At 68.9% G+C, this 46,881-nt stretch carries 39 protein-coding genes (1 of these 39 running past the window's edge); 19 read left to right on the top strand and 20 right to left on the bottom strand.

The genetic code is table 11. The features are described 5' to 3' along the window. Window positions 1-592: 592 nt before the first annotated feature. Entirely contained in the window at window positions 593-1,690 is a 1,098-nt protein-coding gene (locus tag MKK50_RS08485) for a replication protein RepA (RefSeq protein ID WP_253370099.1), read from the bottom strand. A gap of 765 nt (window positions 1,691-2,455) precedes the next feature. Between MKK50_RS08485 and mazG the strand changes: the two genes are divergently transcribed. After that, on the top strand, window positions 2,456-3,286 hold the full coding sequence (mazG, locus tag MKK50_RS08480; protein ID WP_499021729.1) for a nucleoside triphosphate pyrophosphohydrolase: 831 nt from the start codon (window positions 2,456-2,458) through the stop codon (window positions 3,284-3,286). A 138-nt stretch (window positions 3,287-3,424) separates the two neighbouring features. On the opposite strand, the gene MKK50_RS08475 is transcribed toward mazG, so the two are convergent. The 4 genes from MKK50_RS08475 to rimO form a co-directional block, all read right to left on the bottom strand. Continuing rightward, a complete protein-coding gene (locus MKK50_RS08475) occupies window positions 3,425-3,592 on the bottom strand; it encodes a hypothetical protein (protein WP_253370101.1) in 168 nt (55 codons plus the stop codon). Window positions 3,593-3,703: 111 nt separating this feature from the next. Next, window positions 3,704-4,126 (bottom strand): DoxX family protein, encoded by a 423-nt coding sequence (locus tag MKK50_RS08470; RefSeq protein ID WP_499021723.1) that lies wholly within the window; start codon window positions 4,124-4,126, stop codon window positions 3,704-3,706. A 10-nt stretch (window positions 4,127-4,136) separates the two neighbouring features. Then, window positions 4,137-4,322 carry a hypothetical protein gene (locus MKK50_RS08465; RefSeq protein ID WP_499021722.1) on the bottom strand — a complete coding sequence of 62 codons (186 nt, stop codon included), beginning with the start codon at window positions 4,320-4,322 and terminating at the stop codon, window positions 4,137-4,139. Window positions 4,323-4,391: 69 nt separating this feature from the next. Further along, window positions 4,392-5,738 carry a 30S ribosomal protein S12 methylthiotransferase RimO gene (gene rimO / locus MKK50_RS08460; protein WP_499021721.1) on the bottom strand — a complete coding sequence of 449 codons (1,347 nt, stop codon included), beginning with the start codon at window positions 5,736-5,738 and terminating at the stop codon, window positions 4,392-4,394. Between the two features lie 466 nt (window positions 5,739-6,204). Here rimO and pabB point away from each other — a divergent pair, with 466 nt between their 5' ends. The 3 genes from pabB to MKK50_RS08445 are packed head-to-tail and all read left to right on the top strand — an operon-like array spanning window position 6,205 to window position 9,060. Continuing rightward, window positions 6,205-7,590, top strand: a complete 1,386-nt coding sequence (gene pabB / locus MKK50_RS08455) for an aminodeoxychorismate synthase component I (protein WP_499021720.1) — start codon at window positions 6,205-6,207, stop codon at window positions 7,588-7,590. Then, window positions 7,587-8,216 carry an anthranilate synthase component II gene (locus tag MKK50_RS08450; protein WP_253370110.1) on the top strand — a complete coding sequence of 210 codons (630 nt, stop codon included), beginning with the start codon at window positions 7,587-7,589 and terminating at the stop codon, window positions 8,214-8,216. Before pabB ends, MKK50_RS08450 begins: the two co-directional genes overlap by 4 nt. Next, complete coding sequence (locus MKK50_RS08445; protein ID WP_499021718.1) at window positions 8,203-9,060, top strand: aminotransferase class IV; 858 nt, start codon at window positions 8,203-8,205, stop codon at window positions 9,058-9,060. The genes MKK50_RS08450 and MKK50_RS08445 overlap by 14 nt, the downstream gene beginning before the upstream one ends. Before the next feature lie 115 nt (window positions 9,061-9,175). Here the strand turns inward: MKK50_RS08445 and pncA are convergent, their stop codons facing one another. The 4 genes from pncA to MKK50_RS08425 all read right to left on the bottom strand — a co-directional run bounded on the left by pncA (window position 9,176) and on the right by MKK50_RS08425 (window position 11,405). Next, window positions 9,176-9,802, bottom strand: a complete 627-nt coding sequence (gene pncA / locus MKK50_RS08440) for a bifunctional nicotinamidase/pyrazinamidase (protein WP_499021717.1) — start codon at window positions 9,800-9,802, stop codon at window positions 9,176-9,178. Between the two features lie 82 nt (window positions 9,803-9,884). Further along, window positions 9,885-10,856, bottom strand: a complete 972-nt coding sequence (locus tag MKK50_RS08435; protein WP_253370116.1) for a quinone oxidoreductase family protein — start codon at window positions 10,854-10,856, stop codon at window positions 9,885-9,887. 121 nt (window positions 10,857-10,977) lie between these two features. Beyond that, window positions 10,978-11,205 (bottom strand): hypothetical protein, encoded by a 228-nt coding sequence (locus MKK50_RS08430; protein ID WP_253370118.1) that lies wholly within the window; start codon window positions 11,203-11,205, stop codon window positions 10,978-10,980. After that, window positions 11,202-11,405, bottom strand: coding sequence for a hypothetical protein (locus tag MKK50_RS08425; protein WP_253370120.1), 204 nt, complete (start codon window positions 11,403-11,405; stop codon window positions 11,202-11,204). Before MKK50_RS08425 ends, MKK50_RS08430 begins: the two co-directional genes overlap by 4 nt. A gap of 248 nt (window positions 11,406-11,653) precedes the next feature. Here MKK50_RS08425 and MKK50_RS08420 point away from each other — a divergent pair, with 248 nt between their 5' ends. Next, window positions 11,654-12,889 (top strand): FAD-dependent monooxygenase, encoded by a 1,236-nt coding sequence (locus tag MKK50_RS08420; protein WP_499021716.1) that lies wholly within the window; start codon window positions 11,654-11,656, stop codon window positions 12,887-12,889. A 43-nt stretch (window positions 12,890-12,932) separates the two neighbouring features. On the opposite strand, the gene MKK50_RS08415 is transcribed toward MKK50_RS08420, so the two are convergent. Then, entirely contained in the window at window positions 12,933-13,385 is a 453-nt protein-coding gene (locus MKK50_RS08415; protein ID WP_499021714.1) for a DUF488 domain-containing protein, read from the bottom strand. A 197-nt stretch (window positions 13,386-13,582) separates the two neighbouring features. Here MKK50_RS08415 and MKK50_RS08410 point away from each other — a divergent pair, with 197 nt between their 5' ends. The 4 genes from MKK50_RS08410 to MKK50_RS08395 all read left to right on the top strand — a co-directional run bounded on the left by MKK50_RS08410 (window position 13,583) and on the right by MKK50_RS08395 (window position 18,930). Then, on the top strand, window positions 13,583-14,434 hold the full coding sequence (locus tag MKK50_RS08410) for a glycoside hydrolase family 25 protein (protein WP_499021711.1): 852 nt from the start codon (window positions 13,583-13,585) through the stop codon (window positions 14,432-14,434). 240 nt (window positions 14,435-14,674) lie between these two features. Further along, window positions 14,675-15,436: a Crp/Fnr family transcriptional regulator gene (locus MKK50_RS08405; RefSeq protein WP_253370127.1), complete on the top strand. Its 762-nt coding sequence runs from the start codon at window positions 14,675-14,677 to the stop codon at window positions 15,434-15,436. Window positions 15,437-15,661: 225 nt separating this feature from the next. Then, the gene (locus MKK50_RS08400; RefSeq protein WP_499021709.1) at window positions 15,662-18,433 is read left to right on the top strand and encodes a PAS domain S-box protein; all 2,772 of its coding nucleotides are present in this window, start codon (window positions 15,662-15,664) and stop codon (window positions 18,431-18,433) included. A gap of 104 nt (window positions 18,434-18,537) precedes the next feature. Then, window positions 18,538-18,930 carry a response regulator gene (locus tag MKK50_RS08395; protein WP_253370131.1) on the top strand — a complete coding sequence of 131 codons (393 nt, stop codon included), beginning with the start codon at window positions 18,538-18,540 and terminating at the stop codon, window positions 18,928-18,930. 10 nt (window positions 18,931-18,940) lie between these two features. On the opposite strand, the gene MKK50_RS08390 is transcribed toward MKK50_RS08395, so the two are convergent. Then, on the bottom strand, window positions 18,941-22,075 hold the full coding sequence (locus MKK50_RS08390; RefSeq protein WP_499021707.1) for an efflux RND transporter permease subunit: 3,135 nt from the start codon (window positions 22,073-22,075) through the stop codon (window positions 18,941-18,943). A gap of 154 nt (window positions 22,076-22,229) precedes the next feature. Here MKK50_RS08390 and MKK50_RS08385 point away from each other — a divergent pair, with 154 nt between their 5' ends. Together MKK50_RS08385 and MKK50_RS08380 are read left to right on the top strand one after the other, a co-directional pair. Next, on the top strand, window positions 22,230-23,435 hold the full coding sequence (locus tag MKK50_RS08385) for an efflux RND transporter periplasmic adaptor subunit (protein ID WP_499021705.1): 1,206 nt from the start codon (window positions 22,230-22,232) through the stop codon (window positions 23,433-23,435). Between the two features lie 262 nt (window positions 23,436-23,697). After that, entirely contained in the window at window positions 23,698-24,516 is an 819-nt protein-coding gene (locus MKK50_RS08380; protein ID WP_499021703.1) for a class I SAM-dependent methyltransferase, read from the top strand. 42 nt (window positions 24,517-24,558) lie between these two features. On the opposite strand, the gene MKK50_RS08375 is transcribed toward MKK50_RS08380, so the two are convergent. Together MKK50_RS08375 and MKK50_RS08370 are read right to left on the bottom strand one after the other, a co-directional pair. Beyond that, window positions 24,559-26,634 carry a methyl-accepting chemotaxis protein gene (locus tag MKK50_RS08375; protein WP_499021701.1) on the bottom strand — a complete coding sequence of 692 codons (2,076 nt, stop codon included), beginning with the start codon at window positions 26,632-26,634 and terminating at the stop codon, window positions 24,559-24,561. Window positions 26,635-26,770: 136 nt separating this feature from the next. Continuing rightward, window positions 26,771-27,469, bottom strand: a complete 699-nt coding sequence (locus tag MKK50_RS08370; protein ID WP_499021700.1) for a glutathione S-transferase family protein — start codon at window positions 27,467-27,469, stop codon at window positions 26,771-26,773. Window positions 27,470-27,651: 182 nt separating this feature from the next. On the opposite strand from MKK50_RS08370, the gene MKK50_RS08365 reads away from it, so the two are divergent. The 4 genes from MKK50_RS08365 to MKK50_RS08350 all read left to right on the top strand — a co-directional run bounded on the left by MKK50_RS08365 (window position 27,652) and on the right by MKK50_RS08350 (window position 33,445). Continuing rightward, window positions 27,652-28,110 (top strand): cupin domain-containing protein, encoded by a 459-nt coding sequence (locus MKK50_RS08365; protein WP_499021698.1) that lies wholly within the window; start codon window positions 27,652-27,654, stop codon window positions 28,108-28,110. Between the two features lie 29 nt (window positions 28,111-28,139). Then, a complete protein-coding gene (locus MKK50_RS08360; protein ID WP_499021696.1) occupies window positions 28,140-28,583 on the top strand; it encodes an anthrone oxygenase family protein in 444 nt (147 codons plus the stop codon). Window positions 28,584-28,839: 256 nt separating this feature from the next. Then, window positions 28,840-31,953, top strand: coding sequence for an excinuclease ABC subunit UvrA (gene uvrA / locus MKK50_RS08355; RefSeq protein ID WP_499021694.1), 3,114 nt, complete (start codon window positions 28,840-28,842; stop codon window positions 31,951-31,953). Window positions 31,954-32,506: 553 nt separating this feature from the next. After that, window positions 32,507-33,445: a transporter family protein gene (locus MKK50_RS08350; RefSeq protein ID WP_253370146.1), complete on the top strand. Its 939-nt coding sequence runs from the start codon at window positions 32,507-32,509 to the stop codon at window positions 33,443-33,445. A gap of 160 nt (window positions 33,446-33,605) precedes the next feature. Here the strand turns inward: MKK50_RS08350 and MKK50_RS08345 are convergent, their stop codons facing one another. Both MKK50_RS08345 and MKK50_RS08340 read right to left on the bottom strand, forming a co-directional pair. Further along, entirely contained in the window at window positions 33,606-34,370 is a 765-nt protein-coding gene (locus MKK50_RS08345; RefSeq protein ID WP_499021691.1) for an anti-sigma factor, read from the bottom strand. Continuing rightward, window positions 34,367-34,921: an RNA polymerase sigma factor gene (locus tag MKK50_RS08340; protein WP_499021690.1), complete on the bottom strand. Its 555-nt coding sequence runs from the start codon at window positions 34,919-34,921 to the stop codon at window positions 34,367-34,369. The genes MKK50_RS08345 and MKK50_RS08340 overlap by 4 nt, the downstream gene beginning before the upstream one ends. Window positions 34,922-35,232: 311 nt before the next feature. Here MKK50_RS08340 and MKK50_RS08335 point away from each other — a divergent pair, with 311 nt between their 5' ends. After that, window positions 35,233-36,207, top strand: coding sequence for a S1C family serine protease (locus MKK50_RS08335; RefSeq protein ID WP_499021689.1), 975 nt, complete (start codon window positions 35,233-35,235; stop codon window positions 36,205-36,207). Window positions 36,208-36,237: 30 nt separating this feature from the next. Here the strand turns inward: MKK50_RS08335 and MKK50_RS08330 are convergent, their stop codons facing one another. Next, window positions 36,238-37,860: a calcium-binding protein gene (locus MKK50_RS08330; RefSeq protein ID WP_499021687.1), complete on the bottom strand. Its 1,623-nt coding sequence runs from the start codon at window positions 37,858-37,860 to the stop codon at window positions 36,238-36,240. A 191-nt stretch (window positions 37,861-38,051) separates the two neighbouring features. On the opposite strand from MKK50_RS08330, the gene trmFO reads away from it, so the two are divergent. Further along, window positions 38,052-39,476, top strand: a complete 1,425-nt coding sequence (gene trmFO / locus MKK50_RS08325; protein WP_499021728.1) for a methylenetetrahydrofolate--tRNA-(uracil(54)-C(5))-methyltransferase (FADH(2)-oxidizing) TrmFO — start codon at window positions 38,052-38,054, stop codon at window positions 39,474-39,476. A 129-nt stretch (window positions 39,477-39,605) separates the two neighbouring features. Here the strand turns inward: trmFO and wecB are convergent, their stop codons facing one another. The 4 genes from wecB to MKK50_RS08305 form a co-directional block, all read right to left on the bottom strand. Then, window positions 39,606-40,742 (bottom strand): non-hydrolyzing UDP-N-acetylglucosamine 2-epimerase, encoded by a 1,137-nt coding sequence (wecB, locus tag MKK50_RS08320; RefSeq protein ID WP_499021685.1) that lies wholly within the window; start codon window positions 40,740-40,742, stop codon window positions 39,606-39,608. 126 nt (window positions 40,743-40,868) lie between these two features. Continuing rightward, window positions 40,869-41,903, bottom strand: coding sequence for a polysaccharide biosynthesis protein (locus MKK50_RS08315; RefSeq protein ID WP_499021683.1), 1,035 nt, complete (start codon window positions 41,901-41,903; stop codon window positions 40,869-40,871). After that, window positions 41,903-42,808: a dTDP-4-dehydrorhamnose reductase family protein gene (locus tag MKK50_RS08310; RefSeq protein ID WP_499021682.1), complete on the bottom strand. Its 906-nt coding sequence runs from the start codon at window positions 42,806-42,808 to the stop codon at window positions 41,903-41,905. The genes MKK50_RS08315 and MKK50_RS08310 overlap by 1 nt, the downstream gene beginning before the upstream one ends. Further along, window positions 42,805-43,428 (bottom strand): glutathione S-transferase family protein, encoded by a 624-nt coding sequence (locus MKK50_RS08305; protein WP_499021679.1) that lies wholly within the window; start codon window positions 43,426-43,428, stop codon window positions 42,805-42,807. Before MKK50_RS08305 ends, MKK50_RS08310 begins: the two co-directional genes overlap by 4 nt. Window positions 43,429-43,925: 497 nt before the next feature. On the opposite strand from MKK50_RS08305, the gene MKK50_RS08300 reads away from it, so the two are divergent. Both MKK50_RS08300 and MKK50_RS08295 read left to right on the top strand, forming a co-directional pair. Continuing rightward, complete coding sequence (locus tag MKK50_RS08300; protein WP_499021678.1) at window positions 43,926-45,956, top strand: TylF/MycF/NovP-related O-methyltransferase; 2,031 nt, start codon at window positions 43,926-43,928, stop codon at window positions 45,954-45,956. Between the two features lie 8 nt (window positions 45,957-45,964). After that, window positions 45,965-46,881, top strand: partial view of a glycosyltransferase gene (locus MKK50_RS08295; protein WP_499021677.1) — the beginning only. Its footprint extends 2,026 nt past the window's final position; the window shows 917 of its 2,943 coding nt (coding positions 1-917); it begins with the start codon at window positions 45,965-45,967; its stop codon lies beyond the right edge, outside the window.

Raw genomic sequence — 46,881 nt, 5'->3', positions numbered from 1 at the left:
CCCTAATCGTTCATTCCCAACGAGGGGAATTTCTCCGACGGGAAGAGGCCATGGAACAACCGGGTAGGCGAGTTCGTTCTATTCCATCCAAGGCGTATCCTGCTCGAAACACGGAATGGAGGGGGCGCGCTAAACCCGCGCGATGGACGTCTGTTTGAGCGCGGTTTTCCGGGGTCAGCCCAAATCGGGGTGATCCCTTCGGGATGGCGGATTTGGGCTTCGGCGGGATCCCATCACGCTGGCGTGATGGGATCCCGCCTCAGGCGCCGCGCGGGCTTGCTGATACGCTCCCCGTGCTGCGGCGCCCAGCGAACGCGCCGCCTTGACGCTGGCAGGAACGGCCGTTCGCGGACCAACTCCCTTCAGGAAGACGCGTCGCGGCGTGTTTCGAGGCTGCGATCGCAACACCTCGGCGAGGGAAGCCTTCAGGGGTTCGGAATGGGCAGGTCATTCGGCCCCAAAGACGGAATGGACCGTTCCCATGCGTGGAGGCCGTCGGCTTCCCTGCCTGAAACTTTTGATATTCCGTACCGTACCCACCACGACGGCGGGCATATGGAATATTCCAAATCAAGATGTTCCGAAAATTCCGTTAGGCGCGGGCTGCACTCGCCGTCGCGCGCGCGGTGCGGGCGGCCTTGGGCGGCACCAGCAGGCTGCCGGGATCGGCCGGGTGGAGCAGCATGCCGCCCTCGTCGAGGTCGATCCGCAGCCGCGGGAACACCTCGAGCAGGCCGGCGAGATCCGCCTTGAAGGCCTGGCGGAAGCTGCGCAGGCTGGCATTCTCGGCGCCGAACTGGCGGTGCAGGTTGTCCCAGGTCAGCCGCAGGGGGCGCTGCAGGGCGCGCAGGCGGTAGCCGGTCCAGAACAGCAGGTCGAGCTTGCGCGCCGAGCCGGAGAAGGCCCGCGCGGCGCGGATATCAACCGGCAGGGCGTGGCGGATCAGGCTATCGTAGAAATCCTGATGGAACGAGACGGTGCGCTGCCAGACGAGGCCGTCATCGCCGCGCCGCCACAGTTCGAGCTGGCGGAAGGGCGGCACGTTGAGGGTCGAGGCCTGTCCCTCCCCGTCCCACAGGCCGAGCTGCATCGAGCAGGCGGCGAGCCGGTTGAGCTGTTCCTTGAAGGCGCCGATGGTGCCGCGCTCGCCCCCGGTGACGGCAAACCCCATCGCCTTCATGAAGCCCGAGAGGCTGTCGGCGACCTCAATGACGGGGCTCCTCTGGCGCACCGCCTCGGTGCAGAGATGCAGGAGCACCAGCCGGGCCTTGGGGCCGTAGGGCAGGCCCTGCAGCTCCATCTCGCCGGTGATCGGGTTCTTGAGGCGTCCCGCCGAGAGGCTGAGCGAGTTGCGGCCGTATTCCCGCACGAAGTCGCGGGCGTCGCCGGGATCGCGGTAGGGCAGGCCGCACAGCGCGAGCACCGAGTGCAGGTGCTGGAGGTTTTCCGGACCCGTCGGCTCGCTCTCGATCACCTCGCGCACGGCGTCGCGGCGGCGGCGGTCGCGGCCCATGGCCTCGCGGGCCTCGGCCTGCGCGCCCTCCTGCGCCCGGGCCGCATCGCGCTCGCGCTGGCGGAACAGCAGGTGCTCGACGATCGGCGCGAACAGGAACCCGCCCCGCGCCGCCTCCAGCTCCGCCTGCAGATCCGGGTCGCGGATCGCGGCGATCTTGGCCTCAAGCCCCGACATCGCCTGCCCTCAAAGCCTCCCGCTGCGTGTCACGTCGTGTTCGCCTTACCTGACCGCGGGCTCCGGACGGAATCGTCGGAAGCACCCTCAGGGCCGCAACCGATCTGTCACGATTCAGCTCCGCGGAGTCCCGTGGCCTTTCGGAGTTTTCCCGGGAATCCACGCTTCGGCTCCCGAGTCCTGCACAGGCACGTCGTCCGCGGTCGGAAGCGGGGCCGATTTCGGACACGCAGAGTTCCATACGCCCGCCGGCCGGCTCGAATCCGCCCGCGCAGAGTTCAATACGCCCCTCGCCTGCCTCCCGGCCCCGGACTTGTCCCCGCTCTTCCCCGGCCAAACCGGTTTTGCACGCTGAATCGGGTACGGGCCCACGCAGAATCCGATGCGACAGGCCCCGCCTCCCACGCAGAATCCGATGCGAGGCCGCGCAGAGTTCGATGCGGTTCCGCGCAGAGTTCCATGCGCGAAGGGGCCTCAAGTCACGGGCGGATCACGACTTTTCTGCCCCCCTTATAACCTGCTGAACTGACTCGCTGAGAATCCTTAACAGATAGCTTTCCTAGGGAGGGTGGAGCTGCGTTCGCCAAACCGAACGGGATCTTTTTCTCTTCTTTTCAAAGGGAATAAACGGAATTTTGCACAGGCTGTGCCCCTTCTCTCCCCGATCGAGGGCCCGCGACGCGGCACTGCGCGGCAGCGGCGGACGGTCTATGAGCAGTGGCTTGGCTGAGGCCGGGCTTCCTGCGGGATGGGGGGATGAGAGCGATGGACGAGGCGCCGATCGACAGGCTGCTGACGCTGATGGCGCGCCTGCGCGATCCGGAACGGGGCTGCGCCTGGGACGTGCAGCAGAGCTATGCCAGCATCGTCCCCTACACGATCGAGGAAGCCTACGAGGTCGCCGACGCGGTCGAGCGCGGCGACCGGGCCGATCTGCGCGACGAACTCGGCGATCTGCTGCTCCAGGTCGTGTTCCAGGCGCGGATCGCGGAGGAGGAGGGCGCCTTCCGCTTCGACGACGTCGCCGAGGCGATCTGCGCCAAGCTGATCCGGCGCCACCCGCACGTCTTCGACGCGTCCGGAGGTTTCCTGCCGCCCGAGCGGCGCCCGACCGACCCGGCAGCGATCAAGGCGGCCTGGGAGACGATCAAGGCGCGGGAGCGCGCGGAAAAGGCGGCGGCCGGGAAAGCGGAAGCGGCGGGACCGCTCGCCGGCGTCTCGCGCGCCCTCCCCGCCCTCGCCCGGGCCGACCGGATCTCGAAGCGGGCAGCGGGCGTCGGCTTCGATTGGCCGGACGCGGCCCAGGTCCTGGCCAAGGTGCGCGAGGAGGCCGACGAGGTCGAGGAGAGCTTGGAGAAGGGCGAGCCGGAGGCGGTGTTCGAGGAGATCGGCGACCTGCTGTTCTCGGTCGCCAACCTCGCCCGTCACGCCGGCGTCGATCCGGAGGAGGCGCTGCGGCGCGGCACCCTCAAGTTCGAGCGCCGCTTCACCGCCATGGCCGCCCGGCTCGCCAGCGAGGGCCACGCCCTGGAGGACACCGCCCTCCCCGCGATGGAAGCCGCATGGCAGGCGGTGAAGCGCGACGAGAAGACGTGAGGTTCAGGGGATCCCGAAGGGCCTCAGGCCCTTCGGCGGGTTCTGAGGGCGGAGCCCTGAGATCGGCAAAGCCGCTTTGCAGGGCTCTACCCTGCACCCGCGAAAGGACGTGTCCTTTCGAAACCTTCGATCAGGGGCTCAGCCCTTCGCCCGCGGGCCGCCCTTCTTCGGGGCCTTCGGCTCCGGCGCCTTCGGCTTCAGGCGCTCCAAGACCTGCTCCAGGGCGCGCTCGACCGCCGCCTGCTCCGGCGGTGTGGCACCGTCTTGCGGGCGATTCGTCGGGTTCGAGTCGCGGCTCTTCGGCATGGGCGCAAGCCTAGACAGGGTTGCCAGGCCAAGACCACCGATTCAGTCCGTTTCAATACGCGCCGGGGGCCTTTTCCTCAGAGAAAAGCCTTTTGCGCGGCCGGGTTAATCTTAACGAGATACCCTGGGATCGCCCGTTTTTCGTGCCGCGAACGGCCAGTCGATGACGTGGACGGCGTAGAGCGCCCACCACACCATCACCGGCTGAAGCGCGAGGCGGGGGCCGTGATACCACCACGTGTCGGGAATCGGCGGCACGGCGATGCCCTCCACCGCCTGCTTGATGTTGGCCGGGAACACGCAGACCGCGTAGAGCGCCAGCATGATGCCGGCGAGCCGCCGCAGCCGCGGCACGAACAGCGCCAGCGCACCCGCGATCTCGCACAGGCCGGTGCCGATCACCACGAGGCGGGGCACGGGCACCCAACCCGGCATGATCGGCAGGAAGCGCTCGGTGGCGGCGAGGTGGACGACACCGATGAAGCCGTAGAGGCCGGTCAGGCCGGTGCGCAGCCAGCGGCGGTCGTCGCGCATCCCGGGACGCTCAAGCGGACTTGCCGTCGTCGGAGTCCGGCTTGTTCTCCCTGGCGGAAGAATTGCCGCGCGCGGCCTCCTCGGCCTCGGTGCCGGCGCGGTCCATCGGCCCTGCCTGCGACTTCAGCCGGCCCGTCGCCGGGTCCTTGGGCGAGACCGCGGCCCCGTGGCTCTGGTCGCGCTGCTCGTCCGCCATGCCAGCCTCGTCATTCGCGTGGAATCGTGACGGGGCAACGTGCGGCGCGCGGGGCGGTTCGCCCCGCCCCTAGACCGCGATGCCGTGCAGATCGTAGGCGTCGGCCCGCTCGATCTTCACGGTGACGATGTCGCCGGGCCGCACGGGACGGCGCGACGTGACGTGGACGCTGCCGTCGATCTCCGGTGCGTCGGCCTTGGAGCGGCCTCGCGCGCCGGTCGGGCCCGTCTCGTCGATGATGACTGACAAGCGCTTGCCCACCTTCGCCCGCTGCAAGCGCAGCGAGACGTGGCTCTGCGCCTCCATGAAACGGCGCTTGCGCTCGGCCTTCACCTCCGGCGGCACCAACAAGCCGAGATCGTTGGCGGTGGCGCCGCGGACCGGCTCGTACTCGAAGCAGCCGACGCGCTCGAGCCGGGCCTCGCGAATCCAATCGAGCAGTTCCTCGAACTCGGCATCGGTCTCGCCGGGGAAGCCGACGATGAAGGTCGAGCGGATGGCGAGATCCGGGCAGATCTCGCGCCAGCGCCGGATGCGGTCGAGCTGCTTCTCTTGGTTGCCCGGCCGGCGCATGCGCTTGAGCACCGAGGGGCTCGCGTGCTGGAGCGGCATGTCGAGATAGGGAAGGATCTTGCCCTCGGCCATCAGCGGGATGACCTCGTCGACATGCGGGTAGGGGTAGACGTAGTGCAGCCGCACCCAGGCGCCGAGTTCGCCGAGTTCGGAGGCCAGATCGTAGAACCGGGCGCGCACCTCCCGGTCCCGCCACGGGCTCGACGCGTAGCGCGTGTCGATGCCGTAGGCCGAGGTGTCCTGAGAGACGACGAGCAACTCCTTCACCCCGGCTTTGACGAGCTTTTCCGCCTCGCGCAGCACGTCGCCCGCCGGGCGGCTGACGAGGTCGCCGCGTAAGCTCGGGATGATACAGAAGGTGCAGCGGTTGTTGCAGCCCTCGGAAATCTTCAGATAGGCGTAGTGGCGCGGGGTGAGCTTGACCCCCTGCGGCGGGATCAGGTCGAGGAACGGATCGTGGGCGGGGGGCACCGCCTCGTGCACCGCGGCGACCACCGACTCGTAGGCCTGGGGGCCGGTGACGGCCAAGAGGTTCGGGTACTTCTCGCGGATCTCCTCCGGCTGCGCGCCCATGCAGCCCGTCACGATCACCCGGCCGTTCTCGGCCATGGCTTCGCCGATCGCCTGAAGCGACTCGGCCTTGGCCGAGTCGAGAAAGCCGCAGGTGTTGACGATGACCACGTCCGCCCCGTCATGGCGGCGGCTCAGCTCGTAGCCCTCGGCCCTCAGATGGGTGAGGATGCGCTCGGAATCGACGAGCGCCTTGGGGCAGCCCAGCGACACGAACGAGATCCGCGGCGCGGCGGCGCCCTTGGTGTCCGAGGGAGAGGCGGTTGCGGTCATGACGGCCCGTTGGGGCGGCCCTCCGGAACGGAGGTCCGCGCGTCCTGCATCGAGAGCGGTGGATGCGCCGGTATAACGGCATTGGGGCGCGGTTGCGAGCGTGGCCGGTCGCTTCCCGTTTTGCCGCACCGCGAGGCTGGCCGTTATCGCGTGGCCCGGATCGCCTCGCCGACGCTTGCGATCACGACGCTGGTGGCCCAAGCCATCATTGCGCAGCGTCAGCCGGAGTGGTCCAGCGTCACATTCTGCGCCGGAACGGCCGCGTTGCGATCACACCTATTACTCACAGATGTCATTTGACTTCAGAGACTTGCAGTACGTTGTTGAGAAACAGGATTGGCTCTTCACGAGGCGCCAGCGCATACCCCGTCCGCGAGACCGGAACGCGGGGACGATTGACTGTCGGGGGCCGCGCGCCCTTGGGTAAACTCCAACGAGCGCCGCACGAGGCACGACGGCCGAGCCCATGGTCTGGACCCGCGAGATTCCCTTCATCGACCCAGTCGCAGCCGCGGCGCGGCTCGCCCGGTTGCCCGGCCTCGCCTTCCTCGACAGCGCCATGCGGCACGATACGCTCGGCCGCGTCTCGGTGCTGGCCGCCGACCCGTTCGCGCGGTTTCGTTACCGCGACGGCCGTGCGACCCTGGACGGGCGCGCGGTGTCCGGCTCGCCCATCGCGGCGTTGCGGGCCTGCCTCGCGCCCTACCGTCTGGCCCCCCGGCCCGACCTGCCGGCCATGCCGGGGGCGATCGGCTACTTCGCCTACGATCTCGGCGCGAGTCTGGAGCGGGTCGCGGCCCCGGCGCGCCGGGCGGGGCTCACCGACGACATCGCGTTCAACCTCTACGACACCTTGCTCGCCGTCGATCACGGCCGCGGCAGCTGCCTGCTGATCGCCACGGGCTTTCCCGAAGCCGAGGGACCGGCTCGCGCGGCCCGGGCGCGGGCGCGGCTCGATGCCTTCGCCGATTGGCTCGTCGCACCCTCCGAGCCGCTGCCGGAATGGACGGGCGCCCGGCTCACATGGCACACGAACTTCTCGCGGCAAGGCTATGAGACGGCAGTCGAAAAGGTGCGCGATTACATCCGCGCCGGCGACATCTATCAGGCCAACATCGCCCAGCGCTTCTCCGCCGACCTGCCGCCGGGCTTCGACGCCTTCGCCTTCTACCGGCGGCTTCGCGAGACGAATCCTGCGACCTTCGGGGCCTATCTCGATTTCGACGGGCTGACCGTGGCCTCCTCCTCGCCCGAGCGCTTCCTCAAGCTGGCGGGGCGGGCGGTCGAGACGCGGCCGATCAAGGGCACCGTGGCCCGCGACCCCGATCCTGCCCGCGATGCCGAGATCGCCGCCGCGCTCCAGGCCAACCCGAAGGAGCGGGCCGAGAACATCATGATCGTGGATCTGCTGCGCAACGACCTGTCGCGGGTGTGCGAGCCGGGCAGCGTGCGGGTGCCGACTCTGTGCGGGCTGGAATCCTATGCCGGCATCCACCATCTCGTGTCGGTGGTGACGGGCACGCTCCGCGAAGACGCGGACGCCCTCGACCTCATCGAGAGGACGTTTCCCGGCGGCTCGATCACCGGCGCGCCGAAGCTCAGGGCCATGGACATCATCACCGAGATCGAGGGGGACGCGCGCGAGCTTTATTGCGGGGCGATCGGCGCGCTCGGCTTCGACGGCTCCCTCGACACCTCGATCGCGATCCGCACCGTGTTCATGGACGGCCGACAGGCCGTGCTCCAGGCGGGCGGCGGCGTGACCCTGCTCTCCGAGCCCGGCCCCGAATACGAGGAGACGCTGACCAAGGCGGCCCGCGTCTTCGCGGCCTTCGAGGAGGAGGCGCCATGATCCTCGTCGTCGACAACTACGATTCCTTCGTCTTCAACGTGGTGCGCTACTTCGAGGAGTTGGGCGAGACCGTCGAGGTCGTGCGCAACGACGCGCTCGACGTGGCCGGCATCCGCGCGCGGAACCCCGAGGCGGTGGTGATCTCGCCCGGCCCCTGCACCCCGGCGGAGGCCGGCGTGAGCCTGCCGGCCATCCGCGAATTGTCCGGTGAGGTGCCGATCCTCGGCGTCTGCCTCGGGCATCAGGCGATCGGCGCGGCCTTCGGCGGCCGGGTCGAGCGGGCGGGCCGCCCGCTCCACGGCCACGCCACGCCAATCCGGCATCGCGGCGAGCGGCTGTTCGAAGGGTTGCCGCAGCCGATGCAGGTGGGGCGCTACCACTCGCTGATCGTGGCGCCGACGCCGGAGATGGAGCGCCACCTCACGGTCGATGCCGCCTCCGCGGAGGGCGAGGTGATGGCGCTGTCGCACCGTAGCCACCCGACCTGGGGCATCCAGTTCCACCCGGAATCGGTGCTGACCGAGAACGGCCACGCGCTGTTTTCCAACTTCCTGAAGGGGGCCCGCGCGTGGCGGGAGGCGGGCGCGTCGGAGTCGACGGACAGGCTCGCCGATGCTGTGGTCTAACGGACGGCTGGTCGAGGGCGGCACCCTCCCCTTCGCCATGGGGGACCGTGGCCTGCTGCTCGGCGACGGCGTGTTCGACACCGCGCTTGGCGTCCAGGGCCAGGTCGCTTTCGAGGCCGCCCATGTCGCCCGCCTCGCCGCCGCTGCGGAAGCGCTCGGCTTCCGCGTTGCGCGGGAGCAGATCGTTCAGGCGATGCGCGCGCTGGCCGGCACCGCGCCGCTCGCCGCGATCCGCACCACGCTGACCCGTGGCCCCGGTCCGCGCGGGCTGGCGCCTCCGCCCGAGCCGAACCCGTTCCTGTTCGGCAGTGCCGCCCCGGCCCGCGCCGCCCTTTTCTTCGCACCCTTGCGGCTGGCGCACACGCCCATCGCCCGCAACGAGACCTCACCGGCCGCGCGCCTCAAGACCCTCGGCTATCTCGATGCGGTGCTCGCCGCCCGCGCGGCGCAGGCGCAAGGCTTCGACGAGGCTCTGTTCCTGAACACGCGGGGCCGCGTGGCCTGCGCCGGCACCGGCAATGTTTTTGCGATTCTCGGGGAGACGCTCGTCACGCCGCCGCTTGAGGAGGGCGTCCTGCCGGGCATCGTTCGGGCCGAGCTTCTTGCCAGGATTGCGCCGAGCCTCGGCATCGCGGTCGAGGAGCGCCCTCTCCTCCCCTCGGAGCTGGCGGCGGCGGAGGCGCTGTTCGTCACCAACTCGCTGCGCCTGCTCGCCCCCGTGACGGCGCTCGGTGCGCAACCCTATGACAGCGCCGGGCACGGGACGGTCCGCAGCCTATGCGCAGCTTTGCGGGAGACGGTGGCGGCGGAGTGCGGCGTCGAGATGGACGCCCTCGACCCCTGATCCCGGGATCTCATACTCAAATCCGGCTGATCCCTTCGGGATAGCGGATTTGGACGTCACTCAGGCGCCGCGCGGGCTTGCTGACACGGTCCCCGCTTGAATAAGCGGAAGCCGATCAGCCAAGCGCCGCGCTGGCGATGCGCCCGACCCCTGCCCCTTTCATCGCCGCCCAGGCCCGCGCCAGCGAGCCGTCGAGATCGATGCCGCGCACGGCATCCTCGACCACGATGACCTCGAACCCGGCTTTGCGGGCATCCAGCGCGGTCCAGAACACGCAGAAATCGGTGGCGAGGCCGGCGAGGAACAGGCGGGTCAGGCCGCGCTCGGCGAGGTAGCCGGCCAGCCCGGTGCGGGTCCGCCGATCGGCTTCCATGAAGGCCGAGTAGCTGTCGATGCCGGGGTGAGTGCCTTTGCGGATCACCAGCTCGGCCCGCTCCGTCCTCAGATCCGCGGACAGCTCGGCCCCGTGCGTGCCCTGCACGCAGTGCTCCGGCCAGAGCACCTGTTCACCGTAGTGCAGGTCCGTGGTGTCGAAGGGTGCCTTACCCGGATGGCTTCCGTGGAACGAGGCATGTCCGGGCGGGTGCCAATCCTGGGTGAGGATGACGTGGGGCACGCGCTCGGCCAGCCGGTTGACCGGGGCGATGACGGCATCGCCGTCGGGCACGGCCAGCGCCCCGCCGGGCAGAAAATCGTTCTGCACGTCGATGACGAGCAGAACGTCGTGTTCGGTCAGTCTCATCGCCAAGCCCTGGGATCCAAGGGACAAGTCCCTTGGTGGGTCCGGGCGAGGCCCGGAATCCTTGTGTCCTAGGATACGGGGATCACGGCGTCATCACCGTCGTCCCGGTCGTCTGCCGCCCGGCGAGATCGCGGTGCACCTGGCCTGCGTCAGCGAGCTTGGCCCGAGCGTGGATCGGGATCTTCACTGCGCCGCTCGCGACCACCTCGAACAGCTCGGCGGCGTTGGCGTCGAGGCTCTCGCGGGTGGCGATGTGGGTGAAGAGCGTCGGGCGGGTGGCGTAGAGCGAGCCCTTGGCGGCGAGAATGCCGATGTCGAACGCCTCGATCGCCCCCGAGGACGAACCGAAGCTCGCGAAGATGCCGAAGGGGGAGAGGCAATCGAGTGATGCGGGGAAGGTCGCCTTGCCGACGCCGTCATAGACCACCGGCACGCCCTTGCCCCCGGTGATCTCCTTCACCCGAGCCGCGAAATCCTCGTCGCGATAGAGGATGACGTGGTCGCAGCCGTGCTCGCGGGCGAGCTGCGCCTTCTCCTCCGAGCCGACGGTGCCGATCACGGTGGCGCCGAGATGCTTGGCCCATTGCGTGGCGATGAGGCCGACACCGCCGGCGGCGGCGTGGAACAGGATCGTGTCGCCGGGCTGCACCCGATAGGTCCGGCGCAGCAGGTATTGCGCGGTGAGGCCTTTCAGCATCATCGCCGCGGCGGTCTCGTCGGAAATCGAATCTGGAACGTGAACGACGCCCTTGGTGTCGACCACCACTTCCTCGGCATAGGTGCCGGTGGCACCCGCATAGGCGACGCGTTCGCCGACGCGGAAATCGCTGACGCCCTCGCCGAGCGCATCGACCACGCCCGCGCCTTCCTTGCCGAGGGTGAAGGGGAGCGAGGGCGCCTTGTAGGCGCCGGAGCGGAAGTAGATGTCGATGAAGTTGACGCCGATAGCGGTCTGGCGGACGCGGATCTGGCCCGGCCCCGGCTCGGGCGAGGGCACGTCCTCGTAGACCATCGCCTCCGGCCCACCGTAGGCGTGCACTCGGATCGCTTTCATCGCGTTCTCCCGCGTTCCCGTCTCGAACTCCAGGCGAGATATCGGCCCGGCGGATCGAGGCAAGTCCCTCGCGGGGCTTATGCCCGAAGGACACCGGCCACAGGGGCGCGTCTGCCGCCCGTTACGCCTCCCGGATCGCGACCTGCATACCCATGCCCGCGAGGCAGCGCTCGATGCGCTCCGTGAGGTCGGGCGTCAGTTCGCGCACGTGGACGTGCAGGGTGGCGGTGTCCTCCGGGCGCACGATGACACGGTAGCGCAGGCCCTCGTCTTCCATCTGACGCAGCAGGTTGGTGCTGGCCGTGGTCATTGCCGCGATGTGCTGCTCGACCAGTTCGGGCCTCATCATCCGTGGCCGCGCTGCCTGCCGGCCGCGCTGTCCGACCCGGAGGCGGTGGCGATGGTGCTCCCGTCGCGCGGCGGCCTGACATTCTGGACGGGTGGAAACAGCCGCGCGAGCCCGCGCGCAACCCCCGAAAGTACGGGATCGAGGGACGAATCGAGCCGTGTCCGCTCGGACTCCGGCTGCGAGGTGATGAATGGCTTCATGGAACGCCCCCCTCGGACGTCAATGATGGTTCTGTCCTAGAGAGCGTGCGGCGAGACCGCGCAGTTCTCTCAACATAAGTTGGCAATGCCGGGCGGTGGATTTGGTTTCATTTCAATTCGATCGGCCGCGCTTGAACGCCGGGTCGCTCTCGCACCCTTCCGCCGCACTTGACCCCACGCCGGCCGCACCTCTGTAGGAGGCTGGCCTTCGATCCTCGCTGTGAGGGCGCTTCAAGGAGTCTCCCGTCGTGACGGTCCCGGTGCAGACGTCCCCCGCCCACCCCTCCGCCGCGTCGCCACGCTTCACCGTGGCGGTGGTGGGCGCCGGGGCGGCAGGCCTCGCCGCCGCCCTGGCGCTCGCCCGCGACGGGGTGGAGACCGCGCTCGTCGGGCGTCACGCGCCGGTGGCGGACGGGCGCACCGTGGCCTTGCTCGACGGCTCGGTGCGCTTCCTCACGGTGCTCGGCGCGTGGGCCGAGATCGCGCCGCATGCGAGTCCGCTGGCCGAACTTCAGATCATCGACGACACTGGCAGCCTGTTCCGGCCGCCGCCCGCCCGCTTCTCGGCCGCGGAGATCGGCCTCGACGCCTTCGGCTGGAACGTCGAGAGCGCCCGCCTCGTCGAGACCCTCCGGAGTCAGGCCCGCACCACGCCGGGCCTGACCCTGTTCGAGGCGGACTCGACCGGCATGCGCCTCGAACAAGGCGCCGCGGTACTGGACCTGGAGGACGGGCGCCGGCTGACGGTGCAGCTCGTCGTGGGCGCCGACGGGGGGCGCTCGCCGCTGCGGGCGGCGTCTGCCTTGCGCACCCGCGAATGGTCCTACCCGCAGGCGGCGCTCACCACCCTGCTCGCCCACGAGCGGCCCCACCGCGACATCTCCACCGAATTCCATACCCGCAACGGACCCTTCACCCTGGTGCCGCTGCCCGGCGGCCACCGCTCCAGCCTCGTCTGGGTCACGGCGGAGCGGGCGGCCAAGCGGCTCTCGGGGCTCGACGATGCCGATCTCGCCGCCGCGGTGGAGCATCAGGCCCGCTCGATGCTCGGCGCCATGCGGATCGACGGCCCACGCGGCCTCGTGCCGATGCGCGGCCTCTCGGTGGAGCGGCCGGTGGCCGACCGTCTCGCCCTGATCGGCGAGGCCGCCCACGTCTTCCCGCCGATCGGGGCGCAGGGGCTCAATCTCGGCCTGCGCGACGCGGCGGCCCTGCGGGATGCGGTGTTCTCCGCTCAGGAGGCGAACCGCGACCCGGGCGCGCCGGCCTCGCTTGCGGGGTTCGCACGCACCCGGGGCTTCGATGCGCGCCTGCGCGGGGCGGCGGTGGATTGGCTCAACCGCTCGCTGCTCACCGATTTCCTGCCGGTCGATGCCCTGCGGGGCCTCGGCCTCGTGGTGCTCGGCGCGATCCCGCCCCTACGGCGCATCGTCATGCGCGAGGGCGTGCAGCCGCGCCTCGGCGCGCCGAGCCTGATGCGCTGATTCCTTTTGGAGTTTCGGGGCGGGCGCGCAAGCCCTCAGAACATCACAGAAAATCGCCGTAGAGATCGATCGTCTCGAAGCCGCGCGGGGCCAGCCGCTCGGCGATCACGCGACGGTGGCAGCGGGCCGGATCGCGCTCGAAGCAGAGCAGGCAGATCGGTCGCTCGGCAGCGAGGTCCGCCAAGGCGTCGAGGGCAAGCCCGCCATCGGCGGTGTCGAGCACCTCTTCGCAATAGATTCGGCGCATCAGCCCGGCATCGTCGGCGCGGGCCGCCTCGCGGCCGGATTTCGGCGTGCCGAGACTGCGGAAATGCGCATAGCCGAGCCCGGCTTCCGTGAGCCCCGCCTTCAGCGAGCCCTTCGAGAAGCCGCGCTTGCGCGAGTTGGCCACCGCCCGCACGTCGGCGAGCAGGGACACGTCCGCCGCCTTCAGGGCCGCGTGCAGGCGCTCCGGCGTCAGGCCTTCGTATCCGATGGTGAACAGAGTCTTGCGCATCGCCGGCTCAGGGAAAATTCAGGATCGACAAGGTTTTAGATGGAGCGCACCCGTTCTCCGGATAGCGTCCGCGGCCCGTATGTGCCTGTGGCGCAACGCCTTCCGGAATTCCGCCGCAATGCCAGCAAAGTTCTGTTAACCGGATCAAGGGCATCGAATACCCATTGAAGTCGCACGCAAGAAGTGGCGGGCCGTCGATGTCGCTGGACACCGAAATTTCCTCGAGGCCCGCACCGGCTCCGCGCGGATGGCTCAAGCGCGGGCTCGCCGCGCTGATGCTCTCCGGGCTCGCGGCCTGCGCCGCGCAGAACGACTTCTATCCTACCAAGGGCGATGCCAAGCCCCATCCCGGCGTCGCGCGGGCCAAGGGCCACCCGATTCAGGGCATCGACATCTCGAAATGGCAGGGGCCGATCAACTGGGCCTCGGTCAAGTCGGCCGGCACGCAGTTCGCCTACATCAAGGCGACCGAGGGCGGCGACCACGTCGACGAGCGCTTCCTCGAGAACTGGGACGGCGCGGGCCGGGCCGGCGTGCCGCGGGGCGCCTACCACTTCGTGTTCTGGTGCCGCTCGGCCGAGGACCAGATGGCGTGGTTCAAGCGCAACGTGCCGAACGACCCGACCGCCCTGCCCCCGGTGCTCGACGTGGAGTGGAACGGCCACTCGGCCAAGTGCCCGAAGAAGCTGCCCAAGGCCCAGGCGCTGTCGATGATCCGCTACATGCTGGACGAGATGGAGGCCTATACCGGCAAGCGGCCGATCATCTATACGGACATCACCTTCCACAAGGACGTGCTGGAAGACGAGCTGCCCGATTACCCCCACTGGGTCCGCTCCACGGCGGCCGAGCCCGAGCAGCGCTACGCCAACCGCAAGTGGATGCTCTGGCAGTTCACCTCCACCGGCCGCGTGCCCGGCGTGCGCGGCGACGTCGATCGCAACGCCTTCTACGGCAGCCCGACCGAGTGGGCCTCGTTCCTCGCCACCGATTGCGATCCGCGCGAGCATCGGCGCCTGTCGAGCCAGGGCCTCTGCGCCGGCAAGTAGCCGGATAAGCCGGTCGAAGCAGGGAACGGACGGAGCCGCTGATCACGGAGGCGGCTCCCAGATTGAAATAACCTGTGTTGTGTTGCTTTTCTGCACGCTTTTGTGCGGGCACACGATACGACCTGGCTGTCACCTGGATTTTTTTGTGCTCGACTGCGGATCTGTCTACTTGTAGACAGACTGCGCGGCAAACCTTGCGCTAGGAGCCGGCTCGGCGACAAGACGGACTTCGAGTTTTACATGCCTTCGGCCACAGAGCGCTGCTTCGAAGGCAATCTGCTCCTGAACTGTCTGAGTCCTGAGGATCGCGGCCTGCTCCTGCCCGATCTGGAGCGGCTGGAATACCAGCGCGGCGAGACGCTGTTCGCCGCCGGCCGCGAGGTGGATTTCATCACCTTCCCCCTCGATCAGACCGTCGTCACCCTGTTGATCTCGATGATCGACGGGCGCAGCGCCGAGACTGCCACGATCGGCCGCGAGGGCGCGGTGGGGGGCGTGGTCAGCAATGGCGGCCTGCCGGCCTCGACCCATGCCCTGATCCAGATCGCCGGCCCGGTGCTGCGGATGGAATCGGCGCGGCTCCAAGAGGTCAAGCGGCGCTCGGAAGCCCTGCGCAACCTGTTCACCCGCTACTCCGACTGCCTGCTGGCGCAGGTGCTGCAATCGGTCGCCTGCAACGCTCTCCACCCGATCGAGGAGCGCTGCCTGCGCTGGCTCCTGACGCTTCAGGACCGGCTCGACAGCAACGTTCTGCCGATCACCCAGGAATCGCTCGCCGCGATGCTCGGCGTGCAGCGCACCTATCTCACCCGCATCCTGCGGATGCTCCAGCAGCAGGGGCTGATCGAGGTCGGGCGCGGGCGCATCACCGTCGTCAACCGGGCGGCGATCGAGGAGGTCGCCTGCGAGTGCCATGCCTGCGTCAAGCGCCATTACGAGACCGTGCTCGGGGCGGTCTATAGCCCGAGCGGGCGGCTCATCGCGATCGAGCCGCCCGAGTAGGGCATCGTCCCCCAAGGTGGATCCCAGCTTTCGGACAAAGACGATGCGATCGGTCGCCCCCGAGCCAGCCGGACACCTCGGATTATCCATCGGGGAGAACGACGATCCCGGCAGGTGTCTTGTGCCCGACACGTCACCGGGGCACCATAGCGCCTGTCCAGATGGCGGGCCGCGTCAGGCGGCTCCGGAAGAAGGGCGCCGGGTTCGCCCTTGCCGGGTCCGTCCATGAGCCGACCGCCCGACGATTGTCCAGCATCCGGTGAGGCCGGCGTACAGGCTGAGCGGCTGGCCGCACTGGCCCGGTACGACATCCTCGACACGCCCGCCGAGGTCGCGTTCGACGATGCCGTGGCTTTGGCCGCTCAACTCTGCGCGACGCCGACCGCCCTCGTCAGCCTGGTGACGGACGACCGGCAATGGTTCAAGGCGCGGCTCGGCTTTACCCCCGGCGAGACCGGGCTCGACCGCTCGGTCTGCGTTCACGCCCTGGCCCAGGGCGGCCTCCTGGTCATTCCCGATCTCGCGGCCGACCCGCGTACCTGTGCCAACCCGCTGGTCACGGGCGAGCCCGGCATACGGTTCTATGCCGGCGCCTCCCTGACGACGCCCGAGGATGTGGCGATCGGCACCCTGTGCGTGCTCGATACCGTGCCCCGGCCGGAGGGTCTGAGCGCTGCCCAGGCCGCAGGCCTCGAAGCCCTCGCCCGCACGGTGATGACGCAGCTCGAACTGCGCCGGGGCATCGCCGCCCGGAAGATCGAGGCCGCGGCCTTGGCCGACAGCGAGTTCCGCCTGCGGCTCGCGATCGAGGCGGCCGGTGCCGGCATCTTCGACTACGACCTCGTGACAGGAACACTCGACTGGGACGGGCGGACCCGCGCCCTGTTCGGGGTCGGGCCGGACGAGGCCGTAAGCTATGCCGGCACCTTCCTCGCCCGCCTCCACCCCGAGGACCGGGCCCGCACCGATGCCGCCGTGCAGGCGGCCCTCGACCCCGCCGGGCCCGGCCTGCTCGATGCCACCTATCGCACGGTCTCGGGCGACGGCAGGCTCTGCGCCTGGGTCGCGGCCCGCGGCACCCTCGTCGTCGAGGGCGGGCGGGCGCGGCGCTTCGTCGGCACCGTGCGCGACATCACCGCCGAGCGCATGGCGCAGGTCACCGTCGCCGCCACCGAGGAGCGCTACCGCCTCGTTACCCGCGCCACCAACGACGCGATCTGGGACTGGGACCTCGTCGCCGACCACGTTCTGTGGAACGAGGCCCTGCAGGCCGCCTATGGCTGGGCGCCGGAGGCGGTCGAGCCGACCGGCCGATGGTGGCTCGACCACGTCCACGCCGAGGATCGCGCCCGCGTCGAGGCGGGCATCCGCCGCGTCATCGGCGGCGGCGGGCATGAATGGCACCACGAATACCGCTTCCGCCGCGCCGACGGTGCCTACGCCGACGTGCTCGACCGCGGCTCGATGGTGCGCGGGGCCGACGGCACGCCGCTGCGCATGATCGGCGCCATGCTGGACCTGACCGAGCGCAACCGCGTCGCCGCCCAGCTCCGGGCGGTGGTCGAGGGCGCCAATGTCGGCATCGTGCAGATCGATCCGCGCACCATGGTCGCGCTGGAGGCCAACGCCAAGCTCTGTGCGATCTGGGGGGCGGAGGAATCCGACATCGTCGGCCATTCCGTCGCCAAGTGGACGCCGGAGGCGGAGGCGGCGGAGCGCGACCGGCTGCACCGCCGGCTCGCCGCGGGCGAGATCGTGCGCGAGACCCTGGAGAAGCGCTACCGCCGCAAGGACGGGCGCCTGATCTGGGCTCGGGTCAACCTCGTCTCGCAGGCGCGCGGCGAGGCGTTCCAGGCCACGGCGATGATTGAGGACATCACGGCGGAGAAGGCGGCCGAGGCACGCCAGACGGCGCTGATCGAACTCGGCGACACATTGCGCGACGCCGCCAGCCCTGCCGAGATCGGTGGGATCGCGGCCCAAATCCTCAGGCGTACCCTTGACCTCTCGGATGCAGGCTACGCGACCATCGATGCCACCGTCGGCGGCTTCGCGATCGGGCAAGAGAGACCGGACGGTACGGTGAGCCCAGCGCCGTTTCCGGCCATGCTCGCGCGGCTGCGCCGTGGCGAGATCCTGGCCGTGCCCGATCTGGCCGCCGAACCGAACCTCGCGCCGGATGCGGGCGGCTATGCGGCGGCCGGCGCCCGTGCGCTGGTCGGCGTGCCCCTGACGCGGCGGGGCGACCTCGTCGGCCTCGTCTATGCCCATGCCGCCAAGCCTCGGGCCTGGGACGCGGGCGAGGTCGATTTCGTCCGCGAGGTGGCCGGTCGGATCTCCGTGGCGCTCGCCCGCATCCAGGCCGAGGAGCAGCAGCGCTTCCTCAACCGCGAGCTCAGCCACCGGCTCAAGAACACCCTGACCATGGCCCAGGCCATCGCCTCGCAGACGCTGCGCAACGCGACCGACATCGCCTCGGTGAAGGACGCGCTGGTGGCCCGGCTGGTGGCGCTCGGCAAGGCGCACGACATCCTGCTCTCGGGGGAGGGCGAGGGGGCAGCGCTGGCGGCTGTGATCGCCGGCGCGCTCACCATCCACGACGACGGCGAGCCCGGCCGCATCCACCTGTCCGGCCCGGCCCTGGATGTCGGGCCGAAGGCCGCCCTGTCGCTGGCGCTGATGATCCACGAACTCGCCACCAATGCCGCCAAGTACGGCGCCTTCTCGGTGCCGGGCGGGCGCGTCGGCGTGGATTGGAGCGTCGCGCGGGCCCGTTGGCCGGAAGACGCGCGGGAGATCCAGCCAGTCGTGACGCTGACCTGGACCGAGACCGGCGGGCCGCCGGTCGCCGCGCCCACCCGCAAGGGCTTCGGTTCGCGGCTGATCGAGCGCGGATTCTCGGGGGCGGTCGGCGGCGAAACGCAAATGATCTACGCGCGCGAGGGGGTGACCTGCCTGATCCGAGCCCCCCTGAAGGGTCTTCTCGAAAAAGAATAGCGCCAAAGGCGACTTCGGGGGCAACGAACCGGCCGCTCGCCGCTTGTCGGCAGGACGCCCAGGCACGCTCACAGGCGCGCTTCAAGGACATCCGGGAAGTTTCAATGGATCTGCCCGTTCCTCCTGCCCTGCATGGCGCCGGGCGGCCGCTGGCTCTTGTCGTGGAAAGCGAAACCGCCTCGCGCATCAAAACGGCGGACCGTCTGGCGGAGACGGGCTTCGAGGTGCTGGAGGCCTGGAGTGCGCAGAGCGCGCTCCTCCAGATCGAGCGCCACGCGGGGCTGCGCCTCGTCGTCGTCGATGCCGACCTGCCGGGGTCCGAGGCGCGGTTCGCCCTGACCTGCGAGATCGCCCGGCACCGGCCGGACCTCGCCCTCATCGCCCTCTCGGCCGGTCCCTCCCCCGACCCCGGCACGCTGCCCGAGGGCGTTCGCTTCGCTGCCAAGCCCCTCACGCCGGCCCTCGCGCGGGAGGCGCTGGAGCCGTTCTGCGCGTGAGCGGCGGCGCCTACGCCGTCGCGCCCTCCCCGCGCTCCGTCGGCCCCTCTCCCCGCAGCCGCTCGGCGGCGACGTAGAAGACCGGGGTGACGAACAGGGTCAGGATCGTGGCCACCAGCAGGCCGCCGATCACCACCGTGCCCATGGAGAGCCGGGCGTTCGCCCCTGCCCCGCTGGCGATGGCGAGCGGCACCGAGCCCAGGATGAAGGCGAACGAGGTCATCAGGATCGGGCGCATGCGCATCCGCGTGGCGTGCTGGGCCGCCGCCAGTGCGTCCTCGCCCTGCCGGCGCAGATCCTCGGCGAAGGAGACCAGCAGGATCGCGTTCTTGGCCGCCAGGCCGACGAGGAGCAGCAGGCCGATCTGCCCGAACACGTCGAGCGGCATGCCGCGCAGCGCCAGGAACCCGACCGCCCCGAAAATGGCGAGCGGCGTCGCGAGCAGGATCACCAGCGGCATGCGCAACGACTCGTACTGCCCGGCCAGGAAGCAGAAGATCATGAACACGCCGAGCCCGAAGATCAGCGGCGCGACGTTGCCGGCGATCTTCTCCTGGTAGGCGATCTCGGACCACTCGATGGAGGCGTTGCGCGGCAGATCCTCGGCCAGCCTCTCGATCGCCTCGATCACCGTGCCGGAGCTGGAGCCGGGGGCGACCGTCACCGCTACCTCGATCGCCGGATAGGTGTTGTAAGACAGGACCGCCGTCGGCCCGGTGCTGAACTTTGCCTGGACGAGAGAGCCGAGACGCACCGGCTGCCCTTGCGCGTTGAGGACGGTGAGCGCCTCGATATCCTGGAACAGGCGCCGCCCGGACGCGTCGCTCTGGACATAGACCTGGTAGACGAAGCCGAAGCGGTTGAAGAGGTTGACGAAGCTCGACCCGACATAGGTGCCGAGCGCCTCGAACAGCCGCGCCAGCGGCACGCCGAGCTGCTCGGCCTTGGCCCGGTCGATGTCGAGGCGGATCTGCGGCACGCCCCAATCGGTGGTCGGCGTCGCGTTCGCCACCCCCGGCAAGGCGCGGATCTTCTCGATGAACGCGGTGGCCGTCTGCGCCAGGCCGAGGCCGCCATTGCCCGAGCGGTCCTGGATCTCCAGCGTCAGGCCGCCGCGCGAGCCCAGTCCCGGCAGCGGCGACGGGGCGGCGATGCGCACCTGCCCGTCGGGATCGTTCTTGAAGCGCTCCTCCATGTCACGGATCAGGTCGTCAACCGTGGTCGTGCGCTCGTCCCAGGGCTTCATCACGGGGATGTTGAAGCCGTAGAACGGGGCCACGGTGTCGGCGAGGAAGCTGCGCCCGCTGACGCCGATGGTGTGATCGACGTCGGCGCGGGCGCGCAAGACTTCGCCGAAGCGGGCGTTCATCGCCTCCGTGCGCTGCACCGAGGCACCGAGCGGCATCGCCACCTCGGCGTAGAGATAGCCCTGGTCCTCGTCCGGCACGAAGCCGGTGGGACGCTGCATCACCAGCAGCACGGTGGCGCCGGCAAACAGCGCGAACACGGCCAGCGTCAGGGCGATGTGGCGGGCGAGCCATCCGATCGTGCGGGCGACGAAGTCCGCCGAGCGTTCCAGGGCGACGTTGAACCAGTCGAGCGGCTTGCGCCACCAGCGCGTCTTCCGTGGTCCATCCTTGGCGTGGGGCTTCAGCAACAGGCCGCACAGGGCCGGCGTCAGGGTCAGTGAGACGACCGCCGAGATCAGCACCGAGATGGCGATGGTGAGTGCGAACTGGTTGTAGAGCTGGCCCGTCAGTCCGGGGATGAAGGCCACCGGTACGAACAGGGCGGCGAGCACCAGCGTCGTGGCGATGACGGGGCCGCCGATCTCGTTGACCGCCTCGCGGGAGGCGGGCTTGGGCTCCATGCCCTCGGCCATCAGGCGCTCGGTGTTCTCCACGACGATGATCGCGTCGTCCACCACGAGGCCGACGGCGAGCACGAGGCCGAGCAGGCTGAGCGTGTTGAAGGAGAAGCCGAGCAGCGCCATCGGCCCGAAGGTGCCGATCAGCGCGATCGGCACGGCGATGGTCGGGATCAGCGTGGCGCGCCAGTTCTGGAGGAAGAGGTAGGTGACGACCGTGACGATCAGGATCGCCTCGAACAGGGTCCGCACCACCTCGTAGATCGCTTCCTTCACGAACTCGGTGGAATCGAGGGCGATGGAGTAGTGCAGGCCGGGGGGAAAGCGCTCGGCGAGATCCGCCATGGTGGCGCGCGTCCCGTTCATCACCTCGACCGCGTTGGCGTCCGGGTTCTGGAAGATGCCGAGCGTCGCCGAGGGCTTGCCGTCGAAGTTCGAGGTGACGCCGTACTGCTCGGAGCCGAGTTCCACCCGGCCCACATCCGAGACCCGCACCACCGAGCCGTCGGGATTGGCCCGCAGGACGATGTTGCCGAATTCCTCCGGCCGCGTCAGCCGGCCCTTGGTGACGAGTTGCAGCTCGAACGGGGTCGCCCGGTCCATCGGCAGCTTGCCGAGCGAGCCGGTCGTCACTTGCGCGTTCTGCGCCTGGATCGACTGGAGCACGGTCTCGGTCGAGAGCGCCAGCGCCTCCATCTTGGCCGGGTCGAGCCAGACGCGCATGGCGTAGCGCATGTTGGAGAAGTTCACGATCCGGCCCATGCCGGTGACCCGGCGCAGGGGCTTGATGACCTGGGTCTCGGCGTAGTTGGCCAGGAACAGCTCGTCGAAGCCGGTGCTCGGGTCGGCGTAGAGCACGACGTTGCCGAGCCGCTGGCGCGACGATTTCTGGATCTCCAACCCTTGCGCGCGCACCGCCTCCGGCAGCTTCGCCTCGGCGCGGCTCGAACGCGTCAGCACTTCGGCCGCGGCCGCATCGAGGTTCGAGCCGACGGCGAAGGTCGCGTCGATCGAGACGCTGCCGTCGGTCGAGGACGTCGATTGGATGTAGATCAGGTTCGGCGCGCCGTTGATCTCCTGCTCCAGCGGGATCGCGATCGACTCGTAGGCCTGCTGGGCCGAGGCGCCGGGATAGGTCGCCTGGACGTTGATGATCGGCGGGGCGATCTCGGGATACTGCGCCACCGGCAGCGTCAGCCCGGCGACGATGCCGATGACCGTGATGATGACGGAGATCACGCCCGCGAGGATCGGCCGGTCGACGAACGTGGCGAACATTCGGTGGGCCGGCTCCCGGAATTCAACGTGCGAAATTCAACGTCGCCGTGAAGGACCCGCGTGCAACGTGTTGGGACTCCGCGTGTTCCCTCCCGTGCCGCGCCCGGAACAAACCCGGCGGGCGCTCCGGTCCTGCGGATGGAGAATGGATTTCGTGCGGTCAGGCGTCGGTTTCGTCATCACCGGCCTCGTCGTCGGCGCGCTCGGGATCGGCGCAGGGGCATGGTGGGGAGCCGGGCACCCGATCCCCGACTTTCTCGCCCATCACCTGAAGGTGTCGGGCCGGGCCGGACCCAAGAAGAAGGAGGAGCCGCGGCTGGCGGTGAAGGCGGTGCGCGCCAGCCGCCAGGACGTACCGGTCGCCTTCGAGTATACCGGCACGATCGTCTCGCCCCGTGACGCCGCGCTGCAGGCCCGCGTGACCGGCATCGTGGTGGAGCGTCCGTTCGAGCCCGGCGGCCACGTCAAGAAGGGGCAGGTGCTGTTCCGCATCGACCCGCGCCCGTTCGAAGTCGCCCTCAAATCGGCCGAAGCGCTGCGCGACCAAGCCAAGGCCACCGTCTCCTTCGCCCAGTCCGAGGTGAACCGCACCGAGCAGCTCGCCGACAAGGGCTTCGCCACCGAGCAGCGCGCCCAGCAGAACCAGTCGAACCTCGCCACCGCCGCCGCCCGGCTCGACGAGGCGGAGGCCGCCATCGCCCGTCAGCGCCTGAACCTCGAATACGCGGTGATCCGCGCGCCCTTCGACGGGCGCTCCAGCCTGTCCTTGGCCAATATCGGCGACATGGTGATCGAGAATCAGACCCACCTCGTCTCCGTGGTGCAGGTGAACCCGATCGACGTGCAGATGGCGCTCTCCTCCGAGGATGCGGAGGCCGTGCGGGTCGCTCAAGGAGAGGGGCGGGTGAAGGTCCAGCTCCTCGACGTGGGACGCGAGCCCGTGCGCGAGGCCACGATCTACCGGCTCGACAACCGCTTCGATCCCCGCACCGGCCGCCGCCTGATCCAGGCCTGGCTCGACAACGCGGACGAGCGCTACCTGCCCGGCCGCTTCGTCCGCTCGCGCATCGAGGTCGGCCGGCAGGATCGTCTTCTCGTGCCGACGATCGCCCTCTCGGCCCAGCTCGACCAGCAGGTGGTCTGGACGGTGGACGACACGGGCACGGTCCACATGACCGCGATCGAGGTCGGCGACGTCTACGGCGACAACACCGCCGTTCTCAAAGGTCTCAAGCCCGACACGCTGGTGGTGACCGACCACCTCCAGAGCCTGCGCCAGAACCTCAAGGTCGAGCCGCGGGTCGGCGACGCGGTCAGCGCCGTGGGCAATACCCCCGCCCAGGGCGAGGCGCGGCACTGACCGGGGCCGGGGCTATTGCCAACGCCCGGTGATCGCCGGATCCCGGAACGTCCTGCGGGCGAACGGTGGCCGCCGCGCTCGAGGGCGGCCCGTATTCTGCCCGGATGGCGGCGGCAACCATAACGCGGCAAAATCCCCGCACGGGTTCGGGCGACGCCCTATAAAGGGTATCGCGAGCCCATGAGATTCAGGTCCGAGTGCCGTCGGTCGCAAGTCCGGCGCTTCGAACGACGGATCTCCCCCGAAAGCCGTTCGAATGATGATGGTCGATACCAAGTATCTCGACGGATCGGCTCTCTACGGCGACGATCTCGCGCCGGGGGAGATCGCACGCTGGTACGCGCAGGAGGAGCAGGGCTTCTACCGGCTCGCGACCGAGGTCTACAAACTCGAAGCGTCCGGCTCCTACAGCTACGAGTACGACGCGCTGAACGCCGTCCACGGCTTCGACCGGCTGCGCGACCGCCGCTTCGAGACCTGCGTCGCGCTCGGTTGCGCGGCGGGCGACGACGTCGCGCCGCTGGCCGACCGGGTGGACCAGTTCATCGGGATCGAGCCCGCCGAGGAGTGGTGGACCGACCGGATCGGTGGACGCCCGGCCCGATTCATCAAGCCGCTTCCCGCCGGCGACATCCCGCTGCCCGATGATGGCGCCGACCTGTTCGTGAGCCTGGGCGTGCTCCACCACATCCCCAACGTTTCGCACGTGCTGGCCGAGGCGCACCGCATCCTCAGGCCCGGCGGGCTCCTGATCTTTCGCGAGCCCATCACCTCGATGGGCGACTGGACGAAAGAGCGCTACGGCCTGACGCAGAACGAGCGCGGCCTGCCGCTGCCGTGGCTGCACGACCGGCTCGACGGCATCGGCTTCGACATCGTGCGCGCGGCGCCCTGCATGACCAATGCCCTGGCCAAGATCGCGGGAAAGATCCTCCCGGGTCATCTCTATGCCCGCCGGGGTTACGTGGCGCTCGACGCGGTGGTGAGCCGGCTGCTCGCCTTCAACATCAGCTATCACCGCACGGCGTTCCTGAAGCGGATCGCCCCCTCGAACGTCTTCATGATCGCCGCGAAGCGCTGAAGGCCGCGCGGGCGGGGCGGGCGCCCCGCCCTCCCCTTCCCGTTACGCCGCCCGCACCTGCGCCAGGAAGCCGCCGACCTCCGTGCGCAGGGCGGCCGCCTGACGGGCGAGGTCGCTGGCCGCATCGAGCACTTGGCCCGAGCCGGTGCTGGCGTCGTCGGCGGTGCGGGCCACCCCCGACACGTCCTCCGAAGCGCGGCGCGCACCGTGCGACGTCTCGACCGTGGTGCGGGCGATCTCGGCGGTGGCCGCGCCCTGCTCCTCGACCGCGGCGGCGATGTCGTTGGAGATCCGCGACAGGTCGCGGATGGTGCGGGCGATGCCGGTGATGCCTAAGACCGAGGCGCCGGTCGCGGCCTCGATCTCCGCCATCCGCCCGGCGATCTCGTCGGTGGCCCGCGCCGTCTGGGCAGCGAGTCCCTTCACCTCTGCCGCGACCACGGCAAAGCCCCGGCCCGCCTCCCCGGCGCGCGCGGCCTCGATGGTGGCGTTCAGCGCCAGCAGGTTGGTCTGGCCGGCGATCTGCGAGATCAGCCCGACGATCTGGCCGATGCTGCTCGCGGCCGAGGCGAGGCGCTCGACCTCCCCGGCGGTGCGGGCCGCCTCCTCCTCGGCCGCGTTCGCCGCCAACGCCGACGAGCCGACCTGGGCGGAGATTTCGCGGATCGAGGCCGAGAGTTCTTCCGTCGCCGCGGCGATGCCGTCGGAGGAGCGCGCCGCCTGCGCCGAGGCCTGCGCGGCCGAGGCGCTGAGGGCGGAGGTCTGGCCCGCCGCCGTGCTCATCGCCCGGGCGGCGCCCTCCAGTTGATGGGCCGCCGCCGAGACCGCCTCGACGATGCCGCCGACCCGCGCCTCGAAACCGTCGGCCACCGCCATCATCGCCCCGTGGCGCCGGGCCGCCTCCTCCTCGGCGCCGCGCTCCTGCGCCGCGCGGATGCGGGCGCGCTCGGCCACGCTGTCGCGGAAGGTGAGGGCCGCGGCCGCGATGTCGCGCAGCTCGCCCGGACCCTTCACCGGAATCTCGACCTCGGTCTCCCCGCGCCCGATCGCGGTCAGCGCCCGTGCCATCCGGCTCAAGGGCCGTGCGATTGCCGAGCCGAGGCCGAAGGCGAGCGCCACCGAGAGCAGCAGGGTCGCCAGCGCCGCCCCGGCCCAGAGCAGCACCGTGTGCTCGGCCTGCGACCGGGCCGCGCCGGCTGCCCGCGCCAGGCCGGCCGTCAGCCGGTCCTCGATCCCCTTCAGCCCGTCGATGCGCTGCGTCGCGAGCCCGAACCAACCCTTGGCGTCGGTGAAGGCGAGCGTCTGGCCGGGGGCCGTGCCGAGGGCGATGCCGCGGAGCCGGGCGACCTCGCGGGCGGTCTCCGAGCTGTTCGCGGCATCGAGCGCGGCGATCTCCTCCGCAGGGCCCGCGGCACGGAACAGCGCCTCGAAGGTCGCCTGATCCGAGGCCAGCCCGGCGAGCCGGCGCAGGCCCGGGAGGTCGATCGCGCCCGCGGCGAACACGGCGGAGGCCGCCGCCCGCTCCTGGCCGGCGAACTCCTTGAGCGAGAGAAAGGCGGACAAGGCGGACACGCGGGCGCCGATAGCCGGGTCCGCGGCGATCTGTGCCACCCCGCGCACGGCCCCGAGGGCCTCCGCGATGATGCCGGTATAGACGGCGAGGTTGGCCGGCACGCTGGTTTGCAGCCGGTCCACCGCGCTGCGGTGGCGCTCGATCCCGCCGAGCCCCTCACGCAGGGCCGCCGCCTTGCGTGCGAACGCCGCATCCGTACCACCGGCCTCCAGATCTGCGATCAGGGCCGCGCGCGCGGTATCCGTGAGCGTGCGCTGGGCCGCGAGTTCCGGGGCGAACTGGCTGCCCTTCGAGCCGAGATAGAGGCTGGAGGCGCCGCGCTCCTTCTGCGCCTCGTGGACGAAGGCGCCGATCCGCACCGAGAGGCCGACCAGTTCCTCCATCCGCGCCATCGCCCGCCCCTGCCCCGCCCGCTCCGCGACCGCCACCCCCGCCACGGTACCGAAGGCGAGGCACGGGATCAGGGCCACCGCGACGATACGGGCCCGCAGGGACGAAGGCAGAACGGCAGAGAGGGAAGAAAGCGAAGAAACACGCGAACGCATGGCAGCACGATCCGGAGAGAAGGTCCCCGGACCGTGCTCACGCTACGTGAAGTAAAGATTTCGCCGGGGCATGGTTGCTTAAAGTTTGCGCAGACCGGTGACCATTTCACCGCCCAAGACGATGTTGGAGGCGCCGTCAGCCGGCTTTGAGACCAGCGAGTTCTTCGATCCCCCCGCCGTCCCGGTAGGCCGCGCGGAAGGCCGGGCGCTGCTTCCAACGCTGCCAGAAGCGGTCGAGCCCCTCGAAGCGCTCGTCCAGCGGTGTGGCCACGGGGCCGAACTTCGAGAAGGCGATGGCCGTGCACAGCGTGATGTCGGCGAAGGTCGGCTCCGGCCCACCGAGCAGCCAGTCGCGCCCGTCGGCTAGGTGGCGATCGACGAGTCCGGCATGGGCGATCGCCTCCTTGCGGCAATGCTCGCCCCATTGCGGGTTGCGGGTCAGTTCGAGCTTGTGCCCCAACCCTTCGTGCAGCACGTGGAAGGCGGTGGTGAGCCGGTAGAGGATCTGCACCCAGATCCGGTCGTCCCACATCTGGTCCTGGCCCTGCTCCAAGGCGCTCTCGCCCATGATCCGGCGGCCGGGTAAGTGTCCGTCGAGGAAGCGGACGATGCCGGCAGTCTCGGCGAGATAGGTCCCGTCGGGCAGTTCCAAGGTCGGGGTCTCGCCCCAGGGGTTCCGCTTGAGATGGCGCCAGCCGCGCTGCTCGCCGCCCGGCGTCATGTCGTAGATCACCTCCTCGAACCGGTCGGCGATACCTTTCTCATGGCAGAACAGCCGGAGCCGCTGCGGATTCGGGAAGGCGGACGGCGAGGTGTAGACGCGGAATTCGGCCACGGGTCGGGCTCCTGACGAATGCTCGGGACAAGCCGGCCCCCGCAGGTAGGCGGACGACGCGCCGCGTCGAGTCGGAACGGGGGCGGAACCGGTCCGGGTTCGCCGTCTTGAGCCGTTGAGTCGCACGGGGCCTGCAAAAGACCCGTCGGAAATCCTGCAAGGAAGCCCGTCCGGAGACGCGCATGGCGAAGCCCGACACTCCCGCGCCCTCCCCCATCCTGTCCGAGGGGGGACGCTTCGACCTCCACGCCATCGCGCGGGAACTGCCCGCCTCCGCATCGACGCTCCTGGTCGACACCTATCTGTCCGACCGGGAGACGGCGAGCGTGCGGGTGTTCCGGGTCTACCGCCCGACTCCGCCGCACTATCACGCGACCTGCGACGAGGTGCTCGTCTGCCTGTCGGGCCGCGGCACCTTCTGGATCGGCGATGCGGGGAACGAGGCGGCGTTCGGCCCCGGCCAGCTCCTGCTGTTCGACCGGGGCACCGTCCACGCCCTGCCGCAGATCCTGGAGGAGCCGCTGGTCTTCCTCTCGGTCGACACGCCGCGGCGCGAACCCACCGACATCGTCTTCGTCAACCCGGAGGACGGGACGGCGGCGAGCTTCATGGCGCGCAATGCCGGAGACGGGAGCGCATAGCGCTCCGCCGCCCCCCCGAAGGTTCACCGATGCTCCCCGGCCTCCTCGCTCTCATCCTTGCTGCCCTGTTCACGGGCGCGGCCCTCTACATCCTGGTCGCCGAGCAGCCGGCCCGCCTGCTGATCCCGGAGCCCGCCCTTCTGGTGCAGTGGCGCCGGGCCTATCGGGGCGGCACCGCCATGCAGGGAAGTCTCGCCGTCATCGGCTTCCTCTGCGCCGCGCTGGCGTGGTGGCTCACCGGGCGGCTCGGCTTCCTCGCGGGCGGGCTCGTGCTCGTGGCGAACTGGCCCTACACCCTCATCGTGATCATGCCGGTCAACCGGCGTCTCGACGCCATCGTGCCGACGGAGGCGGGGCCGGAGGTCCGCACCCTGGTCGAACGCTGGGGCCGCCTGCATGCGGGGCGCATCGCGCTCGGGAGCTCAGCCGTGCTGATCCTGTTCGGAACACTCGCGACCTTGGCGGTTGCTTGAGCGATGCGGAGTACCTCACAAAACGCCCGGTCACCGGCCGTTTTCCCTCGAGACGCGACAGTGCAACGGGCCTCTCGTGAGAGATCGTTAGGCCGGCATTGCCGTCGTACTCGTTCCGTTCTAGTGGTTTCACGCCGCCCGGAACCCATCTTCCGTCCCCGGAACCTGTTCTTCGCGCGGCGCGCCCGCTGCCCGCCCGAACAGGTCGGCGGCCGTGCATCGGGTCGCTCGGATCGTCGCAGAGATTTTGTCGTCCATGGCCACAGCCAAAGCCCGCAAAGCCGAGACCGCGGCCAAAACGACGGCCAAAACGGCGGCGAGGAATACGGCCAACACGAAGGCCAAGTCCGAGGAGCAGGCCGACGCGCGCCTCTCCGCCCTGTTCGATGCGGCGGGCCCGAATGCGCGCGACACCCGCGTCATCTCGGTGCGCGGCGCCCGCGAGCACAATCTCAAGAACGTCGATCTGACGATCCCCCGCGACCGGTTCGTGGTGTTCACCGGCCTGTCGGGCTCGGGCAAATCGTCGCTCGCCTTCGATACGATCTACGCGGAAGGGCAGCGCCGCTACGTCGAATCGCTCTCGGCCTATGCCCGCCAGTTCCTGGAGATGATGAGCAAGCCCGACGTCGATCAGATCGACGGGCTCTCGCCGGCCATCTCCATCGAGCAGAAGACGACCTCGAAGAACCCGCGCTCCACCGTCGGCACGGTGACCGAGATCTACGACTACATGCGCTTGCTCTGGGCGCGGGTCGGCATCCCCTACTCGCCCGCCACCGGCGAGCCGATCGAGAGCCAGACCGTCAGTCAGATGGTCGACCGGGTGCTGGAGCTGCCGGAGAAGACCCGGCTGTATCTCCTCGCGCCCGTGGTCCGGGGGCGGAAGGGCGAGTACCGCAAGGAGATCGCCGAGTTCCAGAAGAAGGGTTTCCAGCGCCTGCGCATCGACGGCGAGTATTACGCGATCGACGACGTGCCGAAGCTCGACAAGAAGCTCAAGCACGACATCGACGTGGTCGTGGACCGCATCGTCGTGCGCGACGACATCGCCGCGCGGCTGGCCGATTCCTTCGAGACCGCGCTGGAACTCGCCGACGGCATCGCCGACATCGAGTTCGCCGACGCGCCGGAGGGCGAAACCCCCAAAAAGATCACGTTCTCGTCGCGCTTCGCCTGCCCGGTCTCCGGCTTCACCATCCCCGAGATCGAGCCGCGGCTGTTCTCGTTCAACAACCCGTTCGGCGCCTGCCCGACCTGCGGCGGCATCGGCCACGAGATGCGGATCGACCCCGAATTGGTGATCTCCGATTCCGCGCTCACGCTGAAGCGCGGCGCGGTGGGTCCCTGGGCGAAATCGACCTCACCCTATTACGACCAGACGCTCGACGCGCTGGCCAAGCATTTCGGCTTCAAGACGACGGTCGCGTGGTCGGCGCTGCCCGAGCAGGCCCGCGCGGTGATCCTGTTCGGCACGGGCAAGGAGTCGGTGCGCTTCGACTACAACGACGGCCTGCGCTCCTACTCGGTCAACAAGCCGTTCGAGGGCGTGATCCCGAATCTGGAGCGGCGCTACAAGGAGACCGAGAGCGATGCCTCCCGCGAGGAGATCGGCCGCTTCATGAGCGCCACCCCTTGCGCCGCCTGCGAGGGCAAGAGGCTCAAGCCCGAGGCGCTCGCGGTCAAGATTGACCGGCAGGATATCGGCCAGGTCACCGCCCTCTCCGTCCGCGAGGCGCATCGCTGGTTCTCGGAGATCTCGGGCAAGCTGACGGACAAGCAGAACGAGATCGCGGTCCGCATCCTCAAGGAGATCCGCGACCGGCTGACCTTTCTCGTCGATGTCGGCCTCGAATACCTGACGCTCGCCCGCGGCTCGGGCTCGCTCTCGGGCGGCGAGAGCCAGCGCATCCGGCTCGCCTCGCAGATCGGCTCGGGGCTGACCGGCGTGCTCTACGTGCTCGACGAGCCCTCGATCGGCCTGCACCAGCGGGACAACGAGCGCCTGCTCGGTACGCTCAAGCGCCTGCGGGATCTCGGCAACTCGGTCATCGTGGTCGAGCACGACGAGGACGCGATCCTCCAGGCCGACTACGTGGTCGATGTGGGTCCGGGGGCGGGCATCCATGGCGGCGAGATCGTCGCGCAGGGCACGCCCGAAGAGCTCCTGAAGGATCCGGCTTCGCTCACCGCGAAGTACCTCACCGGCGAACTCTCGGTGCGCACGCCCAAAGCCCGGCGCAAGCCCGGACGCGGGATGCTGCGGCTGGTGGGCGCGCGCGGCCACAACCTGAAGAACGTGACGGCGGAAATCCCGCTCGGCACCTTCACCTGCATCAGCGGCGTTTCCGGCGGCGGCAAGTCCACGCTGATCATCGATACGCTCTACAAGGCGGCGGCCAAGCGCCTCAACGGCGCCCTGGAGCACCCGGCCCCGTTCGAGCGGATCGACGGATTGGAGCATCTCGACAAGGTCATCGACATCGACCAGTCGCCGATCGGCCGCACCCCGCGCTCGAACCCGGCGACCTATACCGGCGCCTTCACCCCGATCCGCGACTGGTTCGCCGGCCTGCCCGAGGCCAAGGCCCGCGGCTACCAAGCGGGACGCTTCTCCTTCAACGTGAAGGGCGGGCGCTGCGAGGCGTGCTCGGGCGACGGCGTCATCAAGATCGAGATGCACTTCCTGCCCGACGTCTACGTCACCTGCGACGTGTGCAAGGGCAAGCGCTACGACCGCGAGACGCTGGAGGTGCGCTACCGCAACAAGTCCATTGCCGACGTGCTCGACATGACGGTGGAGGAGGCTGCCGACCTGTTCAAGGCCGTGCCGTCCATTCGTGAAAAGATGGAAACGCTGGCGCGCGTCGGGCTGCACTACGTCCGCGTCGGCCAGCAGGCGACCACGCTCTCGGGCGGCGAGGCGCAGCGGGTGAAGCTGTCCAAGGAGCTGTCGAAGCGGGCCACGGGCCGCACCCTCTACATCCTCGACGAGCCGACCACCGGCCTGCACTTCCACGACGTCGCCAAGCTCATGGAGGTGCTCCACGAGCTGGTCGATCAGGGCAACACCGTGGTGGTGATCGAGCACAACCTCGAAGTCATCAAGACCGCCGATTGGGTGATCGACATGGGCCCCGAGGGCGGCGACGGTGGCGGCCGGGTCGTGGCGCAGGGCACACCCGAGGAGATCGCCGCGAGCACGGCGAGCCATACCGGGCGCTTCCTGCGTGAGGTGCTGGCACGCCGCCCGGCCGGGACGGCAGCGAAGGACGCAGCCAAGGACACCGGCAAGGACACCGGCAAGGCGAAGGCAGGCCCCGCATCGCGCCGCCGCACCAACGCTACGGGCCGTCAGGCCGCCGAATAGGGCGCACCGGCCGATGCGGGCGGGCCGGCGCAACCTGATGGCGATGGGTTCCCGCGCTGCCGGAGAGCCGGGCCGAGGGAGCGATTCGGTCGGCTGAGCCGGCCGGTCCGGCCCCTGGTGACGGCGCGGTCGGTGCGGCCGAGCCCCAAACCCGCATTCGCACTTGCGCAACTGCCCGGCCCTTCCTGCCGAAGGATCCCGGCCGGATGCGGCGGTCAATGACTTGAGGACAATGTACTATTTCGCCTGAATCCCGTTCGCGGGATGGCATCCGTCCAAGATGGATTGCGTTAAGAGGTCGTTAAGCCTTTGGTTGCTCCGCAGCAAAAATGCGGCTTTTGCGCAACGGTAGGGTCCGAACTGCCGAGATTGGAGGCAATCCCCTGTCTTTCGCGGTCGGTCTGTAGAATAGTTCCCGACGTCGAGACTTGAGGTGCGGCCGTAGGGGGCACCGGCATCACACCAGCCATCCCACTCCGGGGAGAGAGGGAGGCGAGAGGCGATGCGGGGGCTACGGGGCGGACGCCTGAATCCTTGGGAAGGAACGAGAAAAATGATGAAGAACTGGCTCGCTGCGGGCGCCATTGCACTCACGGCCGGAATGACGACGACCGTCGCCCAGGCGCAGACGACCACGGTTCCCGGTGAGCAGGTCGGTCTGGCCGTCGGCGCGCCGCTCCCCGAGGGCATCTACGCCATCAACACCTTCACCTACCGCAGCCCGGATGGCCCGAACGCGACTTCGGTCGACACCGCCGTCAACGTCCCGATCCTGGTGTGGGCGACCCCCTACGTGCCGTTCGGCGGCCGCCTCGAGTTCGTCGTGGCCCCCCCGACGGTGTTCACCTTCAGCCGCGCTGCCGGTGGCCGTGACACCTCGATCAACGTCGGTACCTTCGTCGGCGCGATCTGGGCGTTCGACCTCGGCGGCAACATCGGCGTCAGCTTGCTCGGCGGTTCGTACCTCAACGAGCTCAACGCCGGTCGTGGCGGTGGCCTGAACATCCTGGCCTCCAACACCTACCGTGTCGGCGGCGCCGTCAGCTACACCGGCGACGGTTACAACCTGACCGCCAACCTGACCTACAACTTCTACGACTCGCCCAGCCGCTTCGACGGCCGCAACGGCATCCCCGGCTTCTTCGGCCCGGTGCAGATCTCGGACGCGTTCAACCTCGACCTGACCGCGACCAAGAAGTTCGGCAAGTTCGAAATCGGCGCCATCGGCTACGGCACGGTCAACCTCGACCCGAACCTGCTCGCCTTCGTGAACGACCCGACCAGCCGCATCGGTCGCGGTGGCCGGTTCGCCCTCGGCGGCCTCATCGGCTACGACTTCGGACCGTTCTCGGTTCAGGCCTACGTCGCCCGCGACGTCGTGACCACGGCCGGCCTGCGCGAGAGCACCGATGGTTGGTTCCGCATCATCGCCCCGCTCTACACCCCGGTTGCTGCGGCTCCGGCCCCGGCTCCGCTGGTTCGCAAGTACTGATCAGGCCGATCCGGTCGGGGGCGCTCACCGCGTCCCCGATCTGTTCAAGGTCGCGAAGCCGCCCCGCCGCAAGGCCGGGCGGCTTCGTCCGTTTCGGGTCGGCTGTGCAAGGGTCGTCCGGGTTCTGGAAGGGGCGGCCTCGATTGGGGGGCCGCGCGTCCTATTCCCGGATCAGCTTGCCGGTGTAGATCACCTGCCCGGTGGGCTTGCCGGTGGGTGAGCCGCCCGGCGGCTCCACCGACACGGCGATGACCCCGTCCCCGCCGCGACCGGCCTCCGGCGGCAGGCGGATGCGGGTGGCCTCGCCTTCGACGAGGCCGATCGGCTTCGGGGCGGCGCCCTGCCCGACATACCAGAGTTCCAGACTGTGGCCGGCCGGAGCCTGCGCCGCCACCGGCCGCACCCGAGCGGTGCCCGCTCCGGTGTCGACACTGACGATCAGGGCCGGCAGGTCGCCCGCGCTCGTGACCACGGCGACGTAGCGGCCTTCCGCGCCGCCCGCCCGCTCCCCGCCGGGCCGCGGCGAACCGGTCAGCACGACCAGCGCGAGGCCGGCGGCGGCGAGCCCCGCCCCCGCCGCGGTGAAGCGCCAGAGCCGGAGTTGCCGGCGCAGGTCGCGCAGACGGTTGTCGTTGGCGGCGCTCGCTTGGTCCGGCCGGGGAGCGGGATCGTCCGCGGCGGTGCCGCGCACGATCTCTCGGGCGATTTCCGGCCAGAGGTGAGCCGGCGGCTCGACCGCAGGCACGGCGCGGGCGAGCGGGGCGAGACGCCGCTCCCAGGCGCGGACGGCCGCCTCGGTGGCCGGATCGACCGCCCGCTCCAGTTCGAACGCGGCGCGCTCACCCGCATTGAGGGTGCCGAGCACGTACTCGGCCGCCCGCAGGTCGCGTTCCGCCGGTTCCGGTCTGCCGCTCCCGCCGCTCACGCGATGCTCTCCAAGCAGGATTTCAGGGCAGCCAGCGTCCGGTGCAGCCAGGTCTTCACGGTGTTGACGGGCCGCTCGAAGCGTTCGGCGAGTTCCTCGCGGGACCAGCCCTCGCAATAGGCCAGCACGACACAGTCGCGCTGCGTCGGATCGAGCCGCGACAGGCAGGCGGCGAGCGCGTCGCGGTCGAGGAAGGCGCCTTCCTCGTCGGTCGGGGCGACGAGGCGCTCCATCCAGGCCTCCCCGCTTTCACCAGACGGCATCGGAACCTCGCTCCGGCGGCGCAGCCCGTCGATGGCCCGGTTGCGCGCGATCGTATACAGCCACGGAAGCGGGGCCCCGGCCGAGGGCGCGTAGGAGCCTGCCGACTGCCAGACCTTCAGGTAGACATCCTGAAGCACGTCCTCGGCGAGGCTCCGGTCTCGCTGGATACGCAGGATGATCCCGAAAAGTTTCGGCGCGGTCCGGTCGTAGAGCGCCCGCAGGGCCGCCACGTCCCGTCGGGCGACGCGGTCCAGCAGCCCGGCCAGTTCTCCGTCGTGCGGCGTCACGGCCCGCTCCCGGCGGACGCGGCGCGGAGGGAGGTCGTCGGAGGACGCGGCATGGTTCCTGTGCGTCTGGATGGGAGGCGTCCGCCGGACGCTCAGCGCGGCGGGACAGGGAGCGGCACCCTATCGGAGGTGATGCCGGCGCGCCACAGGCCGTCTCGGGTCGTGGCGCGGGCGCCTTTCGACGCGGCGACGGGCGGGTGTCGGGGCGAGATGCGCCGCCTATCTGTGTCGGAAGCAGCGCCCGGCGAACCTTGCGAACGGACGTCGGTCCACGGGCGGCAGCGGAGCGGGGCGCAGGGAAATTGCAGAACATGTCCGCGCACGGCGAATTCAGGATTCCGGCCGCCCTGCAGCCGAAGGCCGGCGACTACGCCTACGATCTGGAGCGGGCGCTGACCTCGGTCGTCTCCCTCTCCTCCCGTGTGCCGGCGGAGGCCTTCACGGCCGAGACGCTCGGCACCGAGCGGGCGGGCAACGGCGTGGTGATCCGCGAGGACGGGCTGGTGCTCACCATCGGCTACCTCGTGCTGGAGGCCGAGAGCGTCTGGCTCACCACGCATGACGGGCGCTCGGTGCCGGCCTACGTCGTCGGCTACGACGGGGAGACCGGCTTCGGCCTCGTCCAGGCGCTCGGCCGCCTCGCCCTGCCCGCCCTGAGGCTCGGGCGCTCGGACACGATGAAGGTCGGCGAGAGGGCGGTGGTCGCGGGGGCGGGCGGGCGCTCGCACAGCCTCGCGGTCGAACTCGTCGCCCGGCAGGAATTCGCTGGCTACTGGGAGTACGTCCTCGAAGAGGCCCTGTTCACCACCCCCGCCCACCCGCATTGGGGCGGCACCGCCCTGATCGGGTCCGACGGGGCGCTGGTCGGCATCGGCTCGCTTCAGCTCCAGCAGGGCGGCACGGGAGCGGGGCGGGCGATCAACATGGTCGTTCCGATCGAACTCCTGCCGCCGATCCTGGCCGATCTCGAGACCCGCGGCCGGGCCGACCGCCCGCCCCGCCCCTGGCTCGGCCTCTACGCCACCGAGACCGAGGACGGCGTCGTGGTGATGGGAACCGCCGACAAGGGCCCGGCGGAGGCTGCCGACCTGCGCGCGGGCGACGTGCTGACCGAGGTGGCGGGCGAGCCGGTCGCCGACCTCGCCGGTTTCTTCCGGCAGGTTTGGGCACTCGGCGAGGCGGGGGTGCGCGTCCCCCTCACGATCAACCGGGACGGGCGCCTGACCCGGCTCGCGCTGACCTCGGTCGATCGCGACCGGTTCCTGATCGGACCGAAGCTGCACTGACCGCCGGCATCACTCCCCACGGAAGCGGGATCACACGATGAGGAAATCCGTGTGGTCGAGGGCGGCGTGGTTATCCAGCACCGCGACCAGGACGGCCTCTTTCCGGCCGCTGCCGTCGGCATCGTAGAACAGCTCGCCCGTCTTCTGCTTGTAGAGGATGCGGTCGTCGGCATCCGCCTTGATCACCTTGGCCGGACCGAGGTTCTTGAACTGTCCAGGCGCCAGTGCTCCGGTTTCGAGGCCCGAGAAGACCGCGTGGTCGAGGTGGAACACGTCGTCCGGTGACGCGAAGTCCCGGACGTGATCGACGTTGCCGCGGCCGGGCCGGGTGTCGAACACGAAGGTGTCGGCGCCCGCGCCGCCCGTGAGCCGGTCGGCGCCGAGGCCGCCCGCGAGGCTGTCGTCACCGCCGCCGCCGTCGAGCCTGTTGTCGCCGGCATTGCCGATCAGCCGCTGGCCGAAGGCGTTTCCGGTGAGGGACAGCGGCGCGCATCCGGTACTCTTGGCGAGTTGCAGGATCTCGATCTCCTGGCCGGCGGCCAGCGTGTAGGCGCTCGTCGCCACGAGCCGGTCGGTGCCTTGCCCCCTGCCCTCGAACACTTGGTCGCCGGGCGTGTCGACGAAGTAGGTGTCGTCACCGGCCCCGCCCACGAGCTGATCGCGGCCGCCTCCGCCGCGCAGGACGTCGTCGCCCGCATCGCCGAACAGCCGGTCGGCGCCGGCCGTGCCGATGAGCGTGTCGTCGCCGGCAAAGCCCAGGACCGGATTGCCGCTCCCGTCGGCCTCGAGCCGATCGTCGCCCCGGCCGCCGACGACGTAGGCGACGCCCTCGGTCTTGTTCAGGAAGCCGTAATCGATCCCCGTGGCCTGACTCGCGGCGGCGACGAGATTGCCGAAGGCCTCTTCCGGCGTGCCCGCGGCGGGACGGCCGGCGAGTTCCTGATGGAAGCGCGCGTAGGCATCAAGGCCGAGATCCTCGTAGACTTGGGTGAGCAGGGAGGCGGCGAGATCCGCAGGGCCCCAGTTGTTGGCGTTCGGAACACCGGTCGCCGCGCCGAGGGTGTTGGCGAGCGTGAAGGCCGCCCCCTGGAAGAAGGTCTGCGCCAGGTCTTCGAGGATGGACGGCCTGAATTCGTCGAAGGGCAGTGCACCGAACGCGCTGCCGGGAATGCCGGCCTCCTGCATCGACACGAACCGGTTGGCGATCGCGAACCCCGTGACGAAGCTATCCACGGTCCCGAGCTGCGAACCGTAGAACCAGAAGTTCCGCCCGAGTTCGTAGAAGACCGTCTGATCGAAGGTGCCAGCTTCGGCCGCGCCGGCATAGAGCTGATCGAACGCGCCGGTCGTGAGCTCGATGCCGGTGGCTCCGAGAAAGCCGATCGCGTTCGCCGCGCCTTGAAGCGCCGTGGGCACCTCGGCGATCGTGAGCAGGCCGTTGTAGAGCTTGTACGGAGCCGGAGTTTGCCCGGTGATGGCGAGATAGACGTCGTAGGCGGCGTCGATCCTGTTCAGGATGTCCTGCATGACATCGCCGTCGAGATCGTTGGCCGATGTCAGGAGCGCGACGCGCTGGCCCTGCCATGGGTAGAGCGAGACGAGATAGCCGTCGTACACGAAGTAGGGCAGCGCCCCGTCGGGAGAGATCGCCATGGCCGTCCGCTCCGCTTGACCGGCCCGGATATCGGGGACGAGGGGGCCACGGTAACGTCGGCGCGGTCGCGCTGTCTCGGCCGCGATGTGGCACCCGCGAGCGATTGCGGCGTAAGTCTTCCGGAGCGGTTGCGCCGGTTCGCGTGCCCGCCCGCATTGATCGCGCGGCCCCGTGGTTCTATTCCGTCGCGATGACGAACCCGATCCATATCGTCGGCGGTGGCCTCGCCGGTTCCGAAGCGGCCTGGCAGGTCGCGCAGGGCGGCCGCCCGGTCGTGCTGCACGAGATGCGGCCCGTTCGCGGCACCGATGCCCACCAGTCCGACGGGCTGGCCGAACTGGTCTGCTCCAACTCCTTCCGCTCGGACGACGCCAACGGCAACGCCGTCGGCCTGCTGCATCAGGAGATGCGCAGCCTCGACTCGCTGATCATGCGCACCGCCGACGCCCACCAAGTGCCCGCGGGCGGGGCGCTCGCCGTCGATCGCGACGGGTTTTCGCAGGCCGTCACCGCGGCGCTGGAAGGGCACCCCAACATCACGATCATCCGCGAGGAGGTCGCCGGCCTTCCCCCCGAGGATTGGGGCTCGACCATCCTCGCCACCGGCCCCCTCACCTCCCCAGCGCTCGCCGAGGCCGTCGGCGCGCTGACGGGCCGGGAATCGCTGGCCTTCTTCGACGCCATCGCCCCGATCGTCCACCGCGACTCGATCGACATGGGCAAGGCGTGGTTCCAGTCCCGCTACGACAAGGCCGGTCCCGGCGGCACCGGGGCGGATTACCTCAACTGCCCGATGGACCGGGAGCAGTACGAGGCCTTCGTTGCCGCGCTGATCGCGGGTGAGAAGACGGCGTTCAAGGAATGGGAGGCCTCGACCCCCTATTTCGACGGCTGCCTGCCGATCGAGGTGATGGCCGAGCGCGGGCCCGAGACCCTGCGCCACGGCCCGATGAAGCCGGTCGGCCTCACCAACCCGCACAACCCGACGGTCAAGGCCTACGCCATCGTCCAGCTGCGCCAGGACAACGCGCTCGGCACCCTGTTCAACATGGTCGGCTTCCAGACCAAGCTGCGCCACGCCGAGCAGGTCCGCGTCTTCCGCACGATTCCGGGGCTGGAGAATGCCGAGTTCGCCCGGCTCGGCGGCCTGCACCGCAACACCTATCTCGACAGCCCGCGCCTGCTCGACGCGACCCTGCGGCTGAAGGCACGGCCCCAGCTTCGCTTCGCCGGCCAGATCACCGGTTGCGAGGGCTATGTCGAGAGCGCCGCGGTCGGGCTGATGGCCGGCCGCTACGCGTTGGCCGAAGGGGACGGGCAGACGCTCGCCCCCCTGCCCCCGACGACCGCGCTGGGAGCCCTCATCGGCCACATCACCGGCGGCCATGTCGAGGCGACCGAGGATGCGCTGGCGAACGCGCCGCGCTCGTTCCAGCCGATGAATGTGAATTTCGGGCTGTTTCCGCCGCTGGCGCAGATGCCGCGCAACGAGACCGGCAAGCGCCTGCGCGGGCCCGAGAAGGCGGCGCTCAAGAAGCGTGCGCTCACCGACCGGGCGCGGGCGGACCTCGCCGCCTGGATCACGGGCGAGGGATTTTCGCAGGCGGCGGAGTAGAGAGCGGCTTCGCCGGCCTCAGGGCGCTGCCCTGAACACCCGCCAAAGGGCCTCGAGGCCCTTTGGAAACCCGGGATCGAGAGCATCGTCCCGAAAGGTGGCCGCCGGCTTTCGGAAAAAGACGATGCGCTAGAATGGGCCGGGCTTCGACCACACCGTGTGGTTGACCTGATCGATGTAGGACAGGACGATCCGCACGACCTTGGTCGAGACCGCGCCGCCCTGGTAATCCGGCACGGCGCCGGCGAAGCGGCGGCCCTCACCGTAGCCGTCGCGCACGGCCCGCACCGCCTCGACCAGATCGACCTTGCCGAGTGGCGCCACGATCAGCGTGCCGGCATCCATGCCCTCGGGCCGCTCGTGCGCATCGCGGAAGGTCACCGCCGGCAGGTCGAGCAGGGCCGCTTCCTCGGCGATGGTGCCGCTGTCGGACAGGACGCAATGGGCGCTCGTCTGCAGCTTCACGTAGTCGATGAAGCCGAAGGGCGGCAGGAAGCGTACGCTGTCGGGCAGCGAGAGGTCGCCCACGGCCTCCAACCGGGCGCGGGTGCGCGGATGGGTCGAGACGACGATGGGCAGGCCGAAGGCCGCGTGCAGGCGACCGAGCTCCTCCAGGAAGACCCGGAGGCGTGCCGGCGAATCGACGTTCTCCTCGCGGTGGGCCGAGACGATGAAGAACCGGTCCGGTTCGAGCCCGAGCCGGGCCAGCACGTCGGAGGCCTCGATCTTCGGGCGGAACTCGGCCAGCACCTCTTCCATGTGCGAGCCGACCTTGAAGATGCGCTGCGCCGGCAGCCCCTCGGCCAGGAGGTAGCGGCGGGCGTGCTCGGTCAGCACGAGGTTGACGTCACTGAGGTGGTCGATGACCTTGCGGTTGATCTCCTCCGGCACCCGCGGGTCGAAGCAGCGGTTGCCCGCCTCCATATGGAAGATCGGGATCTTGCGCCGCTTGGCCGGGATCACGGCGAGCCCCGAATTGGTGTCGCCGTAGATCAGCACCGCGTCGGGCTGTTCCTGTTCGAGCACGGCGTCGGCGCGCTCGATGACGCGGGCGATCGTCGCCGCCGCGTTCGGCCCGGCCGCTTCGAGGAAGTGGTCGGGCTTGCGGATGCCGAGGTCGTCGAAGAAAACCTGGTTCAGCTCGTAATCGTAGTTCTGGCCGGTATGGACGAGGACGTGGTTCGTCAGCCGGTCCAGCGCCCGGATCACGAGCGACATCTTGACGAGTTCGGGCCGCGTTCCGACCAGGGTGAGGATTTTTTTCAAAGGTCTCGGTCCTGGATCGGAAGCTGGAGCGCATTCCGACGAAGTAGCCACCGGTTCGTCGAAAGAATGCGCGTCAAAACAAGGACCTAGAGACGCCGACCTGATGCCATCAGGTCGGATACGGCTCTAGGAGGCGGCCCTGGCCCGCGAGGCCGGCTTCAGGGCTTGCTGAATGTAGTCGAGCTTCAGCAACAGATCGATGACCTGCTGCGGGTTCATCCGCTGCGTGTTGTGCGAGGTGTAGTCCTCGGCGGCCGAGATCGCCGTCTCTCCGGACGTGAAGAACTTCGAGTAGTTCAGGTCGCGGTCGTCGGCGGGGATGCGGTAGAACCCGTCCATGTCCTCGGCCCGCGCCATCTCCTCGCGGGAGACCAACGACTCGTAGAGCTTCTCGCCGTGGCGCGTGCCGATGATCTTGATCTCGTTCTTGGCTTCAAAAATCGTCCGCAGGGCCTCGGCCAGATCCTGGACCGTGCAGGCGGGCGCCTTCTGCACGAAGATGTCGCCCTGCTGGCCGCGCTGGTAGGCGAACAGCACGAGATCGACCGAATCCTCCAGCGACATCAGGAAGCGGGTCATCGTCGGATCGGTGATGGTGAGGTCGCGCCCCTCCTTGATCTGGTTCACGAAGAGCGGGATCACCGAGCCGCGCGAGGCCATGACGTTGCCGTAGCGCGTGGCACACAGGATCGTGTCGTCCTTGGCCAGCATGCGCGACTTGGCGATCGTCAGCTTCTCCATCATCGCCTTGGACAGGCCCATGGCGTTGATCGGGTAGACCGCCTTGTCGGTCGAGAGCACGACCATCCGCTCGACGCCTGAGGCGACCGCGGCGTTCAGCACGTTCTCGGCCCCGAGGATGTTCGTGCGCACCGCCTCCATCGGATAGAACTCGCAGGAGGGCACCTGCTTCAGCGCCGCCGCGTGGAAGATGTAATCGACGCCCTTCACCGCCTGCGCGATCGAGTTGTACTCGCGCACGTCGCCGATGAAGAACCGGATCCGCGGATCGCGCAGCAGGAGGCGCATGTCCTCCTGCTTCTTCTCGTCCCGGCTGAAGACGCGGATCTGGCCGATATCGGTGGCGAGGAAGCGCTGGATCACCGCGTTGCCGAAGGAGCCGGTGCCGCCGGTGATGAGGAGTGTCTTGCCGGAGAACATCAGCGGATCCGTGAGAAGGCTTCGTCGTGGAAGCGACGCATGGTGCGGATCAGGTCCGGCCATGAGGGCGGCGCGTAGCCGGTGGCTGCCCGGAACCGCTCCGAGTTGAGGGAGCGGTCGATCGCCACCGCGTCGTCGGGCTCGATCTCGGTTGCAACGTCGTAGACGTCCTTGACGATCCCGAGCAGGTCGAACTTGCTGATCGGGTCCACACTCACATGGTAGACGCCGCGCAAGCCTGGGTTCGGCAGGACGTGGTCGGCGATCACACGCACCAGCTCGTCGGTGGTGAGGCCGGAGAAGATCGCCCGCCGGTAGCCGCGCACCGACCCACTCTGAGCCAGGAACCACTCGACGAGACCGTTGCGGCTGCCGATCTCACGCCCGATGATGGAGGTACGCAGCGTGACCGCGTTCGGGTAATCGACCTCGCCCAACAGCTTCGAGCGCCCGTAGAGATCCTCCGCATCCGGCACGTCGCTTTCGCGGTAGTCGCCCTTGCGGCCGGTGAAGACGCAATCGGTGCTCACATGGATGAGGCGGGCGCCGACGAGGTCGGCCAGCCGTGCAAGCCGGTGCGGCAGGATGGCGTTGATCGGGATCGCGACCAGTGGATCCTCGGCGGAGGCGAGCTGCTTGACGACCCCGACGCAGTTCAGGACCACGTCGGGCCGCACGTCACGCAGGAAGCCGGCCAGCGCGTCCGCATTCTCGACGTCGATCCCGACGGCGATGTTGGCGGCGAGATCGTCCGGGAAGGATCGCCGTGCCGAGGACGAGCGCACGCTTGCATAAACGCTGCCGGGGAAGCGATGTGCCAAGTATTGGAAAGTCGTGCTTCCGAGCATTCCGGAAGCACCCAAAATTGCAATCTTCAAAGTTAAATCCTCTGACGATGCAGTCATCTCGAAACGGCGGTGCGAAAGGCGCCGATTTCAGGGGTAGTTGCGATGGTCATCGACGGTCGGGCACGGAAATCATAAAACCATGCTGCGAGCAAGCGCCGTCCTCGATCCCATTCTAGTTCCGGCGATCGTCCGTCGAGATACGCGAGGGCGCAGGCAATGGCGAGATGGCCAAGATCGACCGGCGCCTCCATCCAGGCGTGCTCTGCCTCCAGTTGGTCGAGAATGGCCGCTACGGCCGCCTCCTGCCGGGCCACGACCCGAGCAATGCGATCGCAGTCAGGGCCCATCCGTTCGACGAAGCGACGGATGACCGCTTCGGCCAGCGCATCCCCGAGCGCTTCGCGTCGGCCGGCATCCCAGCGACGGATGCCGGCCGGCACCAACCGGTGTCCGGCGAGTTCGTCGAGATAACGCGCGATGACGGTCGAGTCGAACAGGGCCGTCCCGTCATCGAGCAGAAGCGTCGGCACCTTGCAGGCAGGATTGTAACGGCGAAGCGACTCGTCGTTCCACGGGTCGGTCTGAATCAGCCGGATATGCGATTCGAGCCCAAGCTCGACAATCACCGTCAGGATCTTCCGTGAAAAGGGGGATCGCGGCGCGTAGAACAGATCCATGGTGCTCGATCCAGCCTCCCCAGGTGCGCTGCTCCCCTCTGAAATCTGAAGCGGCACGTTGATGCTGTTTTTCTTCGTGAGTGCCATTTTCGGGCTGAGGATGCTTTCGAGAGAGCCGAATCCCGTCTCCGGACCCACGTCGCCTGCCTGGGTTGTGGCACCCCGAAATCACGGCAGTCGCTCGATCCCGGCTCGACGACGCGCTTCGAGGGGCATTCCAACAAGCGCCCGTAGCGCACCATAAAGAAAGAGAAGCGTAAATCAACGGACCACAACTAAACTTGAAAGAACATAATTCGCCAAATCTGAGCTTTTCATCAACCTAAAGTGTGCATATGGCGGGTGGGCTTCTATGATCCGGCAACCTGGAATTTGGCTCGATTGTGCTGTGTCGACCCTGGCCATGGTCAGAGAGATGATCTAGGGAGGCCGGCGAGGAAGCGGGTCACGATCCCCTGATTTGCTAGGGACGTTCATGCATCTAGGAATGCCGGCCAATGATCACGGTGGATAGCCAAGATGTCGGACGTCACGATCTAGCGACACGACTTTCTTGGAGGGCGGATGTCCTATCGATTGCCATTGGGAAAGTTGGTGGCGATCTCGGTGGCTTGAGAAGCTGGTATGGGAATTGGAGTGAAATTCAGGCGCTGCTGTCGCCTGCGTTCGAGGCCCATCTGATACGGGCCTCCGGATTGTTCGACTCCCATTATTACTTGTCGGCGAACAAGGACGTCGCGAACGCGAAGATCGATCCCCTCCAGCATTACCTTCAGTACGGCGGGGCAGAGGGCCGACGGCCAGGGCCGGATTTCGATGGAGCCCTCTATCTCGCGAGCTACGCGGATTTGAGGACGGCCGGTCTGAACCCGCTCGTCCACTATCTCAAATATGGTCTCGTCGAAGGCCGGGTCCTGGGCGCACCGGTGGTCCATCCACGGCCCGTACGAGAATCGGACGCCTCGAACGAAGAGGTGCTCGGGCTTTTCGGCGTTCCGATGGGCGAGACGGAACAGGCATGTTACGCCGCGGTGCTGGAGCTGCAGGCGCGGTCCGCTGCCCTGGAGGCAGAGGCGGAGAGGATGCGCGGCCTTGTTGAGCAGCGTGATCATGAGCTGCGCGGCCTTCGGAGTGAACTCGCCGCGATGCGCTCGGCGGCGCAGGAGCGCGAGGCCGTGCAAGAAGCCGAATCGGAGCGGCTGCGCCGAGCTGGGGACGAAGCTGAGCTGAAACTCTATGTCGCCACCGCCTCACTCCAACGTGCGATCGCCCGGAACGACGAGCTTGCGGCGCGGGTGCGGGGTGGCGAGCCGCAGGCGCTCGGGGCACTGCCCTCGGCGGCGCGGGAGCGCGAGAATGTGCTTGAAGCCGAAGTGGAGCGGCTGCGCGGAGCGGGAAACGAAGCTGAACTGAAACTCTATGTCGCCACCGCCTCACTCCAGCGCGCGGTCGCCCGAAACGATGAATTGGCGGCGGCGGTTCGCGCCAGCGAGCGGGCGGCGACAGCGCCGAGGGCCGAACTGAGCCGGGTTGACGTGGAGCGTGCCCCCCCTCGGGCTGCGGCGGACCGCCCGCCGTCGCCGCATGGCGGGGAGCGCCACGACTGGGAGGCCAGCGCCGAGCGCGACGCCATGCAGCTCCAGGCCGCCCTGCTCGAACACGTCGCGCAGCGCGAGCGTGAGCAGGAGGCCGCTCTCATCGCGAGCCGGGCCGAGGTGGCAACTCTTGCCGAGAGAGTCAGGGCATTACGCGAGGCGAATGAGTTGCTCCGGGCCGAGGCGCCGAGCCTTGCCACCCTTGCCGATGCTGTCCGGCTCGGGAGTTCCCGTGCCGGTCGTACGGATATGGATCCCGCCGGCAAGGGGACGCGCGGGCTCGCATCCGCCGCCCGCCGGCTCTACCTCGATCTTCTCGAGGCGGTGCTGGCCGGGCAGCTGACCTTGCCGGGGGGCGCGGCGCATGGGGGATGCTTCCCCCCGATCCCCAAGGCGCGCCTGCGCAACCTTCGGCACCTTCTGGAGACGGTGGTGGCGGACGGCGTCGAAGGCCATATCCTCGATGCGGGTGCCCGGCAGGGGGCCGCATGTCTCTACATGCGGGCGATCCTGGCCGCCCATGGCGTCACCGATCGCACTGTTTGGCTCGCGGATTCCTTCGCCGGACCTTGTCCCTCGAAGGAAGATGACGACCCGGAGCGCGGGCTGTCGCTCGATGCGCTCCGGGAAGGATTCGAGCGCTTCGGATTGTCGGATGGGCAAGTCGCCTTCCTACCCGGTCGGTTCGAAGACACGCTGTCCAGAGCGCCGATCCGCTGCCTCGCCCTGCTGCGGCTTGGCGGTTGGCACGATTCGATCTCGGATGTACTCGAGGCTCTCTACCCGACGGTGGCACCCGGCGGCTTCATCGTCGCTGACGATGTCGGGGAGGACGGCCGGGCTGCAATCGAGGCCTATCGGGCACGGCGGAACATCAACGAGCCGATCGTCGCTGTGGACGGGGCGGTTGTCTATTGGCGCAAGGCAAAGTGATTGCTCCGATGTCGGACCATCCGAAAGTCAGCATCGTCATGCCCGTCTATAACGGCGGGACTTATTTCGAACTGGCGCTCCAGAGCGCACTCGCGCAAACTTACGAGAACGTTGAGATCGTCATCGTCAACGACGGCTCGACCGACGGAGGCGTCACCGACGCTGTGGCGCGGCGCTATGCCGAGCGGCACCCGGACAAGATTCGCTACTTCCATCAATCGAACACGGGCGTCGCCGGTGCCCTGAACAAGGCGGTCGAGGAACTCACAGGCGACTTCTTCTGCTGGCTCAGCCACGACGACCTCTACGCGCCCGAGAAGACGGCCGTCCAAGTCGCCTTCTGGCAGCGATTGGGGCGGCCGGACGCCATGTTGATCTCGAACTACACCCTCATCGATTCCGATGGGAAGCAGTTCGCAAACGTGCAGTTCGACCATGAGCAGTTCAAGCGCTCGCCGATGGTGCCGCTGTTTCGCGGCGCCGTGAACGGCTGCACCGTCTTCATCCCCATCGGCCTGCTGCGCGCCATCCCGGGTCCGTTCGACCTCAGTCGCCGCTTTACCCAAGACTTCCAACTCTGGCGGCAGCTCATTCGGCAGACCGACTTCTTCCACGTGCCGCAGTCGCTCGTCCACTACCGCGTCCATCCAAGCCAGGATTCGCAGCGCCCGGACATCGCCGAAGAGGGCGAGACCCTTTGGCGGGCCATGATCGACGGGACGACCGAGATCGAGCGTGCGCAGATGTACGGCAGTTCGTGGCGCTTCTACGAGGAGACGCGCAAAATCCTGGCGCCGACGACTTACGTCAGCACCGTGCGGCATTTGGAGGAGCAGCGGGACCGCTGCTTCTCCAAGACCCTCGTCTCCGTCGTGATGCCCTTCTACAACGAGATCGGTCTGGTTCGCCGGGCCCTGGAGAGCAT

Origin of the sequence: Methylobacterium sp. J-043, assembly GCF_022829505.1 — a bacterium.
Lineage (GTDB): Bacteria > Pseudomonadota > Alphaproteobacteria > Rhizobiales > Beijerinckiaceae > Methylobacterium > Methylobacterium extorquens_A.
This window is presented reverse-complemented; position numbering and strand designations above follow the sequence as displayed.

Bases quoted from the DNA above. Each gene is read 5' to 3' on its own strand.
- MKK50_RS08300 (WP_499021678.1), top strand. From the start codon at position 43,926: ATGATCACGGTGGATAGCCAAGATGTCGGACGTCACGATCTAGCGACA.
- mazG (WP_499021729.1), top strand. From the start codon at position 2,456: ATGGACGAGGCGCCGATCGACAGGCTGCTGACGCTGATGGCGCGCCTG.
- MKK50_RS08445 (WP_499021718.1), top strand. From the start codon at position 8,203: ATGCTGTGGTCTAACGGACGGCTGGTCGAGGGCGGCACCCTCCCCTTC.
- MKK50_RS08435 (WP_253370116.1), bottom strand. From the start codon at position 10,856: ATGAAAGCGATCCGAGTGCACGCCTACGGTGGGCCGGAGGCGATGGTC.
- MKK50_RS08400 (WP_499021709.1), top strand. From the start codon at position 15,662: ATGAGCCGACCGCCCGACGATTGTCCAGCATCCGGTGAGGCCGGCGTA.
- MKK50_RS08405 (WP_253370127.1), top strand. From the start codon at position 14,675: ATGCCTTCGGCCACAGAGCGCTGCTTCGAAGGCAATCTGCTCCTGAAC.
- MKK50_RS08470 (WP_499021723.1), bottom strand. From the start codon at position 4,126: ATGCGCGACGACCGCCGCTGGCTGCGCACCGGCCTGACCGGCCTCTAC.
- rimO (WP_499021721.1), bottom strand. From the start codon at position 5,738: ATGACCGCAACCGCCTCTCCCTCGGACACCAAGGGCGCCGCCGCGCCG.
- MKK50_RS08365 (WP_499021698.1), top strand. From the start codon at position 27,652: ATGGCGAAGCCCGACACTCCCGCGCCCTCCCCCATCCTGTCCGAGGGG.
- trmFO (WP_499021728.1), top strand. From the start codon at position 38,052: ATGACGAACCCGATCCATATCGTCGGCGGTGGCCTCGCCGGTTCCGAA.
- MKK50_RS08310 (WP_499021682.1), bottom strand. From the start codon at position 42,808: ATGACTGCATCGTCAGAGGATTTAACTTTGAAGATTGCAATTTTGGGT.
- MKK50_RS08315 (WP_499021683.1), bottom strand. From the start codon at position 41,903: ATGTTCTCCGGCAAGACACTCCTCATCACCGGCGGCACCGGCTCCTTC.
- MKK50_RS08360 (WP_499021696.1), top strand. From the start codon at position 28,140: ATGCTCCCCGGCCTCCTCGCTCTCATCCTTGCTGCCCTGTTCACGGGC.
- MKK50_RS08395 (WP_253370131.1), top strand. From the start codon at position 18,538: ATGGATCTGCCCGTTCCTCCTGCCCTGCATGGCGCCGGGCGGCCGCTG.
- pabB (WP_499021720.1), top strand. From the start codon at position 6,205: ATGGTCTGGACCCGCGAGATTCCCTTCATCGACCCAGTCGCAGCCGCG.
- MKK50_RS08350 (WP_253370146.1), top strand. From the start codon at position 32,507: ATGATGAAGAACTGGCTCGCTGCGGGCGCCATTGCACTCACGGCCGGA.
- MKK50_RS08335 (WP_499021689.1), top strand. From the start codon at position 35,233: ATGTCCGCGCACGGCGAATTCAGGATTCCGGCCGCCCTGCAGCCGAAG.
- MKK50_RS08305 (WP_499021679.1), bottom strand. From the start codon at position 43,428: ATGGATCTGTTCTACGCGCCGCGATCCCCCTTTTCACGGAAGATCCTG.
- MKK50_RS08465 (WP_499021722.1), bottom strand. From the start codon at position 4,322: ATGGCGGACGAGCAGCGCGACCAGAGCCACGGGGCCGCGGTCTCGCCC.
- MKK50_RS08485 (WP_253370099.1), bottom strand. From the start codon at position 1,690: ATGTCGGGGCTTGAGGCCAAGATCGCCGCGATCCGCGACCCGGATCTG.
- MKK50_RS08450 (WP_253370110.1), top strand. From the start codon at position 7,587: ATGATCCTCGTCGTCGACAACTACGATTCCTTCGTCTTCAACGTGGTG.
- MKK50_RS08415 (WP_499021714.1), bottom strand. From the start codon at position 13,385: ATGCGCAAGACTCTGTTCACCATCGGATACGAAGGCCTGACGCCGGAG.
- MKK50_RS08380 (WP_499021703.1), top strand. From the start codon at position 23,698: ATGGTCGATACCAAGTATCTCGACGGATCGGCTCTCTACGGCGACGAT.
- MKK50_RS08375 (WP_499021701.1), bottom strand. From the start codon at position 26,634: ATGCGTTCGCGTGTTTCTTCGCTTTCTTCCCTCTCTGCCGTTCTGCCT.
- uvrA (WP_499021694.1), top strand. From the start codon at position 28,840: ATGGCCACAGCCAAAGCCCGCAAAGCCGAGACCGCGGCCAAAACGACG.
- MKK50_RS08330 (WP_499021687.1), bottom strand. From the start codon at position 37,860: ATGGCGATCTCTCCCGACGGGGCGCTGCCCTACTTCGTGTACGACGGC.
- MKK50_RS08430 (WP_253370118.1), bottom strand. From the start codon at position 11,205: ATGATGAGGCCCGAACTGGTCGAGCAGCACATCGCGGCAATGACCACG.
- pncA (WP_499021717.1), bottom strand. From the start codon at position 9,802: ATGAGACTGACCGAACACGACGTTCTGCTCGTCATCGACGTGCAGAAC.
- MKK50_RS08425 (WP_253370120.1), bottom strand. From the start codon at position 11,405: ATGAAGCCATTCATCACCTCGCAGCCGGAGTCCGAGCGGACACGGCTC.
- MKK50_RS08410 (WP_499021711.1), top strand. From the start codon at position 13,583: ATGTCGCTGGACACCGAAATTTCCTCGAGGCCCGCACCGGCTCCGCGC.
- MKK50_RS08475 (WP_253370101.1), bottom strand. From the start codon at position 3,592: ATGCCGAAGAGCCGCGACTCGAACCCGACGAATCGCCCGCAAGACGGT.
- MKK50_RS08390 (WP_499021707.1), bottom strand. From the start codon at position 22,075: ATGTTCGCCACGTTCGTCGACCGGCCGATCCTCGCGGGCGTGATCTCC.